A 57,671-nucleotide genomic window follows, 5' to 3' on the forward strand; every position below is an offset into this window, starting at 1 on the left:
CAAAAGGGTCGATGTAATCGTTGTATAATCCTGTCCCGATCGAGACGGCTGCGTCGCCTGCATCTTGGGCTACGTCCTGCCATGATTTTTTGCCTGAAGCCACGTTCTCTACATATTCGGCTGTGTTGGTAGCGACTTCCACCGCTCCTTTGGCCAAGTTGTTCCTCTCGGTCAGCGAACCGACTTCGGAGCCGCTCACAAACTCATACAAGCTTTGGGCGTCATCGCCTCCCAAAACACCTGTCACAACCAGGTCGCCCGCGTCTACCGCCGCGCCCCACAAACCAGCCAACGTATCCCCAAAGGCCGCAAACTTCCCTTCCACCTCGGCGATCTGGTTATCCAAGGTTCGTTTCGCCATGACCGCAAGAATCCCGTTGGCCGCTACATCTTGCTCAAACGCACTCCATATTTGCTCCTGTATGACAAAAAGCTCATTCCTACTCATGATTCAGGTGGAAAGAGCTTTTGAAAGTTAATCAAGCATGATTATTAAATTTTTTAGTATTTGGTTTGTTGGTTGTACGATCTTGTTGTTGGAGTTGTAAATAACCTTAGACTATTCGTCTTCGCTAAAGCTTACTCAACACTTCTTTAATTCGGATGGACAAGTCTATCTTCTCATCTTCTGTTAATTGTTCACCTATTTCATTTACATCGAACTGTTCCAGTTCCTTTCTGATTTCTACAAATTGTTCATTTTCCTTAATATCATATCTAAGTAATAACTCTACAAGCGTAGTTTTAACAACAATATTTTCACTCAGCGTATTTGTACATTCACGTTCAAATCGCTCCAATACTTTCTCTATAATTCCATTTTTATCTTTCACTTCATTAACAATTATCCAAAAGTAATTCTTTACTTCTTTTTCCATTTCATAGTAGTGCCATCTTGTGTATGGGCTATAATCCACTGTGATATTATCAATTTCATCTAGTACCATATCTCTGCGCTCCAATATGTCCTTATACTCATCTGGAGTTGTTTCAAGTTGAAGTTTCTGTAAATCTAGTGAATTTAATGCCTCAACTATTTTCTCTTTTGCTTTAACAAATATTTTGGAATGTGTTAAATAGATCTTTCCTTCTGCTATGTTTACTACTGCCTTCTCCATTTCACCTCTACTTTGTACACCAAAATATGCATCAGATGTGCAGGCAAGTGCTTCAGCATCACTCATCTTCTCGCTTTTAAAATCAAAATATCTCTCATAAAACGCACCAAATAAAGCTTCATAATTTCGTCTCATATATCTATCTCCTTTTTAGTTATGTTAAGGATCAACTAATTCATCGCCGTTATGAATTACTTCAATAACAATATTTGGATAATCTTTGTGAAATCGCTCAATAATCCTGCTACAACTTGCACACGTATCTATTTCAGTGAATAATTTTATTTTACCACGGGTTTTTGAAGGCTCCTTTAATTTATCTAGTCTGGCAGCTAAATCATTTAGAATTTTATACTCCGTATCATTATCTCTTTTTCTTATATTCCCACCCCTGTCTGGTGCAAGGGTAGCCTCATACTTTGGTTTAGTTGGCTTTAACGAATAATCAGCATAGTCTTTTGCCTTGTTATCTCCATTTAAACTACTATGTGCATAAAATTCCTTTTTGTCCATTCCTTCTATGTCTACTTCTGAATATGCAAAATTAAGTTCATCTTTAAGTCTATTAGAAAGCTTGCTCCTTAACTCTCTAACCCTTTCAATAATGTGCCCTTCTGTATCTAAATCAATTTTTCTTGTTGGAAACACTTTCCCATAGCTTACATTTGAATCAGGTTTACCCGTCCCCTCAGCCCCTGCCTTCTCCTTCTCATGAGACTGATTTTTATTAGCATCATTACCCTTCTTATCAGTAACTGGCTCATCATGATGAGAATGCCCGAGGTCTCCGCTTGCCTTTCCTCCTTTTGGCGGCGTATTCTTGCTGGGAACATCCGTATCAGTAGCTTTACTGTCATGCCCCTTTGATGTCCCCGAACTATGCGACCCGCCTTGCCCTGTCCGATCTTTCGAAAAGGAATAGCCCTCCCCTTTCTCCCAGAAGAAAAAGCGTTGACCCGTCATCGCATCTTCCATCACGACCAGTCTTCCGTTTAACTGCTCGCTCATCTTTTCGAGGAACTTCGCAATCGTTTCGCTCAGCTCTTTTAACACATCATCCAGCAGCTTGGCCTTCGTCTTGAGCTTCCCGTCCTTGAGGGGCACGCCTTCCAACATGTCATTTTTGCCGGAGCCGTGCAGGGGTCCGCCTCTTCCCTTTCCGCCGTCCGAATCACTATTAGCGTGCGGCTTTTTGGAACCATGCGGCGCGTCCACGTCCAACTTCGCCACCGATTTGCCGCCTTTTAATGCTGCTGTGCCCATTCCACCGCTATACACCGTCAGCACGGCTTCCGCTACGACCATGTCTTTCTTGAACTCGTTTTGCCCTTTTGCGTAGCTTTCTTCGACCGAGCGGGTCCACAGACCGCCGTGCAAATTATCCTGTTTGTACTTCTCGTCTTTCACAAAAGGGTCGATGTAATCGTTGTATAATCCTGTCCCGATCGAGACGGCTGCGTCGCCTGCATCTTGGGCTACGTCCTGCCACGATTTTTTGCCCGAAGCCACGTTCTCTACGTATTCGGCTGTGTTCGTGGCGACTTCCACTGCTCCTTTGGCCAAGTTGTTCCTCTCGGTCAGCGAACCGACTTCGGAGCCGCTCACAAACTCATACAAGCTTTGGGCGTCATCGCCTCCCAAAACACCTGTCACAACCAGGTCGCCCGCGTCTACCGCCGCCCCCCACAAACCAGCCAACGTATCCCCAAAGGCCGCAAACTTCCCTTCCACCTCTGCGATCTGGTTATCCAAGGTGCGTTTCGCCATGACCGCAAGAATCCCGTTGGCCGCTACATCTTGCTCAAACGCACTTAACAGTTGCGGAAAAGAATGCCGGGCACTCGCCTCCAGCTGAATGTTTTCACTGCTCGCATTTGCTTCTTCGATTAACTCTAGGGCATCTCCTGCCGTTTTGACCGTCAATCCTTCTGTGCCGGACAAATGAACAGCCGCACCGCTCAGGCTCACGGCGCCCTTTCCTTGAATCCGCACCTGCGAAGCACTATTGAAACTGACGCCCGCATCCTGATTCATGGAGATGTACAGCATGCCCTCCTGCGCCGTCATCGTCAGCTCTTTGTCGCCCAGCGTGAACTCTTTGCCTTGGGGGTTGCCGAACGATTTGACTCCCGGGTCCTGCATTTTTTTCGCTTGCTTCTGGACGGCTTCGCCTTGCGGGGCGTGGCGCACGGAGTTCATGACCATGCCGTCGTCTTCTTCTGCGCCGGGGAAGTACAGCTTGACCTTGGAACCAAGCTCTGGCATGAGGTATAAAATCTGGTTGCCTTCTGCGGCGTACGGGAACCATTGGGCTTTGCTTGCGTCTTGTTTTTGGTCCATATTCAAGTGAATTTTGACCTGGTTGCGGCCAACCTGAATGATTTTGCCGTCGATGGCTGCGCCGATGATCGCGGAGTTGTACAGCTTCGTCTGTTTGACCGATTCAGGCACAGCGCACACATAGGTCCACTTCAACAGTCCCTGCTCCAGCGTTGCGGTAACCTTCGTGATGACAAACGTTCGGCCGTCACGCTGCACCTCATCGCCGATGTGCAGCCACTCGTCGTGAGCGAAGGTGTACGTCGTATACTGGTATTCGGACAGCGAGGATGCGCCGTTCGCCGCTTTTTTCATATATGGCGCAATCGCCCGGTTGACCTCGTACGGAGCCGCTTCCAGCTTGATTTGCTTGCGTCCCTCTGGCATTCCGATCCAGAAACGCACCTTGTGGTCACTGACATCCGGGACGAGGACGGCTCCCACATGCGAAGCGATGCGCCTGACAAACGTCCAGTCTGTCTCCTCGTACTGCATGATGAACTTGCCCTGCTTTTTCTCGTCAAAAGCTTGGTCGATGAAATCTCCGCCCGGATAGACGGACAAAGCTTCCTCGACGACATCCCGGTACAGGCGGTCTACCTGTTGAAAAGAGCGTGTTTTCGGACTCAAGTCCATCGCGTATGTATGGGAAATCGCTTGAATCGTCACGTAATGAATATCCCGGACGACTTTGATCTCCACATGCTGCAAGCAACCCATGAAAATCGGCTTTTTCGCCGCGCCCTGTTTCCCGTACAGCCCGATGCCGTCGTGGTTGCTGGCGAGATGGATGATTTCCTCTTCTTTGTCTTCCGGGACGATTCCGGTCAGGCGCAAAGTCGCATGCGTGCCCGTCTGATGCAAAAATGTCAGGCTGTCCAGCCGGATCGGCCCATACGGCCAGACGACTTGCAAATCGTGATAGGTCATGACGCCATCTGTTGCCTGCATGTCATTTCCCTCCCTTTTTCAGGTCGCAGGTTGACGTCAATCTTGTCCGTCCTTGTCAATGGTGATGATGCCTGAGGCAGTGCAAACTAGCCGCGATTTGCTCAGCAAAGCGGGTTCGTTATCCACCAGCACATCCTCTTTTCCGTCCGTCCACTTTTCCGGCGTCTGCGGCACGCACTGGCTTCCCGTCAGCTTGCAAAATCCGAAGCAGCCAATATTCGCACCCGAAGCGTGATCTGCGACGTTCATGACAGGCTTTCCGCGACTGTACACTCCGTGGCACGTAGGCAAGTTTAGCACCCCGGGGTCTGTTCCTTGCGAGCATTTTGCTGTCGCACCGCGTACGACATACGAATACTCTTCGCCAAATATTCCTGCACTCAGCGCCCTGAGCAAGTTTTCCAGCATATCCCTCTCTCCTTTCCCACTCATTCACCAAAAGCTTATACGCCCTCGCTTATCTTGAGAGTCCGGATCAATGCGGTCGCAAGCGGCTGCCACACCCACGCTTCACTCGCCGAAAACACCAGGCTGCCAAAAAAAGCTCTCCCGTTTAGCGACGTCGCGAACATGATCTGATAAAAGTTGCCGTCTGGCTTCGGAACGACATATTCGTAGCTCGCCATTAACCGACCAGCTTGCTCCCACACATCGTTTTTTACGATCTGCAAACCTGGCGTCTTGCTTTTGATCTGTGCCGTCATCTCACGCAAAAAAATTTCGCTCTCATTCACCGAAAGCGCATGGATCATATGGTTGAGACCAAGCAAAATCGTGCCTGCTTCGTCCTGAAAAGCCAGCTGCTCATGCTGCTGTGCCGTGCTGCTTTTGCCTACCAGTCCTCTCGGCATAAGCTGGAGCGTGCGCGGCAAAATCATGCTTACCTGTCCGTCGAAGATCACTTTCTCCTCAAACGCGAACGTGCGCCCGTCATGCTCCATGCTTCCAAGCTCCGCAGCCGCCAGACATTCTTCCCAGGTCAACTGTGGTCGCTGCCGACTCATCTCCTCCAGCTGCCGCTTCATTTGCAGCTCATTCCACACATCCAAAATTTTTTCATCCCAATGTTCTGTCATGTCTGTCTCCCCGACTCGATCTCCACTTTTTGCAATACGAAACCAGTCAAGCCTCTACGCAGAAAACTTTCCGCCGCATCCAGACTCACCACGATGTACGGCTCCAAAATGCCTTGCACCGAGAAGAAATGGTGTCGCTTTACCTTTTCGTAGTCCAGCACCATTCTTTTCAACGCTCCATTCTGGTGAAACTCGCTGCCCGCGGATAGCGCATCCACCGGGGGAACCTGCATGATCCAATACACATTCCGATCGTTTTGTTGTCGGTCGATCAAATCGACACGTTTCCAATGAATGCCCAGATTGTACTTGGCGGTAATGGATTTCATCCGGTCGGACAGCATGTACAACGGCCTGTCCAACCAATCCGGATACGTGAGGCTCCCCTCCGACCGGACTTCCAAAACAGTCACGGGCAAAAGCGCCTCGATCCCCTCTTCCAGTGGCAAGCCAGTGGGCTGCACCTTCCGCGAGATACGCCTGTCCTCCGTGAGCAAATAGTAATCCCGCACCGTGATCACCTCCTTCATTCCGCTGCCCAGCAAATCTCTTCCCGTTGTTCGTCCGTCAACGCAAACCGATCCTGATCCCGTTCCAAAAAGATCGCCTGTCGTAAATTTGCTCCGCAGAAGCTTGCCCTGTATAGACGAGAATGGCGAAAATCCGCCCCCTCCAGATTCGCCTGATCAAACCGGATGCCAAGCAAGCCCGGTTGCCTATACCGTTTGTCATTGCTTGTCTGTCCGTCTGTGTAAGTGAAATTGGCCCCACGAAGGTCGCTTTGGCGAAAATCGGCATCACAAAGCAACGAATGGCGAAAGTCAGCGTTTGTCAGCTTGCTGCCGATCCAGCGCGTACCCATCAGCACGCATTGACGAAACTCGCTGTTAGCCAGATCACTGCTGCTAAAGTCGTTGAATCGCAAATCCAGCCCGTCCGCCTTGATCTCGCGCAACTGCATGTTGGCAAATGTTTCGTGCGTACACTGCGCCCCTTTTGTTTGCTCCAGCAGCTTTCTCGCTTCCTCTTCTTCTCTCGCCTGGATATCTTCCACATAGACCGGCTCGCTCAAATCTTTAAACTCGCCCACCCGGATTTGAAATCGCTGCGCTTTTTCCAATTGCTTGTACTCTGGCAGCTTGACCACTTCTGATAGGGAGAGACGGGCAAGAGCTGTCACGAATTGGGCAAAAAAGTCCAACTCCTTGAGCACCATCCGTTCTACATCCGGTGCATCCAGCACGCCCATGTACCTTTTGCGCCGCTCTTCCAAAAGTCGCAGAAGTCCGGAGATTTCTTGAAAAGCCCAGCCTGCGTCATAGCGGGAAAAGCAAGCCGCCTCATCCCAATACCATTTGTCTGTATAAGCTTCGAGCAAATATTGGTTTGATCCGTCCAACACGGACGTGCGCAACAGCGAAAGGTGAATAAATCCGACAGCTGGCATAACACCTCGTGCCTGCCTTTCTTTAATCTGGATGGCAAACTGCCGCATCGCTTCCACAAAATCCGCTACGAGCCGCTCCCTGTTTTCCAGAAAAAAAGATTCCAAAGCCGCAACACATTCTTCCAGCGCAGGCAAAGCGACCTGCTCGTACAGATGCTGGAGCGCTTCCGCTTTTTTCATGGCTGAACGAGCCTCCTAGTTCATCTTGATTTCCGAGCCCTTCATTTCAATTTTGTCTTCCAACGTAATCGTGTTCCCTTTGCCTGTCAGCTCGATCTTTTGCGCATTAATGTGTATCGTGTTTCCAGACATGTTGATGTCTTGTCCGGCTGTAATGTTCACGTTTTGGTTGCTCACAATCGATATTCCGTGCTTGTCGCTGATCGTAATCGACATCTCCCCCGCGGAAATGACGATTTTATCGGGAGCCAGCACAATTTCTTTTCCGTATTTCGTACGAAACGTCTTGACCGCCGGATCTTTCATCCGATCGTTTCCGCCGCCGCTTCCTCCTGCGGCAGCAGCTCCGCCTCCCGAGCCGCCTGACTTTTTCTTGGCATCCGGTTTGGCGTCTGGAATATCCTTCAGAACCGAGCTGATGGCTATCCCGTCCTCTTCCTTCTTGCTGGGAAAATAAATCCGGATTTGATCGTTGACCTCCGGCATGACGTACCAGCCCGTCTGGTTTTCGGATGTGTAAATCGTCGAATACGGAAACCAGTAAGCTGTGCTCTGGTCTTGCTGGTCATCCATGTCCAGCTTGGCCCGCACATTGTCATTTTGGATCTGGAGCACGCGTCCCTGGATGGAAGCCCCGATGATCGCATGATTGTACAGCTTCTTGCGGTACATGCCTTTGCGCGGAAACAGCTTGTACGTATGCGTCAAAATGCCGTCCTTGATTTCTGAGACAGCTTCCCCGACCACAAGCGGCCTGTTTTTGAACTGGACTTCGTTGCCTACCTCAAGAACTTGCTCACTCTCTACCTCGTACACCGTATAGTCTTGCTCGTTGATTCCGGGAATCTTATTTTCCGAATCGCTTTGGAACTCGCCCACCCGCTTGTGGACGGTGTAGTGGCCAGCCGTCAATTTGCCCTTGTCCTGGCCGCTTGGCAGTCCAAAGAAAAATTTAGGCAGCGGAAAAGTCGTGGCGGGAACAAGACTGGTATAGAAGCGCGAAGCCATTCTTTTCAGAAACTGCCAGTCTGTCTCCTCGTATTGCATGATAAAGGTGCCAAGCGTTTTGCCTTTGGTAACCGAGTCGATAAAATCGGCTTTACCATACGCTGACAGTACCGTCTTCACCAGATTGGCATACGTCATCGCCGGGTTTTGGAAGGAGCGCTTCTTCGTTTTGACATCAAGCAAATACGTGTACGAAACCGCCTCTACCGACAAGTAATACACGCCCCGACTCGCTTTGACATTGACCCGCAGCACGATGCCCTCAAACCAGGCTGTCGGCTTTCCTTTTCCGTCCGTCAAAACGATTTTGACAGGTGTTTGCGAATTGGTTTGATTCACATAACTATCCTTCTGCTCCTCGGAAATGATTCCGGTAAACCAAAGCCGCGCGTGCTCGTTCATTTTTTTCACGACTTTCAACGTTTGCAAATGAGTCAGTTCATACGGCATCACTTGGATGTTCTTGTAGGTGAAAAACTGGCTGCTCATCGAATCCCTCCCGTCTGGCTACTGCCTGATTGTTGCCATCCCGCTTCCGCTAATCCACAATCACCCGCTGCCGCCCGGACGCCCGCCACTCTTGTTTGGGCTTGTCGCCGCTCTTCGCCTCTTCCAAAATACGCCCCAAATAGCTGACGATCTGCGGGTTGGAGCTGGCGCGATAGCCGAAGCCCAACCGGGTGCCTATATAATGAAGAATCAGGTCGCGCTCCACTCGCTCGGCGTTGATTCCTTGCGTGGCAAAAGCGAGGTCGAAGGCGTTTGTCGTTTTGGTCTTCAACAGCTCGTGCGAAAAATAACGCAAGATCGCCGGAGCGAGTGTCGGGTATTGCTGGCCTGCATATTCCACATTCGTGAAATTCCACGTGTTGTACTCTGTTGTCAAATCGAGAAAATACGGGTAATCCGAGCGCAGCTTCGCGCCTTCCTTGAGCTTGAAACGGCCCAGCTCGCGCTCATCCGTCCCGATGTCCATGTTCGTATCGAGCACATAGTGCGTCTCGTACGCCAAAAAGTCGGTCAACGTCGTCTGCTCGTCGAAACGTATTTTCAGCATCGTCTCCTTGCCTGTCGCTTCGTACGGGAGCCGTTCCTCGCGATCCAGCAAATAAATCCGGCCTTGATGCTTGATGATGCCGCGGCCGACGACGAGCTGTCCGTCCTCGACCGCAACGTCCATGCCGGAAATAATTCCGTCCGTGTAGGCGAGAAAATGCAGCTCGGCGAGATGTCTCGGATAGTCCCGCAAGTTTTCGAGCATTTCCCGCTTGAGAATCCGCCCCTTGTGAAATTGGGGAGAGAGATGGGAAAACAAGGCTGTTCCCCCCTTCTTGTTCATATGGATTAGGTTGACTCGCTATTTCATCCCGTCGAAAAAGTCCAGCTCGGACAAATCGCTTTCAAAGGCGAAGAACACTTTTTTCCCCAGAAGCAGCTGCTCGTTTTGCCTAGCGACTGGCACCACGTGGAATCCCCATTCGCTGCCGCCTGAAAACACGAAAAACTTGACCTCTCCGTTTTGAATCGAGTCGGTTTCTTCCTGGGGAATGTGGCTTGCGTACTTGGCCTGGATTTCTTCGTAGAGCACAGGTTTGTACGCGCTTCTGTCGTCCGTGTACAAATAGCGCTTGCGCAAAAGTCCGTCGCTTTCCTTGAGGAAAAACTCCACCTCGCTCACTCCGTACGGACGGGAGATGGCCCCATGCACCTGGCTCAGCTTTTCCTGACTGCGAATCAGTATCCGCTCCTGTCTGTTGTGCGTGAACGCCGTCACCGAGTAAGGAACGACAGGCGCGTGATTGGTGATTTGCGCTTCGATGAATCCCGCTTTTTTCGCGCTCTGATAACGAAGTGCGCCGCGCAGGCAGGACAGCTTCAGGTCGGGTACTTTTCCTGCGTCCTCGGACCTCTGGCGAAATTCGATGCTGCGTCCCGGCACGAACTCCTTCAACGCTTCGCGAAACACGTCAATCCGGCACGACTGCCCGGTCAGCTTGATGATGGAAAAGTCCGCGAGCTTTCCTTCCTGATAAAAATCGTCGAGGAACACCCGCAAAATCTCGTAAATGTCCGCCTTGATCAAATGGTTGATCTCTTTGCTGTTGAAGACGACGTCAGGCAAGTCGTACACATCCCGGAAGCGACCATCCTCGCGTATCGACAGCACCCAGCGCTCGACTGTTGTCAGCTTCAAATCCTGCTCCTGACGCTGCTCTCCTTCGGCTGTAAACCGGTTGCGCAAAATGCCCGTCTGACGGAAAAACTCCTTTTTCATATGGTCTGCCAGGTCCCATAAAAAGTGAAAGTTGTTGCGGACGCGCTGATAGTCGTCGCGGCTTTTGTTCTCGTAAGCTTTGTAGCAGGTGGGCAAAAGCGCCTCTGCCTCCCGGTAGCGCCGTTCGAATTGCTCGTAGACAGCATCGACGCCAAACTCATCTACATGCCGGAATATTTCCGAGCCGGGGATGTCGATCAGTTGGTCGATGTCGGTTACGTGGCGGCCTTTGCTGTAGTAGTCGGCAAACACGATTTTCATGAACTGCATGATCCGGTATGTGATGTTGTTGCCGCCAAAGTTCGTATCGCCGTTTTCGTAGGTCGTGCTAATGTCGATGCGATAGGAGATGTGGCCATCCTCGATGCGAAAGCGGCACGATGACAAGTCGGTCGTTCCTCCGCCGCAGTCAATGACCAGCGCTTGGTACGTCTCGCCGTCGAGGAAGCTGTCTTTGTCAATCTGGTCCGCGATCGTGTTGAACAGCACCGCCATCCCTTCATCCAGCGCATCCTGCGATTCGATGCGGTATTCCGGCAAAATGTCCGTAAACATCTCGATGAACTGCGTTTTCAGCTTCACAGGACTGGTGATATGCAAGTGCCGAAACCGACACTTGAACTGATGCTCCGCCGTCTGGATGACATGCAGCAGGTACTGCCGCAAAATGTCGCTACGTTTGACCATGGCCGTATTCCCTTGGCTGTCCATCACTTCTTCCAGCTTGTGATAGCTGTTCACCCAGCGCTTCAATCCGAAAAATACGGTCGCATGCGAGCTGTATCCGTTCTTTTTCATCTGGCGCAGCGCTTCGTAGCCGATGTGGTAGCGCACGTCTTGCGCGACGGAGCAGTCTGCTACCTGGACAACGGTCGGCAATACCTCGATCCACTCTTCTGTTTTCTGGGTCGTGTCTGGAAACGCGACGTAATTGATCGCATTCAGCTTGATCCGGCCATTCAGCAAATCGTTGCTGGAAGGGGCGCTGACATACTGGTGGTCCAAAAAAGCGCCAGCGGTCGTGGAAGAAGTGCCGAAATCAATCGCCAGCACAGCATCCGTCTCTTCCAGCTCCCTGATTTCCAGATCCGTTACAGGCACTTTGTAATAGTGCAAGTTGACAGGGGGGAGCGGCTTATCCTCGGTGTATGCTTTGTACAAATAATCCGAGTCTTGCTTGCGAAAAAAGAGCAGGCTGTAGCTCTGATTCACGGTTTTGCGCCACGGGACGTCCTTGTGGGAAAACAGCATGTACCGTCCCTGCTTGTCTGCCTCTTTGCGCAGCTGAAAAATGCCGCACAGCTCCATGTAGTCATTGACGAGCAGGACATTCGACTCGGACAAGCCTTGGGCCGACTCCACCCGATAGCCATCCAGCCTGTCTACAGCCAGCCCGGCATACAAACTCATCTTTGCCGGGATTTTGATGGAGTCCGCCCCAGGCAGCGGCGTATTCAAGTAGGCATGCAAAGCCGCTTCGATCCGTTCAAAGCCGCCTGTTGTATCTGCTTCGATAAACAAGCTCTCCTCCGCGCTGCGAAACCGCAAGATCGTGTTCAGCAATCCTTCCCGATCGAGATTGTTCACAACCGAGCCAACCAGCTTTTCCTTGTAACAAATATTGCGCAGCTGAAAGGTCGTCATCTCCATCAGCTCATCTCGCGTATACGTGGTTTCGTTTCGCGGGACGTCCATGCTGCCTTTTTGAATATGAAGCTTGTACGACATTTTACTCATGAGAACGCTCCTCCCACACCCACATGACTTTCTAGCAAAATCACGTGCCTTCTAGTACATTGCCATGCTGTCGATTTGCATGGTTTCCTCCACATCGAGAATGCCAAAGTGGTTGCGCCAATACACTTCTGTCTGGAAGCGAACAGGCAGGAAAATGTCCTTGATCAGCTCCAGCCTTGCCCGCGCTGCTGCCGTCTCCTCCTGCCCGACATACAGAAGCAGTTCATCCTTCTCCTCGCAGTTTGCGTAGATGGTCGAGCGGGGAAAAATTTTTCGCATCGTGTCCCGCAGCAAATAAACTGCTTCTCCCGTCTCATACAGTCGCAACAAATTGCCCGCAATGATTTCACGTTCTTCCTGGGTGAACAACCGAATGTGATCCGCCGTCCTTTTGCCGAACAGTCCCGCTTCGAGATCGCGCAACACAAAGCGGATGTAGTATTCTCGCTTGTTCATTCCTTGCACCAGATCGATATCGGCCAACAGGTGAATGACGATGTCAAACAAGACGTGACGCAGTTCAGGCTCATCCGTGTAATTGACATCAAACAGCTCGCGGAAAATATCGTCAAAGCGATAGAACGGGTTCACTTCTACCGTCTTCTCCACGGTTTTGGCGTTGATCGCTTCCTGGCTCAGCTCCATGTAAGGCGAGTACACCTTCGCCGCTTGGAACGTAATGTCTCTTTTGGCAACTCCGGCGCGCCTGGCCTTGATGACCAGATCCCAGATGTAGTTCACGCCCATTCTCCTTCGCACTTGTATTCCGGGAAATACATCTGAATCTCGGACACGAGAAAGCTCATCATATCCTCTAAAATAAAGCTGTCGGTTCCGCGCTTGCGAAAGCCGAGATGCATGATTTTTTTATCGTGCTCCACGCGGACATTGTCGCTGATAAACGGATTCATCTCATACGTAGCGGCCGTCCCTTTGCTTTTTTCGCGAATTTCCACATGCACAAGCTCCAGCTGCTCCGCTGCTTCGAAGGAGTGGACGATGCGAATGATCTCTCCCTTGGCCCGGACCGGCATTCCTTGCTTGCGCGCGAAGCTGGTGACAAAGCTGCTCTTGCGGCGGTTGGACACCAGTTCATAGTGCAGGCGGGACGTAGGCGTCTCGACAGGCTGGGTAATTTTGCAGACGTGCCAAATTCCCGACTTTTCCTGGGGAGACACGATGGTCAATTCTTCGGGCGTGCGCTTGATATAGCGGATCAACGCTTCGTCGCCGTCTACCAAATACCCGTGCTGGCTCCCTGTCTTGCGCAGCGACAGCACGTGCTCGAAGTTCACCCGATCGGTAGCAGGCACGGGGAAGCCGATATTTTTCAAGGCCAGCCGTTCGATGTTCCAGAGCGGGATGACATCCAGCTTTTTGTAAGGCTCCCACTCTTCCAGGTGGACGGACACCTCCACGATCTCCTCGTCCTCGCCAAGCTCGCCCTCGCAGGAGACGAGGATGACGTCGAAAAACTTGTTCGCGTACGGATGGTTCACGGTTTTCCACGGCATGCCGTTTTTTTGAAACATGTTGTACAGCTTTTCCAGCTCGTTTACGTACAGCGGGTTTGGCTGCAAGCGCACTTCGATCGGGTACGAATGCTCCGCTGTCGTCAAACGCCCCTGAAAATGCCGCTTGCCATGCGCAAGCGATTGGAGACGGCTGTACTCGCACTCCAGAAAAATCGTCATGAGCACCGCTTCTTCCTGTCGGGCGAGTTGCTCAAACAACTCCTTGCGATCGAACCATGTTTTTTGTTCGTCGCCCGGAATCATCGGGTACAAATAGTCGTGAATCGGATCGAAGTCATCCCGCTGACATAGCGTGACGTAAATGTCGTGCTTCTCTTCCTTGTCCTCAAATTCGGAGAAGACCCGCTGCTCCAGCTTCTTTTGCATGTCCTCCTGATATTCGACCAGATGCAAAAACACGCTGTTCATCATCTGCTTCAGCATCCGGCGCTGTTCCAAATCTTCCATTTTGTTCAAACGGTCCAGTACGATCTCTTTCATCATGGTGCTTTGACAGCCTCCTTTTGCGCCGGATTGGCTGGTGATTCGGCAGCGGACTTGCCCTCGACTGGCCGAGCGGAAGGAGCCGGACTGGCGGATTGACCCGGTTTGGGTGCTTGTTGCTGCACTGCCGGGGGTGGAGTTGCTGCCGGACTCGGGGTGGTGACATGCCCTGCATTGCCCCCTTGCTGCTGTACCGCCGGGGCGGGAGTTGCGACCGGACTCGGGGTGGACGCATGCCCCGCATTACCCCCTTGCTGCTGTACCGCCGGGGGTGGAGTTGTTGCCGAAGTCGGTGGGCTGGCTTGACCCGCATTGCCCGCTTGCTGCTGCGCCGCCGAAGCTGGGGTTGTTGCCGGAGTCGTGTTGCTGACTTGACCCGCATTGCCCCCTTGCTGCTGCGCAGCCGATGGCACAACCTGCGGCGTGCTTTGCTCAGCAGCAACAACAGGCACTGCGGCTGGCGGATTCAGCTTTTCCTCCACCTTGGTCACTTTGCGCTCCATCGCCAAAACCTTTTCCAGCACGCCGATTTCCTGATACATCTCCTGCGCCATCGTGTACGATTCGATGGCCGCCGCAAAATCGCCAGCGGCGTAGCTGTCGTCGCCTTTTTTCTCCAGCTTGTCTGCGGACAGCATTTTCTGCTCTTTGCTGATGCCCGTTTTCTTCGCTTCCACCTCGTCCAGCTTCGCCCGAATCTCTTTTTCCCCCGTGAGGTAGGACGATTCCAGCGCCAGCTTTCTCGCCTTTTGATAAAAGGCGGCAGCCCCTTCGTAGTCTTGCGCCTCGAACAGCATGTCGCCTTCCTTCTTCCACTGCATCACGAGCAAATACGATTCGGTCTTTTCCTTTTTGGCAGCAATCTCCGGCTCGTTGAAATCGTCCCGGTCTTTCATTTCCTTGAGCGCCTTGTCGTATTTTTCCAGCGCTTTCTGATACTGCTCGTCCTTCATCGCCGTATCCCCGTCCACGATGAGCTGGGTGATTCGCTGCTTTTTGTTCAGAAGCGCCGCGTGGATTTTGTCCTTGACGATGTTGGCGGCATTGCGCGCTTCGCTGTATTCCTTGAGCGCTTTCGGATAGTCGCTTTCTTCGATAAACGCATCCCCGTTCTGCTCGTGCTCGAACATGCCTGTCGCAGCATCGGCGATTCTCTCGGCTTCCTTCATCTTGAACAAAAGGGCGCCGCCTCCTGTCAAGGCAAGCAACAGGACGATAATCGCGACCCGCTTGATAATCCGCCACTTTTTCTGCGGATCGGTCTTGAAAATCTTGTTGGCAAAAATCGCCGCAGCCGTATAGTTGTTCACCACACGCTGCTGTTTGCTCAACAAGACATCCTCCACCGTATCGATCAGCGCTTCGGGATCTTTTGCTTCCTCAAGCGCGTCCTGCATCTCGGCTGGACCGACTCCCTCCCACACCCCCGGAGTGGTCAAAAGCAAGACGTCTCCGTCGTACAGCGGCAGCTTTTTGGAAATGTACGGGCGAAATTCATCCGGCGTTCCCAAGTAATTCAACAGATTGTGGCGCTCCTCGTGGCAGTCAAGCACGTCCTCTGCGATTTCTTCTCCATCCGCCATCTGTTGCGACAGACTCTGGTCCTTGCTCCGCAAATGCAGCCGTCCGTTGCGAAACATATACAGTCTCGTGTTCCCGGCCACACCGTAAACGACGCGGGCATAGTCGGTGACGATCAGCGTCAGACTGGCCTTCAGCCGCACCCGATGGCTCTCCTGCCGGAGCACGCGATGCGCTTCCTGCAAGTAGCGGCTGATGCGATAGCGGGAGAGAGACGGCTTTTGCATAAAGTGTCCCAGGACGCTTTTGACCGCAAGCTCGGCGCTCTGCACTTCCTGATCCGTATCCAAACCGCGGGCGATCACCCAGCAAGCAATATCATCCAGTTCGGTGTAGGCAAAGTAATCCTTGTTGCGCACATGCGTGCCTGACTCGGACAAAAATCCGGTTACAAATTCACTGTTGTCCCTTCTCATCCTTAACTACCCGCTCCTCCTTCTCTTCCGGATGCTGCTGCCCTCGATCTCACCAACCTTTTTCCAAAATCAGAATGGTCGCGTTGTCCTGGTTGGCTTTTTGCTTGCTCTCGACGGCATCGATGATTTGCTCGGCAGCATCGTGGGAGGAAATGTTCTGAAACAAGATTTTCTCCAGCTCCACTTCTGTCAACGTATCGTAGACGCCGTCGCTGATCAGAATCACCTTGTCGCCCTTCTCCAGCGGAAAAGGCTCGCGGCCAATCTCGATATTATGAAAGCCTTCGTAGCCGAGGTAATTGATCAGCTGCTTTTTCTTTGGATGGCTGATCGCTTCGTCTTTGCTGATTTCCCCCGCGAGAAAACGCTCTTCCAACACCGATTCGTAAATGTCCTTTTGATTGATCGGAATAAATTCTCCCCCGCGAAAAACAGTCAGGACACTATCCCCGACCGCGCCCCAATGCAGCATGCCGTCGTGAATGACTGCCGCAACCAGCGTAGTGCCTCCCCGGCTGCCTTTTAGCGCCTGCAAAATCTCCCCGTTGGCAAGCGCAGCGGCTCGGGAAAAGAAAAGAGAGAGGTGGCGCGGATGGTCCAGCTTGGCGAACTCGCGAATAAACGTCTGGACGGCCAAAGTCGATGCCAGTCTGCCGTTGGCAAGGCCGCTGATGCCGTCTGCCAGCACAGCAATCGTTCCGTGCGAGGTCGTTGTCGTGGCAAAATAGTCATCCTGCTCTGCTCTTCTGCCAATCGTCTGTCCATTGCCAATCTGAATGACCGGATGCTTTTCCTCTCTGATCCAAGCGGCACGAACGCGAAACAACCAAATGATGACAGCTATGACGGCAAACACAACCAGATAAGGAATGATCTCCTGTGCAAACATGCTCATCATTCCTTGCCTTTGCTTGCGTTGTCCCATTCAAAGTGAACCCCGCACAGCGGGATGAAAATAAACGTACTGCCGCCAAGCTGGATGACGTCATAGGCAGTCAGCTCGACTGGCGTGTACACCGCTTCGTTATTGTGGTAAGCCAGACCGGAGGCATCGCCGGGGAGCAGGTAGAAATTGCGCTTTTTCGGATCGTAGACGATGACGGCATGGTTTCTGCGAGAAATTTTGTTATCCCCGATGATGCGGATATGCATATCCTCGGAGCGTCCGATGAAGTTTTTTTCTGCCATGATGCGGTAGTCTTGTCCTTGCTGTGGCCCATCGATGCAGACCAGCCAGCCTGTGACAGGCTCGATGCCTTCTGTCTCCCCCAAGTAAGGCATGGTCTTGTCATCTTCGTCGCCGCCCCTGGCAGGCATTCGGTTCTCCGCCTTTGCCGCAGGCTCTACCACCAGGCTGCAATACGGGCAAGTGCTGCCGTGTTTTCTCGTGCTAAACATGTGTCCATTTGCGCATCTCGTCAAACTCATTCAAGTCTTCCCCCGTTTCGTGTCTCTCCACCTGCTCGTCTACTTCAGCAGCAAGCGTGTATTGGCTATGTAAATGATGTCGCCCGCCTTCACTTTGTGCGGCTGCTCGATTTCCAGCTTGTTCTTGTCGCGGCTGTTCGGCTGTTTGATTCCAGTGCCGTTGCGGGAGTGAACATCCTCGATAAACCAGTTGCCCGAAGCATGGTTGAGCACTGCATGCTGTTTGCTGATCAGAGCAGCGTACTCGGCGTCAGACAAGTCGATGTCGACTTCGTTCTGGTTCGTGTTTTTGCCGATCAAAAGCGAGGTCGCTCCCTGGATAAACCACTCCTTCACGCTCTCGCCGTCCTCGTCCAGCAGCACGAGCTTGGAAATGCCTGTTTCCTTCCTGTCCTCCTTCTCGTCCGGGCTTCCGACCGTGACAATAAACATGCCGAATAAAAAAAGCCCAAAGGCAATTCCCGTAAAAATCTTCAGAGCGTTGCTGTCCGTGTAGCCGAAAACATAAATGAGTTCGCCAAACAAAAGAATTGCAATCAACAGCTCGATCAGCTTTACCCTGACAGATTTTTGATAAGCCTTGCTTTTCTTTGCCATCTTGAGTACCCCCCTTACGAAAAAGTGCCCCAAGCTTTGGGAGAATGGTTTTTTGCTGACATCCATCCAAAGAAAGGAGCAGGTTCGGTGCTTCTATGTCCATAAAAGAGCGGCCATCCGCCTTGTCATCGTTTCGGTCTCTTCGCCTGCTGTCAGGATGTCGCCCGATTTTTCCTTTTTAGGTATGCCGTCTGTTTGGTTAGCTGCTCTGTCTTGGGTGACAGCGTCTTATTTTTTCTTCATGCGAAAAAACTGCTCGAACGTATCTGTGGTATCCAGCGGATTTTTTTTGCCGCGGTTCATGCTCTTCTCGTTGACCTCTCCTGTTTTCGGATGAAAGCCGAAAAACTGCTCAAACGTCTTGTGCAAATCTTCCATCGAAGCGCCCGGATTCGCTCGCTGCTGGTTCGCTTTCGCCTGGCCCTGCGCCCTTGCTTGCTCAGCGCCGTTTCTTTCACGGGCTTGTCCTCTTCCCTGGACAAACGCTTCGTAACGCGCGTCGTAGGCTTCCCGCGCAGACTCGTCCTGCAAAGTCTGGTACGCCTCTGTTATATCTTTGAAAAGCTGTTCGGACTCCTTGCTCCCCGCATTCACATCGGGATGGTGCTGCTTCGCCAACTGTCGGTACGCTTTTTTGATGTCGTTTTGGGAGGCCGTCTTCGCAAGCCCCAAAATCTCGTAATAATTTTTCACCACAGCACCCTCTGTCTGGCTTTTTGGAAAACCGTACCTTGAACACGGCTTTCAAGGTACGGCTCGTTTACTCTTTTGAAAGAAAAGAAGCTGTGACCGCTTGCGGTCGATCCGCTGGATGCGACCGTTTGGCCAGTCCTTCGCGGCAAAAGACTAGACAGCGTAGCCGCCTTCGATTTTCGCGAACTCGGTTTTGTCTTTCTTTTGTTTGATGAAGATGCTGAATGTACCAACACCTTCTGTATCGCCGAATGTCTCGTTGTAATCGACGACGAAAGCGTTCGGGAAGTAGATTTTGCGAATGACCTGGTCAGCAGCGATCACTTCCAGTGTCACTTTGCGGTAGCAGTCTGCTTTTTCCGCTGGAACCAAAGACCACAGAGCCAGCTTCATCGTGTCATCGGCGCTGTCGCCGTCCGTTGCTGTAATGATTTTGCCTGTCAGACGCAGTGTTGCCCCTACGTCAGTGGAACGAGCGTTGGAATCATCTGGAGTATCCGTGTCGTACTTGACTGTCTGGATGTTGTCCATTCCCAGCTCGATTGTTTCGGAACCTTCTACTTTGAGTCGAAAACCCATGAAAAAAACCTCCTTGGCGTATATGTGTGCTCTCGAATGACCGGATGGGCTTCGAGGCTTATGTGTAAGGGTGCGCTTTGGAAAGCACACCTCTAGCCACCTGCGTAATGTGTGAATCCATTTCATAAAAAGCTCTCCCGACTGAAATCAGGTACTAAGCTTTGACAGGAGTCGTACCCTTCGTGATCGTGACTTCCAGATTTTTCACATTGCCATTGAAGATCAGATCGATGTGGCACAGATTGCTCTTGTCGTCGATGATATAGCTCATGTCGTCGCCATCCTGAATGATGGAGTTGACAAAGCCGCGTGTGCCGAGCCATTTGCTCTTTTGGCTGCTCGGGTTGTTGCTGAAAAATTTGACGATGTTGTCGTGCTTGAAATCGCCCGTCTGGAAGCGGAGAATCCGCTCGATGTAGGTGCTGACCAGCGTTTTGTAGATGGAATCGAAGCCATCCTCGGCCATCGCCAGGCTGCGCGCCTTGTACACCGTGATTCGCTTGATATCCTTGCCCTGGATTTGCGCATTTTCCGAAGAGAAGACAAAGCCAAAGTTTTTGCGGTTGATCGAATCTTTGATGTTGTTCGTAAAGCCGGAGATTTCCTTGGCCATGGTCGTAATCGCACGCAGACCGTTTTCGCCCGCTTCGATGTCAAAGCGCACGCCTGGATACTCGCGGCTGACCACCTTGAATGCTTCGCGCAAATACTCCGGACACTGATACGCCGCCACAATCCCTGCCGCTACGTAGCTCGCTCCGACGTAAACGCCTTCGATCCACAGCTTCAGGATGTCTTCTTTTTCCTGCGACAGCTTCACGCCGTCTTCGGTTTGCAGCATGCGGCTGTCGATGACCACTCCCGATTTGTCCTTCGGAATAATCGTAAAGTTCGGAACGCACGGGATCGCAAACTCGCTGTACTCCTTGCGCACAAGCACGCCGCACTTGTCGATGTACTTGTCGATGCCGGCAGTCGCCATGCTGTTGAAGGTCGTCTCTTCGCCCGTGCTGAAGCTGAAGAAAATTTGGACCTTGAAGTCTTTGACTACTTGCAGCAGCATCGTCAGCGACTCCATCGTATTGCCGTCCTGTTTGACGACCTTTTCGTTGCCGCGGAAGCGCTCGCGTGTGACTTTCGCTTTGGCGCCAGCTTCCATGTCGATGGAAGGCACGATTCCGAACCAGATCGTATCGGTGAAGTCGTTTTTCGCGTTGACGGTGTTGAGATACGTCTCCAGGCGCGGGATGTTGCTGCTTTTCACCAGCATGTCCAGCTTGGTGTTGGTGATGAGCATCGCAGGCTGCATGCCTTTGTTCTTGGTCACGTACTGATCGAAGAACATTTTCACGCCGAGAATTTTCTCGACCAGCGGCTTGACTGTTTTCACGAAGTCATCCTTCGCGTTTTTATAAAATTCGAGGTACGTGTTGTAGTTTTGCACCTCTGTCTCAATGTCGATCTCGCTATGAACGGCAGGCAGCGGGCAGAACGTGCGCACTACCAAATCTTTGACATAGGAGGACGGCGTTTCGGTAATCGACTCGTAATCATCCTCGAACACGTTCATCAATCCGTTGCCGTTGCCCTCGTCGAGAACCATCAGCTCGCGGCTGTCGCTTTTCGGCGCTTCGATGATTTTCAGCTCACCGTTTTCCCCGATCGTCAGCATCCCGATCTGAATCGCTTCCGACTGGTTCTCCTCTTGCGCCCCGCCGAGAAGCAGACGGGTCTTGATATCTTCAATCGCGAGCGGGAGCATGGCCATGACGTTGTTGTAGTTTTTGCTCGCATCTTCAAACATGATGTTCAGCTTGTCGCCGAGATCGAGCTTCTTCGGATCGCCATCGTCCAGCTTTTCGTAGTGGCTGTACAAGTAGTGAATCTCTTTACGCACCTGACGGATATCGTCCATCACTTTTTTCGGGGAGATCATGTCCAGCAGATTCTCGAATTTAAAGTCGACGTTCGTGATTCCCTGGCTGCGCTTAGTATCGATCAGTGTGAACAGCATTTTCAAAAAGTCATTGCTCTGGTCGATCTTGATCTCGGAAATCGCATCTTCCGCAATGCCATCAGGCTTTTTCAAGGTGTACATAACCTTTTGGTTTACGGCGTTGTAGAACGAATAGACAGTCGGGGAGAACTTGTCCAAAAACTCATCGAAGCTTTTCACAAGCAAATGCTCGTTGATTTCCTTGATCTTGTCGTCGCTCAAACTGTCGATGCCCTTGACGTCGCCTACAATCGTGATGAGGTCGAGTTTCTCCGGGTTGATCTCTTCGAACAGCATGGTTCTGTTGGTCTGGTTAATAATGTCCATAAATGACCCCTTCCTTTTGTCTCTCGTAAATGCGTGGTCCTAACTCAGGAGTGTATGAGTCCTACTTCCACAATCAATTACAGTTGATTACATAAATCCCAATAAAACCAAAAATCTTGCCTCTAAATTAAACTCGCTCGCCATATTTTGTCAACAAACCCTCTATTATGACAATTTTCCTATGTGCACCATTACCGTTTCTGGTATTTAGACCCATTTTATTCCACTCATCTTCCTTTTTCTGGTTGAGCACTTTATGCTGAATCCAGGGAGTCTTCCCGCCTACTTTTCCCGACAAAACCAGCATCACACCTTACTTTGTCCCTACTTCTGCCGCCCTGCCCGCACAGCGCCGGATGCGCCCATAACTCGAAATACTGACAAGAAAGGACAGAATAAACCTTATTTTTACAAAAAAGGCTATTATTTCACTTTATATACCTCGGCAAAATGGTGTCCGCCGTTTAGCCGGAAGTTGATTTATGGGCAAATAGTCCTGTTGCAGCAAAATGTGAACAATTTGCAAACTTTTAAGGAAAAGAGTGAAAACATGTACAAAAAAACTGGACATCCTCCTCCGTTCTCCCTGGCGTTCAAATGGGTGGTTAGCGGTATCCTCCTGCCTTTCCTCCTCCTTTTCTCTCCCCTTCCAAGCGGGGCAACCGGGACGGGTGAAGCAGGAATCGATGCGGTTTTTGTCATTGATACGAGCAATTCGATGAACCAGACAGACCCTGGGAAAACAGCTGCCGAGGTCATGGGCATGTTTATCGACATGAGCGAAGCTAGTCGTACCCGGATCGGCTTTGTCGCCTATAATGATCGAATCGTCCAGACGCAGCCGCTCACCAGCATGGCGGAGAGCAGACAGCGCGAGCAGTTGAAAAGCAAGATTCAAGGGTTGCGTTATTCGGGATATTCCGATATGGGGCTTGGCTTGCGAAAAGGGGAAGAACTGATTGCCAGAGCGAAGGATCAATCGCGAAAGCCGTTTTTGATCCTGCTCTCGGATGGGGGAACCGATCTGCGCCAAAACGCCAATGGCAGAAGCGTCGCGGCATCGAACAAAGATGTGGAGTCGGTTATGGCAAAAGCGAAAGCGGAGGGCTACCCGATCTACACAATCGGGCTGAACAGCGATGGCTCTGTGCAAAAAGAGCAGCTGAAAAAAATCGCGGAGACGACAGGCGGGACTTCTTTTGTCACGCAAAGCACAGATGATTTGCCGGAGATTTTCAATCAAATTTTTGCGAAGCACATCCAGTCGCAGCTTGTGTCGGTAGCAGCCATGACGGCGACGGGAAGCTTGCAAGAGGTCACGGTAAACATCCCGAACGCCAGCATGCAGGAAGCGAACATCGTGCTGTTGTCGAACCATCCGCTGCTGGAGTCACAAGTCTACTACCAGTCGAAAAATGTGCATTTTATCCAATCGAAAAAATACTCTCTGATGAAAATCGAGCAGCCGACAAAGGGGAGCTATCTGGTCAAATTCCGCGGACGGCCGGGCGACCTGGTCAAAGTCAATTTGCTGGGCAACTACAGTCTGAAAGCCGATGTACAGGTTGCACCTGATCCTGTCTCCAAAGGCAATCCGGCGACCTTCACGACTTATTTGACCCAGCTGGAGGGCAATCAGCGCCTGGAAGATCGGGACGTCTACGGTTTGATGCAGGCCGAATTGATCGTCACCGACATCGCGAAAAAGCAAACCGAAAAAATTCCGCTGAAAAACGGGGGAACGGTCTTCACAACCGACTATGTGTTCCCGCACTCCGGGCAGTACCAGTGGAAAATTTTCATGAGCGGCCCGGACTTTTACCGCGAGACGGCAAGCAAAACATTCGAAATCGCCAACATCGCGCCCGTGGCAGTAGCCAAAAACAAGCTGACCATCGAAAAGGAAAACGGCGAGCAGACAATTGACCTCGCTGCTTATTTCACCGATGCCAATCAGGACAAGCTCACCTATGCGATCGTCTCTCCTACTCCCGCCGATCATTTTGGGGCAAGCATCCACGAATCCGGGTTGAAGCTCGTGCCGAGCAAAAGCGGCACTTCCGCGATCACTATCACGGCTACCGATTCCGAAGGGGCAAGCGTGACTGGCTCGCTTGTCATCACGGTTCATTCTGTCTGGGATCGCTACATCACAATCGGACTGATTGTTCTCGCTCTTGCCGCAATTGGCGCAGGCGCCTACTGGTTCATGCGCCCGAAACCGAATTTTAGCGGCCGTTTGGAAGGGTATTTTCTTCACACCGCCAGCGGCAACGACATTCCCGTGAAGTTTTGGCCGCTCGCCGCGTTTGGCAAAAAGCAACGCATCACGCTCCACGAGCTGTTTTCAAGCCTCGACGTCAACGAGCACCTGCCGGAAGCACACAAAATTTACTTCCAGCCAGGGAAAAACCAGACTTTGGTCATGATCAGCCACAGCCAGTGCACACTGCAAAAAGGCAAGGACATTTTGCCTCGCCATAAAAAAGTGGTGCTCCACTACAACGACAAAATTTACGTGACGTTTGAGGATCATGTCACCGAGATTGAACTGCGCTACAAAGAAAGCAAACCCAGCCCCCACCAAGCTGGGAACTGGGAAACGGCATAACGGACTATTTGCTTTTGCTTGCGAGAAAGGGGGTCTGCAAGCGAGACTTGCCCGCTCTCAACAGATGCTCCGCACGGACGGCTGCTGCCAGCACCCGAAGTGAGGGGCATCTTTTTTTCGCCTCGACTGCCATGCCCCACGCAATGACATTCGCGATCAGCCGCGGCACAGTCGGATTCAGCTCGCGAACGGACGGCAGCCGATCCTCGATCACTCGCGTCGCCACATCGGCCGGACGGTGCCTGGTCAGGCAAAAATAGAGAGTAGCCGACAAGCTGTACACATCGGAAAAAACACCTTGTCGGGACTGGCTGGAATAAAATTCGAGCGGAGAGTATCCTTCCGTCGTCACGATCTGGCGGGGGGCGTCGGTTGCAAAGCGAATAGCCGAGCCGAAATCAATCAGCATCGGCTTTCCCTCATCGGTCATCACGATGTTTTGCGGCTTGATATCCCGATGGATGATCCCTTGCTTGTGGATGTAGTCCAAGCTTGCCAGGAGCGGGAGCACGGTTGTCTGCACGAAAGCAGCGACATCCAGCTCCCCTTGCTCTTGCACAAACTGGTCAAGCGTCTTGCCTTTGCAATACTCCACGACCAGATAGCCTGTCCCATTTTCTGCAAAGTGATCGACATAAGGAGCGATATGCTCATGGCGCAGCTCCTGCAAAATCGCCGCTTCCTGCCAAAAGCTCTCCAGCAGCGTCTGAAATCGCGCTTTTGACGATGGCTTCCGGCAGATGACGCTGCGGTTATTCAGGTCGCGCATCGCCAGTGCTCTCGGGAAAAACTCCTTCACAATTCTCGTCTTTTTGGCCTCCATGTGGTAAACGAGATACACATGGGACAGCTCGCTCGTGGAGACGGTCTTTTTGATCCGGTAGGCTCCCCGCAAAATCGTGCCTTTTTTCAGCTCCATCCGTCTTTCGGTTCACTCCTCCCTAGCATCTTTCTCGTTCTCAGGAAACGATACCAAATACCAGGGGCAGGTGGCAATATGTGGAGATTTATCCTTGGCGATTCGCTGCATACAGCAGGGCCGTGTCACGGTCAGCCGCCAGCTTGGAGGCACTCGCTTTTGCAAAATCAGCAACATGGTCGTAAAAGTCATTCCCGATGCTCAGCCGCTTGACTCCCCACTCTGCCAAGCGCTCGGCATTCGTCAGGGTGGGGCGCGACAGGACATTCAGCGGCGCACGCACCGCTTGGGCAATCGCTCTGATTTGCTCCTCCTCGACGATCCCCGGAACGAAAATGCCGCTCGCCCCGCTCTCGACGTAAGCCAGTCCGCGCTCAATCGTTTCCGCGAACGGGTCCTCTCGCCGGAAATACGTGTCGATCCGCGTATTGATGTAAAAAGCAGCGAAGCCACGGTTGTCGAGAGCAGCCCTCATCGTCTGCAAAAGTTTCGCCTGATCGGCGATCTCTTTTAACCCCGGCCCTCGTTTGAAAGAGTCCTCGATGTTGATCCCGGCAACCCCCAGGTCAGCCGTTCGCAGCACGTTCTCGACAATTTGCCCGTGAGTCTCTGCATAGCCCGCCTCAATGTCGGCGGAAACCGGAATGTTCACGTGATCCACGATCAGCTTGATGATGGACAAATGCAAGGCAAAGTCAATGTTTTCCCCATCTTTGTATCCGAGAGAAGCCGCAACGCCCCAACTCGTCGTCCCGATGGCCCGAAAGCCGCTCTGCTCCAACGTGCGTGCCGAAAGGACATCCCAGGCATTTCCCAAAAACAACATCTCGTCTGCATGATGAAGCGCTTGAAATTGCTGAATCTGATTCATTCTAATCCCTCTTTTCAAATCGTGATTTGTATAGGTTGTTCACAATCTTGCGTCTTCTGCTGACGCTGTTCCCACAGTCTTTGACCGCGCTGGAAAAACGGCAAGGCCAAAAAGGTCAGCAGCATCAAGATCGCGAAAATAACTGGCCCTTGGTCAAAGCCCAATTGCTGAAGCAGCAAACCGCCGATCCACGCAGTGGCGCTCTGCCCCAGAAAAGCGAAGCCGCTCGCGCCGTAATAGGCGCCTCGCATATGCTCGGGAGCGATTTCTCCGATCAGTACATCACCGATGACAAAGCATAAAATTTCCCCGATGGTAAAGACCACCATCGACACTGACAGCCAGAACAAATTGGTGAAGAGTCCGAACCCGAACAAGCCGAGTCCGAAAAGGAGGCAGCCGACTTTCAGGGCCGTCATGGCAGAATAGCGTTTCATCAGCCTGGCAAGCGGATATTGAAAGACGAGGACAGACAACGTGTTCATCACGAACAGGAAGGAGTAAGCCTCGACCCGGTCGTGACCGATGTACTGGGCAAGCGTCGTATCCAGGTGCGTATAGGCTCCAGCCACAAACAAATTGCCGAGCAACAGATACAAAAACACTTTGTCTGTGAACACGATCCGCGCCATCTGCCCCATCGGAATCGAATCGGAATGCTCCCGCAGTTGTTGCTTGAACAAGATCATGAACACGACCAGGATGACCGCATACAGCGCCATAATCACCGCACTGATCAGAAACGGCAGCATGGAGGACGAACTGCCTGCGCCGAGCTTCAACCCAATCAGCGGCCCGATCGCTCCCCCCAGGTTGATGGCAAAATACCTGGCGTTGAAAGCACCCCTGCGCTGGCTGTCCGGGGTAAAATCAGCGAGCAGGGCACGCGCCGTCGGTTCAAATACATTGCGGCACAAACCGTTCAGCGCACTCAAAAGGAAGAACATCCACGTCTCGCTCGCCAGCGTGAAGCCGACCAGGACAAAGCTCCAAAGCCCCATAGAGGCGATCATGACCGGATAGCGCCCCAACCGATCTGACAACGCTCCCCCAGCGAAGCTGCTGACCGTGCCCACCAAAAGGCTCATCGCCAAAATCGCGCCAACTACGGCCGGGTCGATTCCCTTTCCTTTGCCCAAGTAAATCCCGAGAAAAGGCAGCGTCATGAAAAAACCCGTCCGCGATAAAAAGGTGCCGATGATGACGCCCCATGCCACGGGATGAAAGCGCGGTAACGGAAACCTTTTGCTCATCTTGTTTGCTCTCCCCATTCCTGTTTTTCGTCTGTCGTGTTATCTTCAGTATATTGATCTGAGAAAAGCGAAAAAGGGTAAGGTGTAAGCAAACTCTGTCACCTTTTCCCAAAAACAAAGGGGGGCCTTCATGGTTACCGTTCTCTACTTTTTGGAGCTGCGCCTGTTCTTTCAGCAGGAAGAAACGGCCAAACCGTTCCCCGTCACGATTGAAAAATTGAGCGGACTTTGGCACTGTACCCCCCGAAACGCGAAGCTGATCGTCCGCAAGCTGGCAGAAATGGGCTGGATCGACTGGCAGCCTGGGCTTGGCCGGGGCAATGCCTCCGTCCTGACGTTTCTGGCGGATGCCGATGCCATCTTGCTTGCGGAAGGAAAGCAGCGCATGGAGCAAGGCGATGTCACAGAAGCTATGGAGCTTTTGAATCGCTTCGGCAAGCCCGCTGTCAAAGAGCAGTTCATGGAGTGGCTCTCGGCAGAACTTGGCTATTGCACACCGAGCGAGTCGAACCATTATCAGGACACGCTGCGCTTCCCGGTCTACCGCAGCATTGTCACACTGGACCCCGCGCAGGTGTACTATCACTTCGATGCGCATTTGGTCCGCCAGCTTTTCAATACACTCGTTCACTTCGACACGGACAGCCGGACGATCCATCCAAGCATTGCCCACTCGTGGGAAATGAGCGCGGATCACAAGGAGTGGACGTTTTATTTGAAGAAAAATGTCGTGTTTCACCACGGTCGGGAGCTGACCGCGCACGATGTTGTCTTTTCGCTGGACCGGCTGCGCTCGCATCCGGAAAAGTATGAAGCAAGCTGGATGCTTGGCGATATCGCGCAGTTGGAAGCAGTTGATGCCAGAACGGTGCGGATTTTGTTGCAGGAGCCGAACTACTTGTTTCTGCGGATGCTTTCCACTACGCCCACCAGCATCGTCCCGGCAGAGATCGTCCTGGAGACGGCTGGCGAGTTTGGGAAAAACCCGATCGGGACTGGCCCGTTCCAGCTCGTCCGTCTGGATGAAGGCATTTGCATTTTGGAAGCTTTTTCGGGACATTTTCAGGGGAGGCCGCAGCTTGACCGTGTGGAAATCCTCCTGTTCCCCGATCTGGAAACAGGCATTCTCCATGAACCGGACTGGACGTCTGTCATGATGTCCCACGGTGTGGCCACAAAAGCCGAAGCATTAAGGGAAGCAATCATCCGCGACAGCCGCGATTGGTGCGATCTGGAGACGCTGTTTTCCTGCTGCAACCTGCTCGTCTTTAACCAATGGAAAACCGGGCCGCAAAACCATCCGAAATTCCGCCAGGCGCTCGACTTGCTCATCGATCGCGAGCAGATGATTGCCGAGCTTGGAGGAGATCGCGTCTTTCCGGCAAAAGGCTTCCGCCCCTTCTCTCCGCAGCTTGCGACTTGGTCAGCGGAACGAACGCCCCGCCCAAGCGCTGCGCAAATTGCCGCCCTGCTTGCGGAAAGCGGCTACCAGGGAGAGACGCTGCGCATGGTCATGACGTCCTATCACGAGCCGGACGCCTTGTGGATTCAAGCCCGCTGCAAAGACTACGGCATTCACCTGGAAATCGACGTTCGCGAGCCGTTTGAGTTTGCGAATCACGATTTGCTGCCGGAGCACGACTGCCAACTGTTCGGAAACGTTTTTAGCCATGATGAAATCAGTGAACTGGAAATGTACTTGCAAAAGAACTACTTCCTGCCCAGCTTTGACGCACCGTTAGCCGAAGCGGTTCATCGAGAGACTGCTGCCCTTTTTCGGGAGGCAGACGAATCCGTCCGGCAACAAAAGCTCGCGCACATAGAAGCGCTGATCCAAGAAAACCATGCCGTTTTGTACCTTGTGCAAAAGAAATCGCAAGCTTCTTTTCACAAGTCGGTTCGCGGCGTCACGATCAATCCGTCCGGCTGGCTGGACTTTCAAAAAGTCTGGTTTCACCCGCATGCTTCGCAGCCCGTGCAGCAGTAGGCGGTGCAAAAAACAGTCCAAGTGCATGGTTTCATCCACGCGCGCCCTGCCCATGCAGTAGTAGGCAGTACAAAAAAGCAGCCCCGGCGCATGGTTTCATCCACGCGCCGCCCTGCCCATGCAGTAGTAGGCAGTACAAAAAAGCAGCCCCGGCGCATGGTTTCATCCACGCGCCGCCCTGCCCATGCAGTAGTAGGCAGTACAAAAAAGCAGCCCCGGCGCATTGTTTCATCCACGCGCCGCCCTGCCCATGCAGTAGTAGGCAGTACAAAAAAGCAGCCCCGGCGCATGGTTTCATCCACGCGTCCCCCTGCCCGTGCAGCAGTATACGACAAAAAAAAGCAGCCCCAGCGCATCTGGGCTGCTTTTTTACGCTTATGGATTGGATTACTGAGCGCGTTCGTATACGCGTTTTCCGGCAACGAAGGTCATCGCCACTTCAAAATCGTCATCCAACACGATCATGTCGGCATCGTATCCGGCTGCCAGCCGACCTTTTCGCTCCCCGTATCCGAGGATAGCGGCTGGCGTATGCGATGCCATCTCTACCGCTTCCGCCAGTGGTACACCGCTCAGCGTCACCATGTTTGCTACGGCTTTGTTCAAGGTCAAAATGCTGCCAGCCAATGTCCCGTCCGCCAACTGCGCCTGATTGTCGCGGACGCGAACCTCTTGCCCGCCCAAGTCGTAAGTGCCTTCTCCGAGCGCAGTAGCGCGCATCGAGTCGCTGACCAGCGCGAGCCGCTCCGGCGTTTTCACCCGATACAAAATTCGCATGACCGCAGGATGGACGTGGATGCCATCGGCAATCAACTCGGTGCTCAAATGCTCGTGGTACATCGCAGCACCGACCACTCCCGGCTCTCTGTGATGCAATCCGGTCATGGCGTTAAAGCAATGCGTGAAGTGGCGCACGCCCGCATCCACAGCTTCAGCCGCCTGGACAAACGTCGCCCCTGTATGGCCTGCCGAGACGATCACGCCGCGCTCCTTGAGCCAGGCAATCGCTTCGAGCGCTTCCGGCTGCTCGGGAGCAATCGTCACGACCTTGATCAGCCCTTGGGCCAGCTCGTACATTCGCTTCACCGCATCCAGTCTGGGCAGGGAGATGTTTTCTTCCTTTTGCGCCCCTTTGTAACGCGGGTTGATCCACGGTCCTTCCAGGTGAATCCCGATCGCCTCTGCCCCCGGCAAGCCAGCCTGGCTTGCGCGCGCAATGTTTTCCAGCACAGGCTCAAGCTCGGCGTAAGGAGCCGTCATCGTCGTCGCCAAAAAAGAAGTGACGCCATATCGGGCAAGCGCGCCGGAAATGGCCTGCAAAGATTCCGGCGTCCCGTCCATCGTGTCGTGGCCGTCGATCCCGTGCATGTGCATGTCTACCAGTCCTGGGCAAATCCGCCCGTTTTCCACCGTCAGCAGCTGTGCAGGGCATTCGCCCGCATAAGCTTCGGCTTCCCCTGCGTACACGATCTTCCCTGCCGCCACTACGACAAGCCCGTCCCTGATTTCCTGTCCGTCTGCAATGATTGTTCCTCGAAGAGCGTATTCCTGTTCCATCTCCATTCCTCCGTCAACGCACTGCCGTAGTCTGTCCGTAATGATGCCGCACCTGTTTCCTTGCTATTCCTGCACAAGTCCTGCGCATGCACGCTTCGTTTCCTCTACGAGCCGCAAGACCAGTTCGCCTGCGCCAAGCTCCCTGCCAAGCGGTGCCGCCTGTCCCGCCCACATCGACATATACGCGGATTTCTGCTGCTTGCCCGCAGCGGCGCGAATGTCTTTGGTGAGGGCATTTTGCACCGGGTAGGCGGGCAATTCCTGATCCAGTGGCGCCAGCTTTCGCATGAACTCGTTCTCGATGCCTCTCGCCCATTTGCCGGAAAAAGCCCGTGTCATGACGATGCCCTCTTCGCTCGACTCCCGGATGGCTTGCTTGTGCAAAGCATGCGCGCCGCTTTCCGCACACGTTAAAAATGCCGTTCCGAGCTGGGCCGCCTGCGCTCCCAGTGCGAGTGCGGCTGCAATGCCTCGCCCGTCCATCATCCCGCCCGCTGCGATCACCGGAATTTTGACGCGATCCACGATCTGTGGCACCAATGCCATCGTTCCGATCAGATTGCTCGGGGAATCCGGCAAAAACGAACCGCGATGCCCGCCTGCTTCACTGCCCTGCGCTGCGATCATGTCCACGCCGCCCGCTTCCAGCACGACTGCCTCGCGAACCGTCGTCGCAGTCCCGATCACCGTCACGCCTTTTTGCTTGAGCGCTTGCAGTGAACGCGCGTCGAGCATGCCAAACGTAAAGCTGAAAACCGCAGGCACTTCCTCCAGTACGACTTGCAGCTGTTCCGCAAACGACTCCTGAAAGCGCGTGACTTGCGGGCTTTCGGGAATGTCCAGCTCACGGCGCACCTCATTGAGCGCGGAAGCAACCGTGTCTGCGATCGGCTGGGTCGCGTCAAAGTCTTCCGGGATGAACAAATTGACGCCAAAAGGTTTGTCGGTCAAATCGCGGATCGCATGTATCGCTTCACGGATTTGCTGTGGAGTCATATAGGCAGCTCCCAGCGTTCCCAATCCCCCTGCTTCCGAGACGGCCGCGACCAGCGCAGGAGTTGTCGCACCGCCCGCCATCGGTGCCTGGATAATCGGCCATTTGATTTTCAGGCGTGACGTAATCGGATTCGCTTTCCACATGCTTCTTCCACTCCCTTTTGTCTATTTCGTTCCATTCACGCACGAGGGCAGGGTCATGGCTCGTGGCGAATCAATTCAAGAAAATGGGCCAAAACTCGCGCAGTAAGCCCCCAGATGACTCGTCCGTCCAGCTCGTAAAACAGATGCTCGACTGTGCCTGTGCGCCACGGATACTTTTTGCCGCCCGGAATCAGGTGATAAGGGAAATCATCCTCCGGCTCGTTCACAAGCGCTGAAGTGTATGTCGCAGGCTCAGCGGCAGCCAGTCGTTCCAGCGAGATGATAAACACTTCTCCCACTTCATCGGGATTCGGCTTCATCTTCGCTATGTCCTCCACGTAGCCGACAAACGGGTAAATCGCAGAATGGCCCGGACCGATCAACCGATCCAGCTCGCCGACGTAATGAATGCTTGTGAGCGGCACTCCCAGCTCCTCGCTCGTTTCCCTGCGGGCTGTCGCCCAGCGCGATTCGTCGCCCTCTTCCGCCCGTCCACCGGGGAAACAAATTTCATTGGCCTGCCTGCGCATCGTGCTTGCCCGCTTTTCGAACAAAACCCCCAGCTTGCCGTCCTCCATCTTCACCAAAGGAAGCAAAATGCCAAACACACCCGTTTGCTTCGCTCCCATAAACCCCGGCTCGCGCTCGTTCAGCACTTGCAAAATCCGCTGGACGCCCGGCTCTTGCTTAATTGGGTCGGCTGCTTCGCGCGTGTCCACATCGGTCCCTCGCTCGATCGGTTCAGCTTCGCGTGTGCCCACATCCGCCCCTCGCTCAATTGACTCAGCTACGCGTGTGTCCACATCCGTCCCTCGCTCAATTGGCTCAGCTTCGCGTGTGTCCACATATTCCGCCACTTCGATTAAATTCCGGTCGGGGTCGCGCACGTAAACCGAACGGATCAGTCCCGCTGCACCTGTCCTGTGCACTGGCCCTTCCTCGATGTCCACCCCGCAGCTTGCAAACCTGGCGATGACTGCCGCAAGCGGCACAGAAGCGATCAAGCACAAATCAGCAGAGCCTGGCAACGGCTGTCCCGCTTTCGGCTCAAACTCGTGTCCCGCCACATGCAGGTTGATTTTTTGTGCGCCAAAATGCAAAGCTTTTCTGCCATTGCCGAAGGTGACAACCTGCATGCCAAGCGCGCGCTCGTAAAACTGGCAAGTCGCTTCCAGGTCGCGGACGGTCAACACCAGATGGTCCAATCGGTCGATCATGCTTACCATTCCTTCCTGTCCCGCTACATGCTCTTGCTATGTATTATAGCAAACAGGGAGCTTCTATCGTTTGATTCGACTGCAAAACACCCTCCAGCCTGTTCCTCACCAACTGGAGGATACGCTTTTCTTTTCACGAACATGTCTACCCGTACATTATACAATGATTTCCTTGTTTACAGCTGCTTTTTGCCCCGCTTGTACAAGGCGCATAACTTAGCATATAGCACAGCAAAACGAGCGTCCCCCGCCCTCATGCGGAAGAACGCTCGCTTTTTTGTGGAAGAAACGCCACGGACAATCACAGCCGTTTCATCGTCTATGAACTGAACTGCGCTTGATGCAGCCTGCTGTACACGCCTTGCGTTTGCAAAAGCTCGTCGTGGTGCCCTTGCTCGGCGATGCCTTGTTCGGCGACGACAATGATCCGGTCTGCGTTCTTGATCGTCGCCAGGCGGTGGGCGATCACGAGCGTCGTGCGTCCGTGGGACAGCTCTGCAAGCGCCTGCTGAATCGCCGCTTCCGTCTCGGTGTCGAGAGCAGAGGTCGCTTCATCCAAAATGAGGATCGGCGGGTTTTTCAGGAACATCCGGGCGATCGACAAACGCTGCTTTTGACCGCCGGAAAGCTTGACGCCCCGCTCCCCGATCAGCGTATCTAGTCCTTCTGGCAAGGCGCGGATCACGTCTTCCAGTTGTGCCCGTCTGGCTGCGTCCCACAACTCTTCATCGGTCGCGCCAAGCTTCCCGTAGGCAATGTTTTCCCGGATCGATCCGTCAAACAGGAAGACGTCCTGCTGCACGATTCCGATATGCGAACGAAGCGATTCCAGCGTCATGGAACGAATGTCGATGCCGTCAATCATGATCGAGCCGCTGTCCACATCGTAAAAACGGGGAAGCAAGCTGCACAGTGTCGTTTTTCCCGCGCCGGAAGGTCCCACGAGCGCGACCGTCTCGCCAGCGCGAATGGACAGCGACAATCCCTGGAGCACTTTTTCCTTGTTTTCATAGCCAAACGTTACGTTCTCGAAGCGGATGTCGCCGCGAAGATTGCTGACAGGCTTCGCGTCTGGCGCATCGTCGACGTCAGGCTCTGTCTCCAGCAACTCCAGGTAACGCTTGAATCCGGCAACACCTTTTGGAAACGTCTCGATGACGTTGTTGATCTGCTGAATCGGGTTCAAAAAGACGTTCGACAGCATCACGAAAGCGATAAACTCCCCGTACGTCATCTTTCCTTGGATGACGTAATACGTTCCGCACACGAGGACAAACAGCGATACCAGCTTCATCAAAATAAAGCTCAACGACGAGTTCCACGCCATGATGCGGTACGTGAGCAGCTTGGTCAGGCGGAAGCGCCCGTTGTTCTCTGCAAAGCGTGCGATTTCATGCTTTTCGTTAGCAAACGCCTGTACGACGCGAATGCCGCTGATGTTGTTTTCCACGCGCGCATTGTAGTCTGCGACATCGGCAAACATCCGGTCAAAAGCGCGGGACATTTTGCGGCTGAAATACATCGACAAATAAATCATTAAAGGCACGATGATAAAAGTCAGCACCGCCAATTGCCAGTTGATGCTGAGCATGATACCGAAGGCGCCCAGCAGTGTCATGACCGCGATGAACAAATCTTCCGGGCCATGGTGAGCGATCTCCCCGATATCCATCAGGTCGTTCGTCATGCGAGATACGAGATGTCCGGTCTTGTTGTTGTCGAAAAAGCGGAACGAGAGCTTTTGCACCCGATCAAACAGCTTTTTGCGCATGTCCGATTCAATATTGATGCCGAGCTTGTGTCCGTAATAGGTAACGACGTAGTGCAAGGCCGCACTGACCACGTAAATGCCCAAAAGCCCCAGGCACGCGTACAGGATCAGCAGCCAGTTTCCGCTCGGAAGCAAATCGTCCACAACCCGGTTGACAGCAAGCGGAAACGCCAGTTCAAGCAGCGCGGCCAAAATCGCGCAAGAAAAATCTGCTATAAACAGCCCCATATACGGCTTGTAGTACGCAAAAAAGCGACGCAGCATACCGAATCCTCCTCCTCTTCACCGCACGATGAAAGCCTTTCTTTTTCTCTACGACTTCGAACGGGCAAGCAAGTACAAGAAGTACGGGGCTCCGATGACAGCAACCACAATGCCTGTTGGAATTTCAGACGGCTGCAAAATCCAGCGTCCGATCGTATCAGCAACAATAACCAGGAGCGCGCCTGCCAAGGCCGATGTCGGCAGCAGCATTTCGTGTTTCGGTCCGACAAGTCTGCGCGCCAAATGCGGGCCAATCAGACCGACGAAGCCGATCCCGCCGCTGACAGCCACGCAAGATGCCGCCAGTCCGACCGATGCGGCCAACAGCTTCAACTGTTCTCTTGCGACCGGAGCACCAAGACCGATGGACAGCTCTTCTCCCAAATTCAGGACGTTCATCACACGCGCTTTGTAAAAGACAAACGGCAGCAGGACGACAATCCACGGGAGCAGCGACAGAACGAATTTCCAGTTGGTTCCCCAAATGCTTCCGGCAAGCCAGGTTGCGACAAACTGGTACTTGTCAGGACTCAGCTTGAGCGTCAGCACGATCATCGCAGCGCTCATCCCCGCTGCGACCGCGATCCCGGTCAGCAGAATGCGAATTGGCGACAAGCCTTTATGTCTCTTGTAAGACAGCACAAAAATCAGGGCTGCGGTCAAGCTTGCTCCGACCAGCGCCAGGACAGGCAACAGGAAAACAGGAGCGGCAGCCGTCGACGGATAAAAGGAAATGAACAGCATAACCATCAAACCCGCACCTGCGTTGATCCCCAAAATGCCGGGGTCAGCCAGCGCGTTGCGGGAAATCCCTTGAATGATGCAGCCGGAAACCGCCAAACCTGCTCCGATCAAAAGCGAAATGACGATGCGCGGCAAGCGGAAGTCGAACAAAATCAAGCTTTGCTTCTCGGTGCCAGACCCGAACAAGGTCATGAGCAAATCCATTGGCGACAAGCGAATATATCCTGTGTTCATGCTGATGATGAACGCAATCAAAATGAGCACAGACAAAATCATCATGACGAGGATGCCCCTGCTGCGTTTGCGGGCATCGATTTGCGCAGTAGCTGGTTGCATGATTTACATCTCCCTTCTTTCTTTACGAGCCAAGTAAAGGAAGAACGGAACGCCAATCAGCGCAATCAGGGCGCCCAAAGGTGTTTCGTAAGGCGGATTCACCATTCTGGCTGCCAAATCGGCAAAAACGACGAGCAAGCTGCCCATAATGGCAGAGCAAGGAATAATCCACCGATAGTCGACCCCGACCAAATAACGCGTCAAGTGCGGGATAATCAGTCCGACGAAGCCAACCGCACCGACGACAGCGACAGCCGAACCTGCCAAAATCAGGACGATGACCGTACCCGCCAGTTTGACGAGCGCTGTTCGCTGGCCCAAGCCTTTGGCAATGTCCTCGCCGAGACTGAGCATCGTGATGGAACGTGACAACACAATCGCCCCGAGGATCGCAGCGGCAATCCACGGGAACATCACTTTAAGTTGGAACCATTTTGTCCCGGCTACCCCGCCTGCGTACCAGAAAGCCAAATCCTGTCCAATTTTGAAGTAAAGCGCAATCCCTTCGCTAAGAGCAGACAACAGGGCGCTGAGCGCTGCCCCTGCAAGCACGAGCCGCACCGGAGTAAGCCCGCCTTTTGCCATCGAGCCAATTCCGTAAACAAGTCCTGCGCCTACACCTGCGCCCAAAAACCCGTACAAGATCAAATACATGAAAGGCAGCCCCGGGAAAAAGGCAAAGCAGAGAGCAATGACAAAGCCTGCTCCCGCATTCAGCCCGAGCAAACCGGAGTCGGCAAGCGGGTTGCGAGTCATCCCTTGCATGATCGCCCCTGCCACAGCAAAGCTGGCCCCGACCATCGCTCCACCGAGCAAGCGGGGAAGGCGTATTTCCTGGATGATCTGATGCTGCGTAATATCTGGATTAAAATGAAAAATAGCGTCCCAAACGACAGAAAACTGAATATCTGCTGCCCCGAATGAGACAGACAGAAACATTCCGAGAATCAAGGCAAAAACTCCGCCCGTGAGGATCAGCGTTGCTGCCCATGGCCGCGAGCGAAACTGTTCCTGTTTTGATGTACTCCCCTGCTTCAGGGTGTGTGTCTGTTGACCCATGCTAGCCACCTTTTCCATTCATTATGTACATGCACGAAATGTTGCTTTCCCCTTCCCTTTCGCTAAATTCATGAAATTGATTCTTATTATCATAGTAGGATTTTAGGCGATTGACAAAAAGAGTGTCAATGGACAAAAGAGTGGTCTTTTTTGTATGTTTGCAACAATCGTGGTCCATGCTAGGCCAGCACGTGCAAAATGTGCTCGATTTTTTTCTGGTTGGCGATGATGCCGTGATTCATCCACGTCATGAAATCGACTTCGTACGCCCGCTTGTCACGCACAGCCCGCAGCGATTGCCAGACGGGGTGGTGCACCTGGAGCTTTTCCGCATCGGTTCCTTCTCCATGCCATTTGTCAAAAGCGTAAAAAATATGGTCGGCGTCAAGCGCAGAGAGCCATTCCCACGACACCCCGGCTCTTGCCTCCTGCACAGAGAGCGACCTGACCAGCGGATGCGGCTGCATGCCCAAATCGTCGAACATGACAGGGGCCGAGTACGACTTTTCCACGCTGATCATGTCTGCCGATACGCGCAAAAAGGCGACGGTCTGCCCTTTCATGCTGCTTGACAGCTTGCTGCGGGCAGCGGCGGCTTTTTTTTCATAATGCTCGATCGCCTTGTCGGCTGCGTCTCGCCGATTCAGCCAATCGCCCAAAATCCGCATCGTCGATCGCCAGTCTGACCCGAGCTCGCGCACCATGCATGTCCGCGCGATCTTGGCACATTGCTCGTAGTGAGCCGATTCCCAGCCTGTGCAGGAACGCAGCATGATCACGTCCGGGTTGCTGTTGGACAAAGCGTGCACTTCATCCTTCAGCACGTCAAACGTCGGGACGTCTTGCAAGCCGAGATAGTCCTGCTTGCCCCAGTACGAATGCGCCCATTGCACAATCGGCGTAATGCCCAGCGAACACAAGTAGTCTTCCATAAACAAAGAGACGACGCGCAGATCGTCGCGGTGGACATTCCGGTACTTGCCGGGAGCCAGCCCGACCATTTGCTTGAAGCGGCGATTGAAGTAATATTCGCTGTTGAACCCGACATTTTGCGCGATCTCATGCACCCGATCCGCTGTCAGAAGCAACAGCTGTTTGGCCCGGTTGATCCGCAAGCCGTTGATATAATCGAGCGGAATTTGTCCGGTCAACTCCTTGAACAGCTGCGTATAGCGCCAGCGCGGAACGGCTGCCTCATGAGCAAGCTGCTCGACCGTCAGCGCCTCCTGGTAATGCTGCTTCACATATTCAATCGAGCGCTCCACGGCGCGAAGCGGGTCCTGCATCGGCCCTCCGGTTGCATTTTGCTGGAAAAGGTCAGACAGAACCGTCTCGAAGCGTACGTGACTGCTGTAACGCACCAGCCGATCCGTCTCCTCCCGCACGGCGTATATTTCCTCAATGCCCTCGACTAATTTGGAAAAAGGAGTGCAGACCATCTCTCCTGTGCGAAACCAAAGCTCCTCTTCTCCCTGCGGCTGCAATGGCACCATCCGAAAGGTCAAGCGATAGTATTCCAAATCCCGCTCGGCTGTGCAGATGCGCACATGCTGACCAGGCTCCGTGATCCAGCAGCTCTCTCCCCCCAGCCGATAGCTGGTTTGATCGATTTGCAGGACACCTGAACCGTCTGTCGTGACGAACATAGCATAATCATTCTGTTCATGGCTGTCTTGGCAAGCATGCGATGCAAGAACCCCTCGCTCTATCCCCGTCAGCACGTATATGGACGACGGATACAACTGATTCTCTGTCCCGTTTGTATACATATCCTCACCTATTATATGAGAATGATTATCATTGTATATTATACGGGGATAAGCCGGGTTTGCCAAGCAAAAGAGCGGGTCCGAACCTTTTCAAATGTGCGCTTCCCGTGAAAAAAGAAGGTGCCCCGCGCAGCTTCACCTGCCTTTCGGGACACCCTGTCTTTGTTCTGCTCGCCTGTACAGCTCGGTTTATTTGACGAATGTCTTCACCAGATCGTCGGCTTTCATCATATTGGCCAGCATGGCGCCAGACTGCCAATGCGTCCGGTTCATCTGATAGACGTGGCCTTTTTTCACGGCAGGGACGGATTGCCACAGCGGGTCTTGAAGAATTTTCAGCGCCTCTTTGTTTTCCGCAGAATCCCAGCCGCCGTTCGACGGGAAGATGATGATGTGATCGGCATTGATTGTCGGAATCGCCTCTTCGCTCAAGACGACGTGCGTGTCCTGATTTTTCGCCGCTTCATACGGGGTAAGTCCAAGCTCCTTGTAAATGATGCCAGTGTACGCATTGCCTTCTCCGAACAGGGCAAGTGTCGGCTTGTCTCCCACGTTCAGACGGATGACGGCTACGCTTTCCTTGCCGATTGCTTTTTCCAGCTTCGCGCGGGCATCGGACATTTTTGCCTCGTACTTTTTCACAGCCTCATCGGCTTTTTCCGGGATGCCCAATACGTCCGCGATGTTTTTCAGCCGACCAATGGTGTCATTGCGCAGTTCGTCCGGGATTTTATACGTAGGCGCGACTTTGCTGTATTGCTCGTATTTTTGCGCATCCGCGCCCCCGTCTACAATAATCAGATCAGGGTTTGCCGCGATCAAAGCTTCCATGCTGCCTGTAATGTCAAACTGCGGGACGTCCAGGTTGAGGTAATCTTGCTTGCCCCACGCCGGATGGTACCATTGCACGATCGGCGTCACACCGAGCGCGAGCAAGTAGTCTTCCTGGTAGATGGCTGCGACTCTTTGCGGATGGGCCGGGATGGTTACTTCCCCGTACGCATCGCGGACAACTCTTGTTTCTGCCGCTGCTGCCTTGTCGTCAGCGGCTGGTTTTTGCTCAGCTGGCTGCTGCTGTGTCGTGCCTGTCGCCTGCGGCTCCGCTGCTTTCTCGCCGCACGCTGCCAGTCCTGCCATCGCGATCAGCAAGATAGCCAACCATGTCATGACGATCTTCCGACTATTTCTCCCCATTTTTTCGACCCTCTCTCTTCTGCTGATGAGCTTATGATGATTATCATTCTCACAACTTTTTTCATCATGATCATATGTGGTTCCATGCCGACAAACAATGCACGTTCTCCAGTTTTTTTTGTCCAAACTCACGATCCGCACGATCAAAATGTTTTTGCCGCTTCTGTTTGGACAAGTCAGGCGCTGCACGCCAAAAAGCCGGATTTCTCGCGCAAAGAAATCCGGCCTGTCTCGCTTGTCGTTATTTACAGTTCTTTGGCTACCAGCCAGGTAACGCCTTTGGCTTGCAAATCGTCGCTCCATTCCTCGGGAGCCGCCGTATCGCTGATGACCATGTCGATTTCCTTGAGGTCGGCAACCTTGCACAACGTGCTGATCCCGATTTTGGAATGATCGGCGAGGACGATGTTCTCGTTCGCATTTTCAATGTAATGCTTCGCCAGCTCTGCACGCTCCGGGTCATAACAGGTCAAGCCCTTGTGCAGCAAAAGACCGTCCATGGACAGAAACGCTTTATCCACGTAGAAGGACTTCATCATTTTTTCAGCAAACGGACCGCCCACACGGTAATGCTTCGCGTTCACTCGGCCGCCCAGGAAGTAGACCTCTGCGTTGAGCAAGCCGTTGTTTTGGTACTCGATGAGCAGATTGAGCGCCGTGATCGAGCTGGTCAAGACGGTCAAATCCTTTTTGTTGAGCAAAAAGCTGATCATCTGGAGAGGCGTCGTGCCTTCATCGATCACGATCGTATCGCTGTCCTGCACCAGTTCGGCCGCTACCCGCCCGATTCTCCGCTTTTCTTCTGCCTTCATGACTTCGCGGCTGAGGTGGGATGGTTCTGTGCGATCTACGTTCAGCTTGATTGCTCCTCCATAGACGCGCTTCAGCTTTTTCTCCGCTTCCAGCTCTTCCAGATAGCGGCGAATCGATTCTGAAGATACTTGCAGCTTTTCTACCAGCTCGTTTGTCCTTACCTTGCCATTCGAATTGACCAACTGCAATATGATCTGCTTACGCTCTTCCCCGAACAACGACACCGGTCTTGTCCCCCTATTTACGTACTTGAAGCCAGATGGGCGGCTGACCATCGCTGCCGTCCCATTCCTGACGTGAATCTTGCCGTTTGCACCTGCTGTCAGCTTGAGAAGGAAACAACAACCATTTTATTCCGTTTTTTCCCCTCTCTTGAATTGTAGTGGTATTTGCCGCGACAATCAAGGATTGTCCTGTTGGATTATTGTTGATTTCGTTGGTTTTCGGGTCAAAAAAAATCGTCTACAGCCAAAATCGGTTTGCTTCCACTGCTGTCAGCAACCGCTCCATATCCGCCGGGTACACTTCGCCGATATTGCCGATGCGAAACGTATTTGCTTGCGATATCTTTCCCGGATAGATGACGAAGCCCGCCTGCTTCAATCGCTCGTACAGCTCTGCAAAAGAGAACGACTCCACCTCCGGATAGTAAAAGGAAGTGATGAACGGAGACTGGGATTCTTTTGGCAACAGAACGCGCAGCCCGAGACGCTCCATGCCCTCTGAGAGAATCGCCTGATTTTGCTTGTAGCGCTCGTATCTTTTCGCTACTCCGCCTTCTTGCTCCAGCTCAAGCAACGCCTGGTAAAAGGCCCGGACTACGTGCGTAGGGGAAGTATAGCGCCACTTGCCGTTTTGCTCCTCCATCGTTTTCCACTGGTCGTACAGATCGAGGGACAGCGTGCGGGCCACGCCAGCGCATTTGTGCAGCTCGGACGTCTTCGCGATGACGAAGCCGAAGCCCGGTACGCCTTGAATGCACTTGTTGGCGCTGGAAATCAAAAAGTCGATCGACAGCTCTGCCACGTCGAGCGGAATGCCGCCAAAGCTGCTCATGGCGTCGAGGATGTACACCTTGCCGTATTTTTTAACCGCCGCTCCAATCTCGGCAATCGGATTGAGCATGCCTGTCGTCGTCTCCGAGTGAACGACAGCCACATGCGTAATCGCGCCATCTGCTGCCAGCGTCTGTTCGACTGCGCGAGCCTCCACCTGGGCCAGCTCGCCAAAATCGATCACCGTTGTATGAATGCCATGCACTTGCGCCATCTGGACGATCCGGTCGCCGTACGCTCCGTTTGTCAGCACCAGCAGCTTGCCCGCTTTTGGAATCACGCTGCTGATGACCGCCTCGACACAAAAGCTGCCGCTGCCTTGCATAAGTACACTTGTATAATCATCCGTCTGCGTGGTTGCCAATCCGACCAGCTTTTGACGCGTAGACTGCACAAGCTCGTTGTAGTCGCGATCCCATGTGCACCAGTCGCGCATCATCGCTTCCCGCACGGTTCGCGAGGTAGACAATGGCCCTGGCGTCAAAAGCAAATACGGGTTGTCGGTTGTCGTTGTTTGCGTCATGCTTCTCATCCTTTCTGTCTTTCGTGCCTGCTGGAACCTTTTGCCGTTACGGACGCTCTCCCGCCTTCAGGCGCAGCTCGATTTTCGCTAACACGTCATCCAGCCGTCCGATTTCTTCGATTACATAGTGCGCTCCTGCTGCCTGCAATCTGGCGGCAGCGCTTGCAAGCCGCTCTTCCAGCTCGTCCGCTGGCATGTTCGCTACTTCCTGCTGCGACAAGCCAAGCTCGCTTCCGCCCTTGAGGACGCCTACGGTCCACATGCCCGCATTTCTGCCTTCCTGCATATCGCTCGTCGTGTCGCCTACTTTGACCATTTCGCCAAACGGATACACATCGAGCTGGATCGCATTTTGATAGCACATCCACGGATACGGTCTGCCTGCGGGCACTTCGCTTGGCGTCACGAGGCAATCCGGCTCGTAGCCTTGCTCTTTCGCCGCTGCGGCGACGACGTTCATCATTTCCCGCGTATAGCCTGTAGTCGAGCCGATCTTGATTCCCCGCTCGCGCAGCCGCGCCACCAGCGCAAGCGCTCCCGGCACAGGAGTCGCGTAATCGTGCAGCGTCGCCATCAGCATCGGCTCGAAATCAGCGTACAAGTCGTCTACATCTGCCTCGTTCGGATAGCGGCCGAATTTTTCTTTCCACAATTCAGCGACCCTCTCCATCCGGCACAGCGCCGCAATATGATCGCGCTTCAGCATCCCCATCGGCTCGCGTGCCTCTGCTGCCGTCAGTTCAATCCCTCTTTTCTCAAACACTTGCAAAAACACTGCCAACGGCGCAAAGCACCCGTAATCCACCATCGTGCCTGCCCAATCGAAAATGACTGCTTTCATTTATGCCACCTGTCCTTTCTCCTGCTCTGTTCTTGCCGTGCGCTTGCGCAGTCTCGCGCTGATCCACTCCGCGCCTGCACGGGCGATGATGTTGAGGACGACAATCAATACCGACATGGCTGCCGCCGGGGCAATATCGCCCGCGTCATCCATATTGACGATGGAGACGGACGCCAGCTTGAAATCCGCCGCGTACAAAAACACGACCGCCGAGATCGTCACCATCGCGTTGATGAAAAAGTACACGAGCATTTCGATGATCGCAGGCATGCAGACCGGAACGGTCACCCGCCAAAACAGCTTCATTTGCCCGATGCCCATCGACTCGGCTGCCTGCTCGAACTCCGGATCGAGCTTTTTCAGCGCGGTTGTTGCCGTGATGAAGCCTACCGCGAAAAAGTGAATGACGTTGGCCAAAATCAAAATCCAGAGCGAGCCGTACAGACCGTGCAGCGGGTTGGCCGGATTGTTGAAAAAGAAAATGTAGGCCAGACCGATCACAAGTCCGGGAAGCGCCAAAGGAAGAATCGACAGAAAGTACCCTGCCTGGCGCAGCCCCTTCCACACCTGCGACTTTTCAATCGCATACGCGGCGACAAACGTCACGCATGTGCCGATCACCGCCGTCAATACAGCGACGACAATGCTGTTCCACAACGGCTCGATACCTTCTCCTGCGACATTGGAAAAATCGTAGTGAACCAAGCTAAAGTCGAGATTGTACGGCCACACCTGAATGAAGGAAGCCAGAACCACTGTCGCCATCAGCAAGAGCAAAAATCCGCTGACGCCCAGGCAAACAACCGTATAAAACAGGTCGCGCCAGCCGTTTGCCTTGATCCGGTACTCTTTGGACTTGGCTGTGACGGCTGCATGCTGCTTGCGCTCCACGATTCTGTCCACGATAAACGCCACGAGCGCCGGGATGATCAGCAGCAGTCCCACGGTAGCTCCCATCGTCATGTTTTGCTGCCCGATGACTTGCTTGTAAATATCGGTGGCCAGCACGGAAAACTGTCCGCCCACTACTTTTGGCGCCCCGAAGTCGGTAAACGAAAGCGTGAAACAGACGAAGCAGGCGCTGACGATCCCGTATTTGACGCCGGGAAGCGTGACCGTCATCAATTTGCGCACATGTCCGGCGCCGAGCGTATCCGCCGCTTCGTATAGCTGGTAGTCGGCAAAGGCGAGCGAGACAGCCAAAATCAGGTACGCCTGCGGAAACACGTAGACGATTTCCGCCAAAACGATCCCGACTGGCCCGTACAGATCCACGTCCCACTGAAACGGCAGCAAGCCGAAAATCCCCGTCGTCACCAGCCCCTGATTGCCGAACAAATACGTCAAGGCAATCCCGTGCATCATCGTCGGTGCGAACAGCGGAAGCAGCGCGACCGCCCGGTAGAAGCCTTTTCCCCGGATGCCGCTGCGCGTCAGGGCATAGGCGAACAAAAAGGCGAGTGAAACGGCGATTGCCGTAGTCATGGAGGAAATATACAGCGTGTTGTGAAGCGACTGCGACAGCGCTGGAGTGGAAAAGTAGGTGATGAAGTTATCCCAGCCGACGAACAGGCCATTTTTGTCGTAAAACGCTTTGGAAAACAATTGGATGAGCGGCAGCAGCACGCTGGCAGACAGCCCGGCCACGACGAGCACCATCAGCCACTTTTGCCCCGCCTTGCCTTTTGGCGCGGTAACAACTCCGTTCATTGCGCTCACCCCCGTCCTGCGCTGACGTCTGCCTGCTCAAAAGAAAGCAGATTTTCCAGCGGGAACTCCAGCCACACTTTTTGCCCGCGCACAAGCCCCAGCTTGCGGGCCTGGGTCGCCAACAGATCGAGCGTCAGCACGTCAGTCGCGCTCTGACCGCTCTCTTCCCAGGCGAGAAACATCCGGTAAAAGGAACCGCGAAACTCCATCTCGGAAATGATTGCCGGGATGCCGCACTCCGATTCGTCCGGCAAAAGCCGCACATGCTCGGGACGGATGGCGAACAATCGCTGGTTGTCTGCTTGCTTGTGCTCAAAGCGATCGGGAGCAAAAAAGTTGATCGCTCCGATAAAATCGGCGACGAACGGGTTGGCAGGCTTGTTGTACACTTCTTCCGGCGTACCCACCTGCACGACCTCGCCGTGATTCATCACGACGATCTTGTCTGCCATGGTCAGCGCTTCCTCCTGATCGTGCGTGACCATGACCGTAGTCATTCCGTATTGTTCATGCAAACGGCGAATCTCCCGACGCAGCTTTTGCCTTACTTTTGCGTCCAGCGCGGACAACGGCTCGTCCAGCAGCAGCACATCAGGCGACAGCGCAATAGCCCGCGCCAAGGCAATCCGCTGTTGTTGGCCGCCCGAGAGCTGTCCGGGATATTTGGCGGCGGCATGAGACAAATCCACCATGTCCAGCGCCTCTTCTACTTTGGCGGCAATCGCTTTTTTGCCCAGCTTTTTCTCCTCTAGCCCAAAGGCGATATTTTGCGCCGCAGTCAAATTGGGAAACAACGCATAAGACTGGAACATCATCGCGATGTTGCGTTTGGCCGGAGACAGAGAGGTAATCTCCCTGCCGTCCACAATCATCCGGCCTGTTGTCGGTTGCTCCAATCCTGCCAGCATTCTCAGTAATGTCGTTTTGCCGCAGCCGCTGGGGCCGAGCAGACAGACAAATTCATTTTTGTCGATATCGATGGAGATGTGCTCCAAAGCGGCAAACAAACCGAAACGTTTACTGACCCCTTGAATGGATAGATAGGATGGTGTCATGCTGTTCTCCTCGCTGCTTACTTGGGTTCGCTTTTGGTCGCGTAGCGTTTTTCCCACTCAGCCAAAACTTTGTCGCGGTTTTCCGCCGCTTTTTTCAGGTCGAGCTTGACCAGCTGCGAGATCGGGTCTACGGAATAGCCTTCCGGCAGTGGCGCGCCGTCCTGCTTCACGCTGACGATGGCATAGTTCTGGTTGTAGGCTTTCATCGCTTCATCCGTGATTGCCCAGTCGAGGAACAGTTTGGCCTCTGGTTTGATTTGCGCTTTTTTGATCAAGCCGTTCGCTTCCACGTCCCAGCCGGAGCCTTCTGTCGGGAAAACGACTTCCACGGGAGCGCCTTTTTTCTTCTCGGTAATGGAACGGTAGCCGAAGGAAATGCCGATCGGATACTCACCCGACGCCGCCATTTTCGCTGGCTTCGAGCCGGAATGCGTGTAAATCGCCATGTTCTCGTGCAGCTTGTCGAGGTAAGCCCAGCCTTCCTGCTCGCCTTTGAGCTGCATGATCCCGTTGACGGTCAACAGTCCTGTGCCGGACGAAGCCGGGTTCGGCATGACGATCAAGCCTTTGTACTCCGGTTTGATCAAATCTTCATAAGTGCGGGGGATCGGCAAGTTGCGCTTTTCCAGCTCTTTGGTGTTGACGGCAATCGCCGTTTCCCAGGCGTCAATCCCTACCCAGCTGGCAGGCTCTTTCGTATCTTTGAACTCAGGGGAGACACGCTCGATTCCTTTTGGCGAATAGCCTTCCAGCATTCCTTGCTGTTCCAGTACCAAAAGGCTTGTCGCCGCTGTACCCCAGACGACGTCTGCTTGCGGATTGTCTTTTTCCGCCAACAGCTTTGCCGTGATGATTCCGGTCGAATCACGCACGATGTTGACCTTCACATCCGGGTACTTCGCTTTGAACGATTCCAGGTACGTCTTGATCTGGTCGTCCTCCAGCGCGGTATAAACGGTAATCGCTCCCGAAGCAGCTTGCTGTTGGCCCGCCTGACTTGCCCCCGCTCCTTGTGTGTTTGCTTGGGACTGTGGAGCTTGTCCGCATCCAGCCAAAAAGGCGATCGACAAAAAGGACGCAAGTAAAGGATAATGCCACTTTCTCATTGAGAATCTCTCCCCTGTGTGGAATATTCATTTCCTGACCTCACGTCCCATCTTACGGGCCTAATATTAAGTGGATGTGAATCCAGCGTAAAGGAATTGTTTTTAAGTGGTTTTTGTTTGTTTTAGTTGTGTCATTCTTTTCCTGCCCTCGCCTGGTTGACGAATGTCTCGCACAGATGGCAGCGAGCTGGATTTTCAACACATCTTCCGGTTGCTCAAAAGAGAGGTCCCCCTAAAAACGCTGGCTGCAAAATAAATAGCCCCGCTCCTCCATGCCATCAGGCAAAGAGAAACGGAGCCTTCTTTTTTCTGTGAAAAATGTCTCGCTGTTTTTCATGACATGGGCTGTGGCCGCTTGCGCTTGCGGTCAATCAAACGGTCATGACCGTTTTGTTTGCACTTACAAGGTGTAGTCGCGCTCTACCTTGCAAATGCGCGTGATGTAATGGCCGTACCACATCTGTCTTCCTTTTTCCTGTGCCACCCGGTGCTCCTCGTTCCGCTTCCATTCGCGAATCGCTTCCAGCGAGGCCCAGTAGGAAACAGTAATCCCGAAGCCGGATTCGTCGCGGACGCTCTCTACCCCCAGGTACCCGGGTTGCTCCGCAGCCAGCTCCACCATCCGGTCCGCCATCTCCCCGTACCCTTGATCTCCCGCTGTTCGCTGGGAGGAAAAGATGACGGCGTAGTAAGGCGGTTTCGGGGTCTGTGCAAAAGGATTCATGCTTACTCTCCCGCTTTCAGCAAAGCCGCTTCTACCGCTGCCTGCGCATGAATGAGCGATGTATCAAAAACGGGAACCTCGCAATCGTTGGCCGAAATCAGCAAGCCGACCTCTGTACAGCCGAGAATGACACCTTCTGCTCCTTCGCTGATGAGACGGTTGATGATTTTCATATACTCGCTCTTTGATTCCTCACGAATGATTCCCCGGCACAGCTCTTGGTAAATGACGTCATGCACGATTTTGCGTTCCTGCTCATCAGGTATGAGCACTTCAATGCCGTGAAGCTCGCGCAGACGATCCGTGTAAAAGGATTCTTCCATCGTAAAGCGGGTAGCAAGCAGGGCGACCCGCTTGATTCCTTGCACGGTTATCGCTTTTCCCGCCGCATCGGCAATGTGCAAAAAGGGCAGCTTCGTCGCGTCCTCGATATAAGACGCCAGCTTGTGCATCGTATTGGTGCACAGAACGATCAGATCGGCACCTGCCGCCTCCAAACTCCGCGCTGCTTCTGCCATCTGCTCTCCCGCCTCGTCCCAGCGACCATCGCTCTGCATGTCTGCGATTTCGGCAAAATCAACGGAATACATGATGCTTTTGGCGGAATGCAGCCCACCCAGTCGTTCTTTTACAGCTTCGTTGATCAGTCGATAGTACACGTGAGAAGACTCCCAGCTCATGCCGCCGATTAATCCGATCTTTTTCATGTTTTTCGCTCCTTTGTCTGCCATCCGTTTTGATCGCTTTTCCGGAAAATTCATTCCAAGTGTGGCAAAAGGTCAGAATCGTTTCGCCAGTGCAAGCGCAGGCGCACATCCTGCCTCTTTTCTAATGCCGTTCTGTTTCCTTTGCCGCGCTGCACGCTGCTTCCCCCACTTGGCGAAAACGCGTGCGCAACAACGCATTTGCCCTGCCTGTGTTCAGCGAGGTATCCAGCGGAATCCCTTTTTCCCTGGCTTCTTCTGCATCCAGGCGATCCTCTGTCACTAGGCGAGAGTCAAGTCCGAGCGCTTTTGCCAGCGTGACAGCAAAAGAATAATAGCTTTCTTTTTGCGCGGGACCGAGGTGCAGCGTCCCGACGAAAGAGCTGTCGGCCAATTCCTTGATCGCTTGAGCGGCATCCTGTACATGCAAAAACGTTTTGAACAAATTGCTCGTACGGGTGATCGGTCGGCCAGCGGCAAGCTCCTGGCGAATCGTCGCCGCTCTTTTGTCCCATTTGCCCAGGGAATTGCAGCCGTAGAGCGGGCCGATGCGAACGATGACATGCTGTTCGCGGCGTTGCCGGACAAGCTCTTCCCCCAGCCATTTTGCCCGCGAGTAACGAGCCAGCGGATTGCGTTCAGAGAGCATCAGCGGCTGGTCTTCCTCCGCAAAAGCACCCGTCCCTTGTCCGAAAATGCCGTCAGAGGAAATGAAAATGACTCGGCTCTTTGGCGGCAGATGCGCCTGCAAAATGTCCAAACCTTCTGTAATCAGAGCATGCTCATCGGTCGCGCTCATCAACGCCCAGATGACGATCTCCGGCGCAAAGTCCGCAAGCAATGCGGCAAACGCTGCGGGATGAGTGACGTCGACCTGCACGAGCTGCTCTCCTGTTGGCGGAGCAGAATAACACGTGCCGACAACCTCGTTATCTGCATCCTGCTGTAGCTCATGGAAAATTTGCGCTCCCAAATATCCACTGGCTCCCAGCAGCAACATACGCCGTTTTTTCATGCCAGCCTCCCCTCTACTCGCGGTTTCCAATATGCTCCAAGTCTACTATAGAAACGCAGTTTGCGGAAATGGGAAAGTCGGCTTTTTCCGAACAAACTGCAAAAGCACCAGTTGCTTGCCCGAAAATGCCGTCAGAGGATATGCAGATGACCCGGCTCTTTTGCGACAGGAGCTTTAGCAAGGTATCCAGGGATTCGCGGTCGAATCGGGGAACCCCCTCCCTGATTTTATAATCCTAAATCTCCCGCATTAAGGGACTCCCAGTGCCGACTGATTTTCAAGGAATCATTTTCCTTTGTTATAGTCACTTGAGCCTCCTACTTCCTTTTTTATCCAAGGCACAAGTATTTTACGTTTTCCCATATAGAAAGGTTGCAAATAAAGAGTGTCCAGACAAACACCAAAAAGCTGTGACCCCGTTTCGGATCACAGCTTTTCTTTTTCGCAACGCAGCCAGCTTATGCCTTCGCGTCTTTTTCTTGCAGTTTGGCCAGCGGTGCGTTTTTGTCCAGCATGTATTTGCCGACAAAAATCGCTGCGACCATCAAGTACGAGTAGACGAACTGCATGGACGAATCTAGGGCAAAGCCGACCGTTGGCGAGTGGATGATGCCAAACAAGGACAGAGCGGCCCCCGCCGCACCAGCGATTGCGCCCCGCAACGGCTTGTCTGTAATCGCAAAGATCGCGATGCACCCCCAGACCATGCTGCTGATCGGCGCCCCGTTGCCAAGATGCATCAAACCGTTGTAGTAAACGCCTTTGTTCGCCATCACGTCCACCCCTACCTTGGCCCCGGTCGTTCCGGCAGCGGACAGCACGTTATTGGTCAAGGTCAACGCCCAGTTGGCAATCCACGGGAACATGCAGATGAAGATGACCGGGACTTCCAGCTTCGGCGTCTCCCGCACGACCTGGTTGGCTGTGACGATCCCGATATAGACGAGAATCGGCACAATCGCCGCAACCGGAATGACCGCAAGCAAGAACGCCCCGATCCCGAACAGCGAGATGATGAACATCGACAGGCCAGTCGCGACGGTATAGCCAATTCCGGCGCCGAGAGATTTCCAGCCGGCATGTCCAACGTACACAGTGACCGGGTACGGATTGCCGCAGAAGCAGCCGATGATCGAAGACAGGCCGTTGGCAAGCATCACTTGTCTTGTTTTGTACTCGTCGCCGGCAGCGTGCGCGCTTTCGATGTTTTCCAGGTCAAAGATGTAGTTGGCCAAGCCCAGCGGCACCGCAGACGCCAAGTAAGGCAGAGCGTGCGGGATGCCTTGGATCAGCGAGTCGACATGCACGGTCGGCGGATTGAAGCCAAACGATTGCATCGATGCAGCAATCGCTGCCGGATCTTGCAAGCCAAATGCCCAGGCGAGAATCGTTCCAGTCGCCAGCAGCAAAAAGCCTGTAGGAATTTTCGCCAAAATCGGCTTTTTCCCGAACCAGTTCAAGAAAATGATGATGAGGACAGCAAACGCGACAACGGGCGTCTCGAACGATTGCAGCATCGGATTCATCGCGAGCAAAAGCAGGCCAAGCCCGGACAAGCAAGAGAGCAGTACCGTTCTCGGAATCATGCGGCGGATCGTATCGCCCAAAAAGGAACCGATGACGAGAATCATCGCTTCAAAAAAGCACCAGACCAGGGCAATCTGAAAGGCAAACTCTGCATTTTTGGTAGACAGATAGACGGGCAAAATTACGAGAAACGTCACGGTAAAAATCGAAGGAGCGCTCGGGCCGGACGGCAGTGCCGTCACATCTTTTCTCCCGGTCGTTTTGGCGAGAAAATAACCGAACACAAAGTAGCAGATGCTGGCGAGAAAGATTCCGAGGCCGAACGCAGGAACGACGCGGCCGTACACGATCTCTTCCGGAAAGCCGACAACAAACAGCAACAAAGCGATCATGGTCAGAAGGTTTGTCAAGTTGTTGGCAAGCAGGCCGAAGTACGCGGCCCAGTCACCCTTTTTCCACAGCAATCCTTGCAATGATTTATCCATGCTGCCTCACCCCAACTGTTTTCTTTGAAATGGCGATTACTTTTGCGTTTTGTTCAGCTCGTGGAAGTACGTAAACAGGTGATCGCAATCCTCGCGCTTCTCCACCTTGATCATGTTCAGGACGCTCTTGTCCTTGCCAGTCAAGTAGTCGCGCAAGTGCATATCGGAAAAGCCGTGCTCATGCGCATCGTGAGAAGTCGAGCAATAGTGGACGACCTTGATGCCGGACCAGATGATCGCGCCTACGCACATCGGGCAAGGTTCGCACGTGGCGTAAATCTCGCAACCTTCCAGATTCATCGTGCCAAGCGTTTTGCACGCTTCGCGGATCGCGACCATCTCGGCATGCTGGGACGGGTCCATATCCGCCATCATCCGGTTGCTGCACACCGCGATAATTTCATCGCCGCGCACGACAGCCGCTCCGAACGGCCCGCCGATTTTGTTTTCCATCCCTTCGATAGTTTTCTCTACAGCCAGTTTCATGTAATCCACGATCATGCGTCCTCCTTGCATCGGGTTATTGTTTGACGATGTGCGTGCCTGCTTTGCCGACGATCGCGTCTTTCAAGCTCTCCGGGTTGGTGATGATGACCCGCGACCCGCGATGCTCCAAAAAGCTCAGGCTCGCCTCGATTTTCGGCAGCATGCTGCCTTTGGCAAAATGTTCTTCCTGCACATACTGCTTCGTTTCTTCTATCGTGATTTGCTCAAGCGCCTTTTGCTCCGGCTTGCCAAAATGGATGCACACTTGCGGAACGCCCGTCGTAATAATCAGCGTTTGCGCGTCGATTTGTTCAGCCAGCAGGCTTGTGGCAAAATCTTTGTCGATCACGGCATCGATGCCGTCGTACGTATTTTCCCCCGTCTTGACGACCGGAATGCCGCCACCGCCAGCCGCTATTACCACGTATCCGGCTTCGATCAGCGAGCGGATCGCTTCTTTTTCCACGATGTCGATGGGCTTCGGTGATGGAACCACTCTTCTGTAGCCGCGCCCGGAGTCCTCGATGAACACCCAGTCCGGATGCTCGGCTTTCATCGCTTCCGCCTGCTCCAGCGTAAAGAAGGAGCCGACTGGCTTCGTCGGATTTTGGAAGTTCGGGTCTTCTTTGCTGACTTCCACCTGCGTAATGATGCTCGCCACTTTTTTGGCAATCCCGCGTTTGGCGAACTCGTTGGTGAGCGCCTGCTGGATTTGGTAGCCGATGCCCCCTTGCGTGTCTGCCACGCAGTTGACGAGCGGAATCGTCGGCATTCCCGACACTTCATGGGCAATCTCGCAGCGTCGCATCGCGAAGCCGACCTGCGGGCCGTTGCCGTGTGTAACGACAACCTGGAAGCCTTGCTCGACCATGTCGGCAATGTTGATCGCGGTTTCGCACACCGCTTCGTATTGATCCGCGATCGAATCGCGACCGTTATCTCTCACCAATGAGTTGCCACCGATAGCAACAATAACGAGTTCTCCCATTGGTAAACCTCCTTTTCTTTTTGCAAAAAGTCATGCTGTTTGCTTGCCAGGGTCGTCCACTTTCTTTACTGCTTTTTGTAAAACAGCGTGTAGAGCACGAACGACAAAATCAGCCCGCTGAAGAAAGCAAACTGGTTCAACATGGACAAAATCGCCACCTGGGGCAAGAACGCCCCGGACATCGGGAGAAGGAAGCTGATAGCCATGACCAGGCAAGCCACTTTGTTGTAGCCGCTGGCATGCTCGCCGTTATCTCCCGGCTTCACGTAGATCGTATCCAGGTTGAGCTTGCGCCTGCGCTCGATGTAAAAGCTCGACAGCATGATCCCGGCGATCGGGCCGTACATGGAACCGATAAAGCTGTAAAACAAGTACAAGGTAGCCGTGCTCTCGACGAGCTTCCAGGGCAGGATGAGCGTGCCGATGACTGCCGTCCAGATTCCGGCCGACTTGACGGTAAACCATTTAGGTAAAAGCGCTGTCATTTGCAGACCTGCCGGCAACAAATTTCCAAAAACAACAAAGCCGGTCGCCCCGACGTTCAAAGCCAGGATCAGCACGATGACAGCAAACGGATTGTCAATTTTGCCAATTGCGTCGACGATATTGAAAATAGGTTCTCCAAAGGCAATCTGCGTTCCGACGATCAACCCGATGCACGTAACGGCAAACAGGAGGTAGGAAACGATCATTCCGATCGGCAAGCCATAGAGCGGAGCCTTCGGCGATTTTGCCCGCTGAGTCAGGTCAGAGATGTTGACAATCGGCCCAGCCCAGTTCGATACAAGCGCACTTACGCATGCGATGAAGACAAGCCCATTTTCCATCGGTTGGGCGGGAACGTACTCCATGATCGGACCGATTCCGCCTGCGATCGTAATCGCCCAGATCGCCGCCCCGATAATGAAGATGTAGACGACGGGTGACGAGTATTTGCTGAAAACGCTGAGAATGTTCATTCCGCCCAAAAACAGGGCCACGGTGATGATCCACAAGAAAAGATAGGAGAGCATCGTCGGGAAATTGAGTCCGAACAGATCGAATCCGGCTCCCCACGTCATGTAATCAGGAAAAATTCTCGCAAAAATGACGTTCAACGATTGGGCGCCAACGACCGTTGTCGCACCGAAAAACACAACTCCGGCAATCAGTCCGCGGCACAAGGCAGGAATAATCGAGCCTTTCACGCCAAAGGAGTCGCGGAGCAGCATGGCAAAAGGCACGCCGTACTTCGCTGCCGAATGACCGTTCAGCACATAGCCGGCCGAGACGATCACGGCAGACAGCATGACGGCCCAAAATACTTGCGGAACACTTAGTCCCAGCGCAAAAAATCCGGCGACTGTCATGTACGACATGATGTTGTGAACAGCGCCCATCCAAACGGTAATGTAGTGAAACACGCCCCAATCTCTTTGTTCAGACGTCTTGGGCAAAATATCGTCCGAATACCCGTACGATTTCAGCTGCTCCGGCGAAATCTGCTCTGCGGGTTGTCCCATGACTTTCACCTTCCTCGCACTATAGGAGACTCCCATCCATGGAAGAAAAGAGTCTCACGCGGGAAAGCCTGCTCGCGGCGCTAACTTCTTGCTGTCGCGCCGCGAGCGCAAACCGCCTTCCTGCGCCTTGTTGGTCCAAAACGTTTTTAGCTGATGCTCTCCGTCAAAGCCAGGAGAGCTTTTTCAAAAGCTTCCATCGGCGGATACGTGATACCCGCGCCGATCATGCCGATGCCGGCGTCTTTGTGGGCAATCGCCGTATTGATGACTGGCAGGATGCCTGTTTGGATGACTTGGCGAATGTCGATTCCGGTAGCTACCCCTTGGAAGTCCAGCAGCGGGATCGTCACATTCGGATTTTCCGCTGTCGTGATTTCTTTCATCGTGGTAGAAAAACCGATCGCTTCCTCAACCGTTCCCCCTACGAGCGCTACGATTGCGGGAGCAGCAGCCATGGCGAAGCCGCCGATTCCGTATGTCTCCGTAATCGCGCTGTCTCCAATATCGAGACCGGAGTCTTCCGGCTTGTAGCCTGCGAACATCGGACCGATCACTTTTTGGGCAGGACCAGTAAACCAGGTGTTGCCTGCCATGCCGCTCACGCGAATGCCAAACTCGACACCATTGCGCGCCATTGTCGTGACAATCGTGCTGTTTTCGATTCCGTGCGCCGCATCCAGCGCGCATTTGCACAAAGCCATCCACGTCGGGCCGGAGAAATAGTCGCTGCTTGCCACAAATTCAAATACTTCGCGTTTTTGCTCGGTCGTGAAGTCAGTCTGCAAAATATGCGGGGTCAGCGCTTGAATCAGCAGGCTTGTCCCGGCGTTGTTGCGGTTGTGGCACTCGTCGCCCATATGGAGAGCCTGTGCCAGCATGAGGCGCAAATCGATTTCGCCTGCGATCTTCATCGCGTCGCGCAGCATCGGCCCGAGTACGTCGCGCATCCAGTTCAGGCGCGTGATGACGCTCTCGTCATTGGCACCCATGCGCAAAATTTTTGCCATTTGCTCGCTCATGTTTGTGTAAGCGACATTGCCGTACGTTTTGTTTTTTACTACGTGCATGAACATCGAAGCAGAAGTGACACCAGCCATGGAGCCTACGCAATTGTGCTCGTGGCAAGGAGAGAAAGTAATTGCGCCGGAAGCGGCTACTTGCTCTGCTTCCTCGATGTCTTTTGCCAAACCTTCGAAAACGATCGCCCCGGTTACGGCACCTTTCATCGCACCGCACATTTTGTCCCAAGTGATCGGAGGTCCTGCGTGCAAAATCGTCGTTTTGGTCATGCCCGGCACGACGTTGATGGCCTGGTCAAACCCGACGAGCATCGGCTGCGAGTTGATAATGCGCTCCACTGCCAGCTTGTTGGCCGCCGCGATTTTGTCTGCCAGCGCCGCGTTCTCCAGTCTGTCGAGCGCACGGATCAGTTCAGGCTTGCCGCCGCCTGGCGGTTTCCACTCCAGGTGCGTGGCATTCGCATTTTGCTTGATGATATCGTCTTTGAAAAATTCGATCCCTACGTTGATCGCATGGATGTTCCCGGCGAACAGCTCGTTGATTTTGCTCATGTTCATGCCCCTTTCACTACAAATTCTCTGGCCAGAAGTCCAGCGTTTGTGCTGCTGCTGGCAATCGTCACGCCTGCGTCCATCAGCTTTTTCACTTGCTCGTCGAAGTTCGGCGTATCCAGGTCGGTTCCCATTACGTAGCCGAGAATCTCCAGATGTCTGCCTGCTTTTGCCGCTTGCGCTTTTGCCTCCACAATCGCTGGCAGCATTACGCCGACAGGGTCTTCGTGCGAGCCGAAGCCGAGAATGAAGTCCATCAGGATGACGCCGACAGACGGATCTTTCGCTTCCTGCAAAAATCTGGCGATGCGCAAGGACGGGTCGATCATCGGGTGCGGCTTGCCGTTTGTGAAGTCGTCATCGCCCATGTCGAGGTACGTGTGCGCTTTGCTTTCATGAATGTTTTTCAGCTTGTAGTCGGGATTTTTCTGGATGTTGCTGTAGACGTCCGCGAACGTTTCCATGGCGAGATACATCGCTTCATCGCAAAGAGTGCCGCCGCAGAACAGGCCGCGAACGTATTTTTGCTCAGGCGCAAGCTTCGCGCGCACTTCTTCGATCAGCGGCCAGTTGAGGGCGCGTTTGTTGATCTCGTCTTCATTGGCCCCGGCAAGCACGACTGCTTTGAGCGCCGCTTCTTTGGTTGTTTTGGCAAAATGGCCGCCTGCCGCCACCACGGCTTCTTCGTCTCCGCCGATGAAGTAGACGACTACTGGCTTCGTGCAGTTTTTCACCTGCGCCAGCACTTTTTCCTGAACTGATGCGGCTGGCGGCTTGGAGATGAGCACAATCACTTTCGTCGCCGCGTCCGCTTCCAGCGCCTTGATGCCGTCGATCATCATGATGCCGCCCACTTGCTCGCTCAGATCGCGACCGCCCGTGCCGATCAGCTGTGTGATCCCGCCGCCGAAATCGTGGATGCGCACGCTCACTTCCTGGCTGCCTGTTCCCGACGCGCCCACGATGCCGATGCTGCCTTTGCGCACCGCGTTTCCAAAGCACAGGGCAACTCCGTTGATGATCGCCGTACCGCAGTCTGGCCCCATCATCAGCAAGCCTTTTTCATGCGCGTATTGCTTCAGGGCAATCTCGTCCTCGATGCTCACGTTGTCGCTGAACAGCATGACG

Annotated in this window: 46 protein-coding genes and 1 pseudogene (1 of these 47 running past the window's edge); 2 read left to right on the forward strand and 45 right to left on the reverse strand. The window is 53.4% G+C overall.

Features of this window, described 5'->3' with window-relative positions:
* The 19 genes and pseudogenes from EDM60_RS22140 to EDM60_RS22230 form a co-directional block, all read right to left on the reverse strand.
* Positions 1–361, reverse strand: a pseudogene (locus EDM60_RS22140) (late control protein); the annotation flags it as partial.
* A 211-nt stretch (positions 362–572) separates the two neighbouring features.
* On the reverse strand, positions 573–1,253 hold the full coding sequence (locus tag EDM60_RS22145; protein ID WP_122965907.1) for an Imm3 family immunity protein: 681 nt from the start codon (positions 1,251–1,253) through the stop codon (positions 573–575).
* Between the two features lie 24 nt (positions 1,254–1,277).
* Positions 1,278–4,388 (reverse strand): deaminase domain-containing protein, encoded by a 3,111-nt coding sequence (locus EDM60_RS22150; RefSeq protein WP_122965908.1) that lies wholly within the window; start codon positions 4,386–4,388, stop codon positions 1,278–1,280.
* A 36-nt stretch (positions 4,389–4,424) separates the two neighbouring features.
* Positions 4,425–4,796 (reverse strand): DUF4280 domain-containing protein, encoded by a 372-nt coding sequence (locus tag EDM60_RS22155; protein ID WP_122965909.1) that lies wholly within the window; start codon positions 4,794–4,796, stop codon positions 4,425–4,427.
* 35 nt (positions 4,797–4,831) lie between these two features.
* Positions 4,832–5,464 carry a hypothetical protein gene (locus EDM60_RS22160; protein ID WP_122965910.1) on the reverse strand — a complete coding sequence of 211 codons (633 nt, stop codon included), beginning with the start codon at positions 5,462–5,464 and terminating at the stop codon, positions 4,832–4,834.
* The gene (locus EDM60_RS22165) at positions 5,461–5,976 is read right to left on the reverse strand and encodes a hypothetical protein (RefSeq protein ID WP_122965911.1); all 516 of its coding nucleotides are present in this window, start codon (positions 5,974–5,976) and stop codon (positions 5,461–5,463) included. The genes EDM60_RS22160 and EDM60_RS22165 overlap by 4 nt, the downstream gene beginning before the upstream one ends.
* 14 nt (positions 5,977–5,990) lie before the next feature.
* Positions 5,991–7,091 carry a pentapeptide repeat-containing protein gene (locus tag EDM60_RS22170; RefSeq protein ID WP_122965912.1) on the reverse strand — a complete coding sequence of 367 codons (1,101 nt, stop codon included), beginning with the start codon at positions 7,089–7,091 and terminating at the stop codon, positions 5,991–5,993.
* Positions 7,092–7,106: 15 nt separating this feature from the next.
* On the reverse strand, positions 7,107–8,588 hold the full coding sequence (locus tag EDM60_RS22175) for a contractile injection system protein, VgrG/Pvc8 family (protein WP_122965913.1): 1,482 nt from the start codon (positions 8,586–8,588) through the stop codon (positions 7,107–7,109).
* A 49-nt stretch (positions 8,589–8,637) separates the two neighbouring features.
* The gene (locus EDM60_RS22180) at positions 8,638–9,414 is read right to left on the reverse strand and encodes a DNA and RNA helicase (protein ID WP_122965914.1); all 777 of its coding nucleotides are present in this window, start codon (positions 9,412–9,414) and stop codon (positions 8,638–8,640) included.
* Positions 9,415–9,456: 42 nt separating this feature from the next.
* Positions 9,457–12,111, reverse strand: a complete 2,655-nt coding sequence (locus EDM60_RS22185) for an acetate and sugar kinases/Hsc70/actin family protein (RefSeq protein WP_122965915.1) — start codon at positions 12,109–12,111, stop codon at positions 9,457–9,459.
* Between the two features lie 51 nt (positions 12,112–12,162).
* Positions 12,163–12,858: an iron-dependent peroxidase gene (locus EDM60_RS22190; protein ID WP_122965916.1), complete on the reverse strand. Its 696-nt coding sequence runs from the start codon at positions 12,856–12,858 to the stop codon at positions 12,163–12,165.
* On the reverse strand, positions 12,849–14,126 hold the full coding sequence (locus tag EDM60_RS22195; RefSeq protein ID WP_122965996.1) for a normocyte-binding protein: 1,278 nt from the start codon (positions 14,124–14,126) through the stop codon (positions 12,849–12,851). Before EDM60_RS22195 ends, EDM60_RS22190 begins: the two co-directional genes overlap by 10 nt.
* Positions 14,126–16,126, reverse strand: coding sequence for a PP2C family protein-serine/threonine phosphatase (locus tag EDM60_RS22200; protein WP_122965917.1), 2,001 nt, complete (start codon positions 16,124–16,126; stop codon positions 14,126–14,128). The genes EDM60_RS22195 and EDM60_RS22200 overlap by 1 nt, the downstream gene beginning before the upstream one ends.
* A 49-nt stretch (positions 16,127–16,175) precedes the next feature.
* A complete protein-coding gene (locus EDM60_RS22205; protein WP_122965918.1) occupies positions 16,176–17,015 on the reverse strand; it encodes a PP2C family protein-serine/threonine phosphatase in 840 nt (279 codons plus the stop codon).
* A gap of 5 nt (positions 17,016–17,020) precedes the next feature.
* Complete coding sequence (locus tag EDM60_RS22210) at positions 17,021–17,554, reverse strand: FHA domain-containing protein (RefSeq protein WP_122965919.1); 534 nt, start codon at positions 17,552–17,554, stop codon at positions 17,021–17,023.
* 39 nt (positions 17,555–17,593) lie between these two features.
* Entirely contained in the window at positions 17,594–18,151 is a 558-nt protein-coding gene (locus tag EDM60_RS22215; RefSeq protein ID WP_122965920.1) for an FHA domain-containing protein, read from the reverse strand.
* Positions 18,152–18,379: 228 nt separating this feature from the next.
* Entirely contained in the window at positions 18,380–18,844 is a 465-nt protein-coding gene (locus EDM60_RS22220) for a DnaJ domain-containing protein (protein WP_122965921.1), read from the reverse strand.
* A gap of 153 nt (positions 18,845–18,997) precedes the next feature.
* Positions 18,998–19,423 carry a membrane-associated protease 1 gene (locus EDM60_RS22225; protein ID WP_122965922.1) on the reverse strand — a complete coding sequence of 142 codons (426 nt, stop codon included), beginning with the start codon at positions 19,421–19,423 and terminating at the stop codon, positions 18,998–19,000.
* A gap of 154 nt (positions 19,424–19,577) precedes the next feature.
* Positions 19,578–21,746: a transcriptional regulator gene (locus tag EDM60_RS22230; protein ID WP_122965923.1), complete on the reverse strand. Its 2,169-nt coding sequence runs from the start codon at positions 21,744–21,746 to the stop codon at positions 19,578–19,580.
* 550 nt (positions 21,747–22,296) lie between these two features.
* On the opposite strand from EDM60_RS22230, the gene EDM60_RS22235 reads away from it, so the two are divergent.
* Positions 22,297–24,357, forward strand: coding sequence for a VWA domain-containing protein (locus EDM60_RS22235; RefSeq protein ID WP_122965924.1), 2,061 nt, complete (start codon positions 22,297–22,299; stop codon positions 24,355–24,357).
* A 4-nt stretch (positions 24,358–24,361) separates the two neighbouring features.
* Here EDM60_RS22235 and EDM60_RS22240 read toward each other — a convergent pair whose 3' ends face one another.
* The 3 genes from EDM60_RS22240 to EDM60_RS22250 form a co-directional block, all read right to left on the reverse strand.
* Positions 24,362–25,276: a serine/threonine protein kinase gene (locus tag EDM60_RS22240; protein ID WP_122965925.1), complete on the reverse strand. Its 915-nt coding sequence runs from the start codon at positions 25,274–25,276 to the stop codon at positions 24,362–24,364.
* Positions 25,277–25,364: 88 nt separating this feature from the next.
* Complete coding sequence (locus EDM60_RS22245) at positions 25,365–26,147, reverse strand: isocitrate lyase/PEP mutase family protein (protein WP_122965926.1); 783 nt, start codon at positions 26,145–26,147, stop codon at positions 25,365–25,367.
* A gap of 14 nt (positions 26,148–26,161) precedes the next feature.
* On the reverse strand, positions 26,162–27,400 hold the full coding sequence (locus EDM60_RS22250; RefSeq protein WP_122965927.1) for an MDR family MFS transporter: 1,239 nt from the start codon (positions 27,398–27,400) through the stop codon (positions 26,162–26,164).
* 130 nt (positions 27,401–27,530) lie between these two features.
* On the opposite strand from EDM60_RS22250, the gene EDM60_RS22255 reads away from it, so the two are divergent.
* The gene (locus tag EDM60_RS22255; RefSeq protein ID WP_122965928.1) at positions 27,531–29,387 is read left to right on the forward strand and encodes an SgrR family transcriptional regulator; all 1,857 of its coding nucleotides are present in this window, start codon (positions 27,531–27,533) and stop codon (positions 29,385–29,387) included.
* A gap of 387 nt (positions 29,388–29,774) precedes the next feature.
* On the opposite strand, the gene nagA is transcribed toward EDM60_RS22255, so the two are convergent.
* The 23 genes from nagA to fdrA all read right to left on the reverse strand — a co-directional run.
* Entirely contained in the window at positions 29,775–30,944 is a 1,170-nt protein-coding gene (gene nagA / locus EDM60_RS22265; RefSeq protein ID WP_122965930.1) for an N-acetylglucosamine-6-phosphate deacetylase, read from the reverse strand.
* A 63-nt stretch (positions 30,945–31,007) separates the two neighbouring features.
* Positions 31,008–32,084 carry an NAD(P)H-dependent flavin oxidoreductase gene (locus EDM60_RS22270; protein WP_122965931.1) on the reverse strand — a complete coding sequence of 359 codons (1,077 nt, stop codon included), beginning with the start codon at positions 32,082–32,084 and terminating at the stop codon, positions 31,008–31,010.
* A gap of 53 nt (positions 32,085–32,137) precedes the next feature.
* Positions 32,138–33,301 (reverse strand): VOC family protein, encoded by a 1,164-nt coding sequence (locus EDM60_RS29250; RefSeq protein ID WP_233454161.1) that lies wholly within the window; start codon positions 33,299–33,301, stop codon positions 32,138–32,140.
* A gap of 319 nt (positions 33,302–33,620) precedes the next feature.
* The gene (locus tag EDM60_RS22285) at positions 33,621–35,336 is read right to left on the reverse strand and encodes an ABC transporter ATP-binding protein (protein WP_122965932.1); all 1,716 of its coding nucleotides are present in this window, start codon (positions 35,334–35,336) and stop codon (positions 33,621–33,623) included.
* Positions 35,337–35,384: 48 nt separating this feature from the next.
* Entirely contained in the window at positions 35,385–36,416 is a 1,032-nt protein-coding gene (locus EDM60_RS22290) for a FecCD family ABC transporter permease (RefSeq protein WP_122965933.1), read from the reverse strand.
* 3 nt (positions 36,417–36,419) lie between these two features.
* On the reverse strand, positions 36,420–37,475 hold the full coding sequence (locus EDM60_RS22295; RefSeq protein WP_122965934.1) for a FecCD family ABC transporter permease: 1,056 nt from the start codon (positions 37,473–37,475) through the stop codon (positions 36,420–36,422).
* Positions 37,476–37,654: 179 nt separating this feature from the next.
* Entirely contained in the window at positions 37,655–39,121 is a 1,467-nt protein-coding gene (locus tag EDM60_RS22300; RefSeq protein ID WP_233454160.1) for an AraC family transcriptional regulator, read from the reverse strand.
* Positions 39,122–39,433: 312 nt separating this feature from the next.
* Entirely contained in the window at positions 39,434–40,411 is a 978-nt protein-coding gene (locus EDM60_RS22305; protein ID WP_229049736.1) for an ABC transporter substrate-binding protein, read from the reverse strand.
* Between the two features lie 272 nt (positions 40,412–40,683).
* Positions 40,684–41,475, reverse strand: a complete 792-nt coding sequence (locus tag EDM60_RS22310) for a DeoR/GlpR family DNA-binding transcription regulator (protein ID WP_122965937.1) — start codon at positions 41,473–41,475, stop codon at positions 40,684–40,686.
* 238 nt (positions 41,476–41,713) lie between these two features.
* On the reverse strand, positions 41,714–42,829 hold the full coding sequence (gene phnW / locus EDM60_RS22315) for a 2-aminoethylphosphonate--pyruvate transaminase (RefSeq protein ID WP_122965938.1): 1,116 nt from the start codon (positions 42,827–42,829) through the stop codon (positions 41,714–41,716).
* Positions 42,830–42,875: 46 nt separating this feature from the next.
* Positions 42,876–43,670 carry a phosphonoacetaldehyde hydrolase gene (gene phnX, locus EDM60_RS22320; RefSeq protein WP_122965939.1) on the reverse strand — a complete coding sequence of 265 codons (795 nt, stop codon included), beginning with the start codon at positions 43,668–43,670 and terminating at the stop codon, positions 42,876–42,878.
* On the reverse strand, positions 43,671–45,380 hold the full coding sequence (locus EDM60_RS22325; RefSeq protein WP_122965940.1) for a putative 2-aminoethylphosphonate ABC transporter permease subunit: 1,710 nt from the start codon (positions 45,378–45,380) through the stop codon (positions 43,671–43,673).
* 5 nt (positions 45,381–45,385) lie between these two features.
* Complete coding sequence (locus EDM60_RS22330) at positions 45,386–46,435, reverse strand: ABC transporter ATP-binding protein (protein WP_122965941.1); 1,050 nt, start codon at positions 46,433–46,435, stop codon at positions 45,386–45,388.
* A gap of 17 nt (positions 46,436–46,452) precedes the next feature.
* The gene (locus EDM60_RS22335; RefSeq protein ID WP_122965942.1) at positions 46,453–47,541 is read right to left on the reverse strand and encodes a putative 2-aminoethylphosphonate ABC transporter substrate-binding protein; all 1,089 of its coding nucleotides are present in this window, start codon (positions 47,539–47,541) and stop codon (positions 46,453–46,455) included.
* 400 nt (positions 47,542–47,941) lie between these two features.
* Positions 47,942–48,265, reverse strand: coding sequence for an antibiotic biosynthesis monooxygenase family protein (locus EDM60_RS22340; RefSeq protein WP_122965943.1), 324 nt, complete (start codon positions 48,263–48,265; stop codon positions 47,942–47,944).
* Between the two features lie 2 nt (positions 48,266–48,267).
* Positions 48,268–48,972, reverse strand: a complete 705-nt coding sequence (locus tag EDM60_RS22345) for an aspartate/glutamate racemase family protein (RefSeq protein WP_122965944.1) — start codon at positions 48,970–48,972, stop codon at positions 48,268–48,270.
* A 121-nt stretch (positions 48,973–49,093) separates the two neighbouring features.
* Positions 49,094–49,984: a sugar nucleotide-binding protein gene (locus tag EDM60_RS22350; protein ID WP_122965945.1), complete on the reverse strand. Its 891-nt coding sequence runs from the start codon at positions 49,982–49,984 to the stop codon at positions 49,094–49,096.
* 458 nt (positions 49,985–50,442) lie between these two features.
* Positions 50,443–51,996, reverse strand: coding sequence for a xanthine permease (locus EDM60_RS29255; protein ID WP_122965946.1), 1,554 nt, complete (start codon positions 51,994–51,996; stop codon positions 50,443–50,445).
* A 36-nt stretch (positions 51,997–52,032) separates the two neighbouring features.
* Positions 52,033–52,491: a nucleoside deaminase gene (locus EDM60_RS22360; protein WP_122965997.1), complete on the reverse strand. Its 459-nt coding sequence runs from the start codon at positions 52,489–52,491 to the stop codon at positions 52,033–52,035.
* A gap of 25 nt (positions 52,492–52,516) precedes the next feature.
* A complete protein-coding gene (gene arcC / locus EDM60_RS22365; protein WP_122965947.1) occupies positions 52,517–53,470 on the reverse strand; it encodes a carbamate kinase in 954 nt (317 codons plus the stop codon).
* 65 nt (positions 53,471–53,535) lie between these two features.
* The gene (locus tag EDM60_RS22370) at positions 53,536–54,972 is read right to left on the reverse strand and encodes a cytosine permease (protein ID WP_122965948.1); all 1,437 of its coding nucleotides are present in this window, start codon (positions 54,970–54,972) and stop codon (positions 53,536–53,538) included.
* A 146-nt stretch (positions 54,973–55,118) separates the two neighbouring features.
* Entirely contained in the window at positions 55,119–56,543 is a 1,425-nt protein-coding gene (locus EDM60_RS22375; RefSeq protein WP_122965949.1) for a YlbE family protein, read from the reverse strand.
* A 2-nt stretch (positions 56,544–56,545) separates the two neighbouring features.
* Positions 56,546–57,671, reverse strand: partial view of an acyl-CoA synthetase FdrA gene (gene fdrA / locus EDM60_RS22380; protein ID WP_122965950.1) — the 3' portion only. The gene runs 422 nt beyond the window's last position; 1,126 of the gene's 1,548 nt are visible here — the last part of the coding sequence; its start codon lies beyond the right edge, outside the window — the gene reads right to left on this strand; its stop codon occupies positions 56,546–56,548.

The sequence above is a fragment of the Brevibacillus parabrevis genome (assembly GCF_003710905.1).
GTDB classification, from domain to species: Bacteria; Bacillota; Bacilli; order Brevibacillales; family Brevibacillaceae; genus Brevibacillus; species Brevibacillus parabrevis.

Coding starts and splice junctions, on each gene's coding strand:
- EDM60_RS22230 (WP_122965923.1), bottom strand. CDS start 21,746: ATGGACATTATTAACCAGACCAACAGAACCATGCTGTTCGAAGAGATC.
- EDM60_RS22305 (WP_229049736.1), bottom strand. CDS start 40,411: ATGACATGGTTGGCTATCTTGCTGATCGCGATGGCAGGACTGGCAGCG.
- EDM60_RS22160 (WP_122965910.1), bottom strand. CDS start 5,464: ATGACAGAACATTGGGATGAAAAAATTTTGGATGTGTGGAATGAGCTG.
- arcC (WP_122965947.1), bottom strand. CDS start 53,470: ATGGGAGAACTCGTTATTGTTGCTATCGGTGGCAACTCATTGGTGAGA.
- nagA (WP_122965930.1), bottom strand. CDS start 30,944: ATGGAACAGGAATACGCTCTTCGAGGAACAATCATTGCAGACGGACAG.
- EDM60_RS22335 (WP_122965942.1), bottom strand. CDS start 47,541: ATGAGAAAGTGGCATTATCCTTTACTTGCGTCCTTTTTGTCGATCGCC.
- EDM60_RS22170 (WP_122965912.1), bottom strand. CDS start 7,091: ATGAAAAAAGCGGAAGCGCTCCAGCATCTGTACGAGCAGGTCGCTTTG.
- EDM60_RS22175 (WP_122965913.1), bottom strand. CDS start 8,588: ATGAGCAGCCAGTTTTTCACCTACAAGAACATCCAAGTGATGCCGTAT.
- EDM60_RS29250 (WP_233454161.1), bottom strand. CDS start 33,301: ATGATCGACCGATTGGACCATCTGGTGTTGACCGTCCGCGACCTGGAA.
- EDM60_RS22375 (WP_122965949.1), bottom strand. CDS start 56,543: ATGAGCAAAATCAACGAGCTGTTCGCCGGGAACATCCATGCGATCAAC.
- phnX (WP_122965939.1), bottom strand. CDS start 43,670: ATGAAAGCAGTCATTTTCGATTGGGCAGGCACGATGGTGGATTACGGG.
- EDM60_RS22330 (WP_122965941.1), bottom strand. CDS start 46,435: ATGACACCATCCTATCTATCCATTCAAGGGGTCAGTAAACGTTTCGGT.
- EDM60_RS22345 (WP_122965944.1), bottom strand. CDS start 48,972: ATGAAAAAGATCGGATTAATCGGCGGCATGAGCTGGGAGTCTTCTCAC.
- EDM60_RS22215 (WP_122965920.1), bottom strand. CDS start 18,151: ATGGCAAAGAAAAGCAAGGCTTATCAAAAATCTGTCAGGGTAAAGCTG.
- EDM60_RS29255 (WP_122965946.1), bottom strand. CDS start 51,996: ATGGATAAATCATTGCAAGGATTGCTGTGGAAAAAGGGTGACTGGGCC.
- EDM60_RS22185 (WP_122965915.1), bottom strand. CDS start 12,111: ATGAGTAAAATGTCGTACAAGCTTCATATTCAAAAAGGCAGCATGGAC.
- EDM60_RS22340 (WP_122965943.1), bottom strand. CDS start 48,265: ATGAATCCTTTTGCACAGACCCCGAAACCGCCTTACTACGCCGTCATC.
- EDM60_RS22225 (WP_122965922.1), bottom strand. CDS start 19,423: ATGGGTTTTCGACTCAAAGTAGAAGGTTCCGAAACAATCGAGCTGGGA.
- EDM60_RS22350 (WP_122965945.1), bottom strand. CDS start 49,984: ATGAAAAAACGGCGTATGTTGCTGCTGGGAGCCAGTGGATATTTGGGA.
- EDM60_RS22195 (WP_122965996.1), bottom strand. CDS start 14,126: ATGAAAGAGATCGTACTGGACCGTTTGAACAAAATGGAAGATTTGGAA.
- EDM60_RS22245 (WP_122965926.1), bottom strand. CDS start 26,147: ATGAATCAGATTCAGCAATTTCAAGCGCTTCATCATGCAGACGAGATG.
- EDM60_RS22235 (WP_122965924.1), top strand. CDS start 22,297: ATGTACAAAAAAACTGGACATCCTCCTCCGTTCTCCCTGGCGTTCAAA.
- EDM60_RS22255 (WP_122965928.1), top strand. CDS start 27,531: ATGGTTACCGTTCTCTACTTTTTGGAGCTGCGCCTGTTCTTTCAGCAG.
- EDM60_RS22285 (WP_122965932.1), bottom strand. CDS start 35,336: ATGCTGCGTCGCTTTTTTGCGTACTACAAGCCGTATATGGGGCTGTTT.
- EDM60_RS22370 (WP_122965948.1), bottom strand. CDS start 54,972: ATGGGACAACCCGCAGAGCAGATTTCGCCGGAGCAGCTGAAATCGTAC.
- EDM60_RS22290 (WP_122965933.1), bottom strand. CDS start 36,416: ATGCAACCAGCTACTGCGCAAATCGATGCCCGCAAACGCAGCAGGGGC.
- EDM60_RS22200 (WP_122965917.1), bottom strand. CDS start 16,126: ATGAGAAGGGACAACAGTGAATTTGTAACCGGATTTTTGTCCGAGTCA.
- EDM60_RS22205 (WP_122965918.1), bottom strand. CDS start 17,015: ATGTTTGCACAGGAGATCATTCCTTATCTGGTTGTGTTTGCCGTCATA.
- EDM60_RS22325 (WP_122965940.1), bottom strand. CDS start 45,380: ATGAACGGAGTTGTTACCGCGCCAAAAGGCAAGGCGGGGCAAAAGTGG.
- EDM60_RS22145 (WP_122965907.1), bottom strand. CDS start 1,253: ATGAGACGAAATTATGAAGCTTTATTTGGTGCGTTTTATGAGAGATAT.
- EDM60_RS22295 (WP_122965934.1), bottom strand. CDS start 37,475: ATGGGTCAACAGACACACACCCTGAAGCAGGGGAGTACATCAAAACAG.
- EDM60_RS22190 (WP_122965916.1), bottom strand. CDS start 12,858: ATGGGCGTGAACTACATCTGGGATCTGGTCATCAAGGCCAGGCGCGCC.
- EDM60_RS22250 (WP_122965927.1), bottom strand. CDS start 27,400: ATGAGCAAAAGGTTTCCGTTACCGCGCTTTCATCCCGTGGCATGGGGC.
- EDM60_RS22210 (WP_122965919.1), bottom strand. CDS start 17,554: ATGAGTTTGACGAGATGCGCAAATGGACACATGTTTAGCACGAGAAAA.
- EDM60_RS22300 (WP_233454160.1), bottom strand. CDS start 39,121: ATGTTCGTCACGACAGACGGTTCAGGTGTCCTGCAAATCGATCAAACC.
- EDM60_RS22150 (WP_122965908.1), bottom strand. CDS start 4,388: ATGCAGGCAACAGATGGCGTCATGACCTATCACGATTTGCAAGTCGTC.
- phnW (WP_122965938.1), bottom strand. CDS start 42,829: ATGACGCAAACAACGACAACCGACAACCCGTATTTGCTTTTGACGCCA.
- EDM60_RS22240 (WP_122965925.1), bottom strand. CDS start 25,276: ATGGAGCTGAAAAAAGGCACGATTTTGCGGGGAGCCTACCGGATCAAA.
- EDM60_RS22270 (WP_122965931.1), bottom strand. CDS start 32,084: ATGTGGAAAGCGAATCCGATTACGTCACGCCTGAAAATCAAATGGCCG.
- EDM60_RS22155 (WP_122965909.1), bottom strand. CDS start 4,796: ATGCTGGAAAACTTGCTCAGGGCGCTGAGTGCAGGAATATTTGGCGAA.